The 57391-nt window shown below is 67.6% G+C and carries 53 protein-coding genes and 1 pseudogene (1 of these 54 cut by a window edge); 13 read left to right on the top strand and 41 right to left on the bottom strand.

What is annotated here, in order from left to right; all coding sequences use genetic code 11:
• From ABGB19_RS00270 to ABGB19_RS00255, 4 genes are all read right to left on the bottom strand, one after another.
• On the bottom strand, positions 1-357 hold the 5' end (the start) of the coding sequence (locus ABGB19_RS00270) for a histidine kinase N-terminal domain-containing protein (RefSeq protein WP_347682809.1). It extends 1131 nt beyond the left edge of the window; the window shows 357 of its 1488 coding nt (coding positions 1-357); it begins with the start codon at positions 355-357; its stop codon lies beyond the left edge, outside the window.
• A gap of 41 nt (positions 358-398) precedes the next feature.
• On the bottom strand, positions 399-614 hold the full coding sequence (locus tag ABGB19_RS00265) for a biotin/lipoyl-binding carrier protein (RefSeq protein ID WP_347682807.1): 216 nt from the start codon (positions 612-614) through the stop codon (positions 399-401).
• A gap of 261 nt (positions 615-875) precedes the next feature.
• Positions 876-1187, bottom strand: a complete 312-nt coding sequence (rsrA, locus tag ABGB19_RS00260) for a mycothiol system anti-sigma-R factor (RefSeq protein ID WP_347682805.1) — start codon at positions 1185-1187, stop codon at positions 876-878.
• On the bottom strand, positions 1184-1825 hold the full coding sequence (locus ABGB19_RS00255) for a sigma-70 family RNA polymerase sigma factor (protein WP_347682803.1): 642 nt from the start codon (positions 1823-1825) through the stop codon (positions 1184-1186). Before ABGB19_RS00255 ends, rsrA begins: the two co-directional genes overlap by 4 nt.
• A gap of 224 nt (positions 1826-2049) precedes the next feature.
• Here ABGB19_RS00255 and ABGB19_RS00250 point away from each other — a divergent pair, with 224 nt between their 5' ends.
• Both ABGB19_RS00250 and ABGB19_RS00245 read left to right on the top strand, forming a co-directional pair.
• Entirely contained in the window at positions 2050-2541 is a 492-nt protein-coding gene (locus tag ABGB19_RS00250) for an aminoacyl-tRNA deacylase (protein WP_347682801.1), read from the top strand.
• 37 nt (positions 2542-2578) lie between these two features.
• Positions 2579-3427 (top strand): NAD(P)-dependent oxidoreductase, encoded by an 849-nt coding sequence (locus ABGB19_RS00245; protein WP_347682799.1) that lies wholly within the window; start codon positions 2579-2581, stop codon positions 3425-3427.
• Between the two features lie 4 nt (positions 3428-3431).
• On the opposite strand, the gene ABGB19_RS00240 is transcribed toward ABGB19_RS00245, so the two are convergent.
• The 7 genes from ABGB19_RS00240 to ABGB19_RS00210 form a co-directional block, all read right to left on the bottom strand.
• A complete protein-coding gene (locus ABGB19_RS00240) occupies positions 3432-3632 on the bottom strand; it encodes a hypothetical protein (RefSeq protein WP_347682797.1) in 201 nt (66 codons plus the stop codon).
• A 44-nt stretch (positions 3633-3676) separates the two neighbouring features.
• Positions 3677-4540 carry an oxygenase MpaB family protein gene (locus ABGB19_RS00235; protein WP_347682795.1) on the bottom strand — a complete coding sequence of 288 codons (864 nt, stop codon included), beginning with the start codon at positions 4538-4540 and terminating at the stop codon, positions 3677-3679.
• Complete coding sequence (locus ABGB19_RS00230) at positions 4537-4758, bottom strand: hypothetical protein (RefSeq protein WP_347682793.1); 222 nt, start codon at positions 4756-4758, stop codon at positions 4537-4539. The genes ABGB19_RS00235 and ABGB19_RS00230 overlap by 4 nt, the downstream gene beginning before the upstream one ends.
• A 110-nt stretch (positions 4759-4868) precedes the next feature.
• Positions 4869-5705 (bottom strand): enoyl-CoA hydratase/isomerase family protein, encoded by an 837-nt coding sequence (locus tag ABGB19_RS00225; protein WP_347682791.1) that lies wholly within the window; start codon positions 5703-5705, stop codon positions 4869-4871.
• Positions 5702-6289, bottom strand: a complete 588-nt coding sequence (locus ABGB19_RS00220; RefSeq protein WP_347682788.1) for a helix-turn-helix domain-containing protein — start codon at positions 6287-6289, stop codon at positions 5702-5704. Before ABGB19_RS00220 ends, ABGB19_RS00225 begins: the two co-directional genes overlap by 4 nt.
• A 53-nt stretch (positions 6290-6342) precedes the next feature.
• The gene (locus tag ABGB19_RS00215; protein WP_347682786.1) at positions 6343-7875 is read right to left on the bottom strand and encodes a methyltransferase; all 1533 of its coding nucleotides are present in this window, start codon (positions 7873-7875) and stop codon (positions 6343-6345) included.
• Positions 7872-8627, bottom strand: a complete 756-nt coding sequence (locus ABGB19_RS00210) for an SOS response-associated peptidase (protein WP_347684636.1) — start codon at positions 8625-8627, stop codon at positions 7872-7874. Before ABGB19_RS00210 ends, ABGB19_RS00215 begins: the two co-directional genes overlap by 4 nt.
• Before the next feature lie 96 nt (positions 8628-8723).
• On the opposite strand from ABGB19_RS00210, the gene aroA reads away from it, so the two are divergent.
• Complete coding sequence (aroA, locus tag ABGB19_RS00205; protein WP_347684634.1) at positions 8724-9995, top strand: 3-phosphoshikimate 1-carboxyvinyltransferase; 1272 nt, start codon at positions 8724-8726, stop codon at positions 9993-9995.
• Positions 9992-10981 (top strand): ribosome small subunit-dependent GTPase A, encoded by a 990-nt coding sequence (gene rsgA, locus ABGB19_RS00200; RefSeq protein WP_347682784.1) that lies wholly within the window; start codon positions 9992-9994, stop codon positions 10979-10981. Before aroA ends, rsgA begins: the two co-directional genes overlap by 4 nt.
• 214 nt (positions 10982-11195) lie before the next feature.
• Here the strand turns inward: rsgA and ABGB19_RS00195 are convergent, their stop codons facing one another.
• From ABGB19_RS00195 to ABGB19_RS00175, 5 genes are all read right to left on the bottom strand, one after another.
• On the bottom strand, positions 11196-12422 hold the full coding sequence (locus tag ABGB19_RS00195) for a fatty acid desaturase (protein WP_347682782.1): 1227 nt from the start codon (positions 12420-12422) through the stop codon (positions 11196-11198).
• A 68-nt stretch (positions 12423-12490) separates the two neighbouring features.
• On the bottom strand, positions 12491-13618 hold the full coding sequence (locus ABGB19_RS00190; RefSeq protein ID WP_347682780.1) for a ferredoxin reductase: 1128 nt from the start codon (positions 13616-13618) through the stop codon (positions 12491-12493).
• 66 nt (positions 13619-13684) lie between these two features.
• Positions 13685-14185, bottom strand: coding sequence for a hypothetical protein (locus tag ABGB19_RS00185; protein ID WP_347684632.1), 501 nt, complete (start codon positions 14183-14185; stop codon positions 13685-13687).
• Between the two features lie 6 nt (positions 14186-14191).
• Positions 14192-15946 (bottom strand): BCCT family transporter, encoded by a 1755-nt coding sequence (locus tag ABGB19_RS00180; protein WP_347682778.1) that lies wholly within the window; start codon positions 15944-15946, stop codon positions 14192-14194.
• A gap of 61 nt (positions 15947-16007) precedes the next feature.
• Positions 16008-17417 carry a wax ester/triacylglycerol synthase family O-acyltransferase gene (locus ABGB19_RS00175; RefSeq protein ID WP_347682776.1) on the bottom strand — a complete coding sequence of 470 codons (1410 nt, stop codon included), beginning with the start codon at positions 17415-17417 and terminating at the stop codon, positions 16008-16010.
• Between the two features lie 193 nt (positions 17418-17610).
• Between ABGB19_RS00175 and ABGB19_RS00170 the strand changes: the two genes are divergently transcribed.
• The gene (locus ABGB19_RS00170) at positions 17611-18105 is read left to right on the top strand and encodes an Rv3235 family protein (protein WP_347682774.1); all 495 of its coding nucleotides are present in this window, start codon (positions 17611-17613) and stop codon (positions 18103-18105) included.
• Between the two features lie 18 nt (positions 18106-18123).
• Positions 18124-18591 (top strand): SRPBCC family protein, encoded by a 468-nt coding sequence (locus tag ABGB19_RS00165; RefSeq protein WP_347682772.1) that lies wholly within the window; start codon positions 18124-18126, stop codon positions 18589-18591.
• On the opposite strand, the gene secA is transcribed toward ABGB19_RS00165, so the two are convergent.
• From secA to ABGB19_RS00130, 7 genes are all read right to left on the bottom strand, one after another.
• Positions 18588-21419, bottom strand: a complete 2832-nt coding sequence (gene secA, locus ABGB19_RS00160) for a preprotein translocase subunit SecA (RefSeq protein WP_347682770.1) — start codon at positions 21417-21419, stop codon at positions 18588-18590. The genes ABGB19_RS00165 and secA overlap by 4 nt on opposite strands.
• Before the next feature lie 104 nt (positions 21420-21523).
• Positions 21524-22168, bottom strand: a complete 645-nt coding sequence (gene raiA, locus ABGB19_RS00155) for a ribosome-associated translation inhibitor RaiA (RefSeq protein ID WP_347684630.1) — start codon at positions 22166-22168, stop codon at positions 21524-21526.
• Between the two features lie 347 nt (positions 22169-22515).
• Positions 22516-23145: a ComF family protein gene (locus ABGB19_RS00150; protein WP_347682768.1), complete on the bottom strand. Its 630-nt coding sequence runs from the start codon at positions 23143-23145 to the stop codon at positions 22516-22518.
• Positions 23146-23333: 188 nt separating this feature from the next.
• Positions 23334-23993 (bottom strand): TetR/AcrR family transcriptional regulator, encoded by a 660-nt coding sequence (locus tag ABGB19_RS00145; protein ID WP_347682766.1) that lies wholly within the window; start codon positions 23991-23993, stop codon positions 23334-23336.
• A gap of 82 nt (positions 23994-24075) precedes the next feature.
• Positions 24076-25617 (bottom strand): bifunctional 3-(3-hydroxy-phenyl)propionate/3-hydroxycinnamic acid hydroxylase, encoded by a 1542-nt coding sequence (locus ABGB19_RS00140; RefSeq protein ID WP_347682764.1) that lies wholly within the window; start codon positions 25615-25617, stop codon positions 24076-24078.
• Positions 25614-26552 carry a fumarylacetoacetate hydrolase family protein gene (locus ABGB19_RS00135; protein ID WP_347682762.1) on the bottom strand — a complete coding sequence of 313 codons (939 nt, stop codon included), beginning with the start codon at positions 26550-26552 and terminating at the stop codon, positions 25614-25616. Before ABGB19_RS00135 ends, ABGB19_RS00140 begins: the two co-directional genes overlap by 4 nt.
• Positions 26549-27688 (bottom strand): VOC family protein, encoded by a 1140-nt coding sequence (locus tag ABGB19_RS00130; protein WP_347682760.1) that lies wholly within the window; start codon positions 27686-27688, stop codon positions 26549-26551. Before ABGB19_RS00130 ends, ABGB19_RS00135 begins: the two co-directional genes overlap by 4 nt.
• A 133-nt stretch (positions 27689-27821) precedes the next feature.
• On the opposite strand from ABGB19_RS00130, the gene ABGB19_RS00125 reads away from it, so the two are divergent.
• Positions 27822-29153 (top strand): DUF2252 domain-containing protein, encoded by a 1332-nt coding sequence (locus tag ABGB19_RS00125; protein ID WP_347682758.1) that lies wholly within the window; start codon positions 27822-27824, stop codon positions 29151-29153.
• Positions 29150-29590, top strand: a complete 441-nt coding sequence (locus ABGB19_RS00120; protein WP_347682756.1) for a hypothetical protein — start codon at positions 29150-29152, stop codon at positions 29588-29590. The genes ABGB19_RS00125 and ABGB19_RS00120 overlap by 4 nt, the downstream gene beginning before the upstream one ends.
• Before the next feature lie 19 nt (positions 29591-29609).
• Here the strand turns inward: ABGB19_RS00120 and ABGB19_RS00115 are convergent, their stop codons facing one another.
• The 7 genes from ABGB19_RS00115 to ABGB19_RS00085 all read right to left on the bottom strand — a co-directional run bounded on the left by ABGB19_RS00115 (position 29610) and on the right by ABGB19_RS00085 (position 36111).
• Positions 29610-30029 (bottom strand): Rieske (2Fe-2S) protein, encoded by a 420-nt coding sequence (locus tag ABGB19_RS00115; RefSeq protein WP_347682754.1) that lies wholly within the window; start codon positions 30027-30029, stop codon positions 29610-29612.
• A 14-nt stretch (positions 30030-30043) separates the two neighbouring features.
• Complete coding sequence (locus ABGB19_RS00110; RefSeq protein ID WP_347682752.1) at positions 30044-30607, bottom strand: DUF6529 family protein; 564 nt, start codon at positions 30605-30607, stop codon at positions 30044-30046.
• Positions 30600-31079 (bottom strand): hypothetical protein, encoded by a 480-nt coding sequence (locus ABGB19_RS00105; RefSeq protein WP_347682751.1) that lies wholly within the window; start codon positions 31077-31079, stop codon positions 30600-30602. The genes ABGB19_RS00110 and ABGB19_RS00105 overlap by 8 nt, the downstream gene beginning before the upstream one ends.
• A gap of 186 nt (positions 31080-31265) precedes the next feature.
• Complete coding sequence (lpqB, locus tag ABGB19_RS00100; protein WP_347682749.1) at positions 31266-33023, bottom strand: MtrAB system accessory lipoprotein LpqB; 1758 nt, start codon at positions 33021-33023, stop codon at positions 31266-31268.
• The gene (mtrB, locus tag ABGB19_RS00095) at positions 33020-34660 is read right to left on the bottom strand and encodes an MtrAB system histidine kinase MtrB (RefSeq protein WP_347682748.1); all 1641 of its coding nucleotides are present in this window, start codon (positions 34658-34660) and stop codon (positions 33020-33022) included. The genes lpqB and mtrB overlap by 4 nt, the downstream gene beginning before the upstream one ends.
• A complete protein-coding gene (gene mtrA / locus ABGB19_RS00090; RefSeq protein ID WP_059099010.1) occupies positions 34657-35343 on the bottom strand; it encodes a two-component system response regulator MtrA in 687 nt (228 codons plus the stop codon). Before mtrA ends, mtrB begins: the two co-directional genes overlap by 4 nt.
• A gap of 135 nt (positions 35344-35478) precedes the next feature.
• Positions 35479-36111: a dTMP kinase gene (locus ABGB19_RS00085; protein WP_347682746.1), complete on the bottom strand. Its 633-nt coding sequence runs from the start codon at positions 36109-36111 to the stop codon at positions 35479-35481.
• 133 nt (positions 36112-36244) lie between these two features.
• Here ABGB19_RS00085 and ABGB19_RS00080 point away from each other — a divergent pair, with 133 nt between their 5' ends.
• On the top strand, positions 36245-36586 hold the full coding sequence (locus tag ABGB19_RS00080) for a heme-binding protein (RefSeq protein ID WP_347682745.1): 342 nt from the start codon (positions 36245-36247) through the stop codon (positions 36584-36586).
• Between the two features lie 58 nt (positions 36587-36644).
• On the opposite strand, the gene ahcY is transcribed toward ABGB19_RS00080, so the two are convergent.
• The 8 genes and pseudogenes from ahcY to ABGB19_RS00040 form a co-directional block, all read right to left on the bottom strand.
• Positions 36645-38102, bottom strand: a complete 1458-nt coding sequence (gene ahcY, locus ABGB19_RS00075) for an adenosylhomocysteinase (protein ID WP_347682743.1) — start codon at positions 38100-38102, stop codon at positions 36645-36647.
• 120 nt (positions 38103-38222) lie between these two features.
• On the bottom strand, positions 38223-38843 hold the full coding sequence (locus ABGB19_RS00070) for a TetR family transcriptional regulator (RefSeq protein ID WP_347682742.1): 621 nt from the start codon (positions 38841-38843) through the stop codon (positions 38223-38225).
• A 17-nt stretch (positions 38844-38860) separates the two neighbouring features.
• The gene (locus ABGB19_RS00065; protein ID WP_347682741.1) at positions 38861-39046 is read right to left on the bottom strand and encodes a rubredoxin; all 186 of its coding nucleotides are present in this window, start codon (positions 39044-39046) and stop codon (positions 38861-38863) included.
• On the bottom strand, positions 39043-39216 hold the full coding sequence (locus ABGB19_RS00060; protein WP_347682739.1) for a rubredoxin: 174 nt from the start codon (positions 39214-39216) through the stop codon (positions 39043-39045). The genes ABGB19_RS00065 and ABGB19_RS00060 overlap by 4 nt, the downstream gene beginning before the upstream one ends.
• Entirely contained in the window at positions 39213-40460 is a 1248-nt protein-coding gene (locus tag ABGB19_RS00055; RefSeq protein ID WP_347682738.1) for an alkane 1-monooxygenase, read from the bottom strand. The genes ABGB19_RS00060 and ABGB19_RS00055 overlap by 4 nt, the downstream gene beginning before the upstream one ends.
• 179 nt (positions 40461-40639) lie before the next feature.
• A pseudogene (locus tag ABGB19_RS00050) lies at positions 40640-40798 on the bottom strand (rubredoxin); the annotation flags it as partial.
• A 41-nt stretch (positions 40799-40839) separates the two neighbouring features.
• Positions 40840-42027, bottom strand: a complete 1188-nt coding sequence (locus ABGB19_RS00045) for an alkane 1-monooxygenase (RefSeq protein ID WP_347684628.1) — start codon at positions 42025-42027, stop codon at positions 40840-40842.
• 245 nt (positions 42028-42272) lie between these two features.
• Positions 42273-43739: an amino acid permease gene (locus ABGB19_RS00040; RefSeq protein ID WP_347682737.1), complete on the bottom strand. Its 1467-nt coding sequence runs from the start codon at positions 43737-43739 to the stop codon at positions 42273-42275.
• A gap of 65 nt (positions 43740-43804) precedes the next feature.
• Between ABGB19_RS00040 and ABGB19_RS00035 the strand changes: the two genes are divergently transcribed.
• Both ABGB19_RS00035 and ABGB19_RS00030 read left to right on the top strand, forming a co-directional pair.
• On the top strand, positions 43805-45175 hold the full coding sequence (locus ABGB19_RS00035) for an oxidoreductase (RefSeq protein WP_347682735.1): 1371 nt from the start codon (positions 43805-43807) through the stop codon (positions 45173-45175).
• 94 nt (positions 45176-45269) lie between these two features.
• Positions 45270-46226 carry a DUF808 domain-containing protein gene (locus ABGB19_RS00030; RefSeq protein ID WP_347682734.1) on the top strand — a complete coding sequence of 319 codons (957 nt, stop codon included), beginning with the start codon at positions 45270-45272 and terminating at the stop codon, positions 46224-46226.
• Between the two features lie 9 nt (positions 46227-46235).
• On the opposite strand, the gene manA is transcribed toward ABGB19_RS00030, so the two are convergent.
• The 3 genes from manA to ABGB19_RS00015 are packed head-to-tail and all read right to left on the bottom strand — an operon-like array spanning position 46236 to position 49941.
• Positions 46236-47462 (bottom strand): mannose-6-phosphate isomerase, class I, encoded by a 1227-nt coding sequence (gene manA / locus ABGB19_RS00025; RefSeq protein ID WP_347682732.1) that lies wholly within the window; start codon positions 47460-47462, stop codon positions 46236-46238.
• A 5-nt stretch (positions 47463-47467) separates the two neighbouring features.
• On the bottom strand, positions 47468-48559 hold the full coding sequence (locus tag ABGB19_RS00020; RefSeq protein WP_347682731.1) for a TobH protein: 1092 nt from the start codon (positions 48557-48559) through the stop codon (positions 47468-47470).
• Positions 48556-49941: a phosphomannomutase/phosphoglucomutase gene (locus ABGB19_RS00015; RefSeq protein WP_347682729.1), complete on the bottom strand. Its 1386-nt coding sequence runs from the start codon at positions 49939-49941 to the stop codon at positions 48556-48558. Before ABGB19_RS00015 ends, ABGB19_RS00020 begins: the two co-directional genes overlap by 4 nt.
• An 847-nt stretch (positions 49942-50788) precedes the next feature.
• Between ABGB19_RS00015 and ABGB19_RS00010 the strand changes: the two genes are divergently transcribed.
• A complete protein-coding gene (locus tag ABGB19_RS00010; protein ID WP_347682727.1) occupies positions 50789-55159 on the top strand; it encodes a beta-propeller fold lactonase family protein in 4371 nt (1456 codons plus the stop codon).
• A 944-nt stretch (positions 55160-56103) separates the two neighbouring features.
• The coding region (locus ABGB19_RS00005; RefSeq protein ID WP_347682725.1) for an Ig-like domain-containing protein at positions 56104-57391 on the top strand (1288 nt) is incomplete at its 3' end.

The raw sequence follows: 57391 nt of genomic DNA, 5'->3' as shown, positions 1-57391 counted from the left end.
GACCTCGTCCTTGTACCGAACGGGTACGGCCTCGACGTTGAGCCCCGGCGAAACCTGTTGTCCGGCACCCGATCCCACACCGATCGACCCTGTCTCGAATGCGGTCGCGACCACCGGCATGGCGTCGGCGGCGGCCAGGGTGCTGACGGCGTCGGCCAGCAGCACCGTCGGGGCCGTGTTCGGCCGAACCTGTGCGACGCAGACGAACGCGCCGTCGTCGCGACGCACCCACATCAGGTAGTCGGCGAACGACAGGTCCGCGAGCAGCTGCCACTCCCCCACCACGGCGTGCAGATGGTCGACCGCGTTGCCGGGCAGCACAGTGTGCTCGGCGAGCAGGTCACCGAGGGTCGACATCGGGGATTACTTCCGGCAGCGCGTCAACGACCGGCTCGCGGTCAGCTGATCACCGCGATGAGGTCACCGGCCTGAATGACGTCGCCGACGGACACGCTCACCTTGCTGATGGTGCCGCCCACCTCGGCCAGCACCGGGATTTCCATCTTCATCGACTCCAGCAGCACCAGGGTGTCGCCCTCACCGATCTGGTCGCCCTCGTTGACGACGACCTCGAGCACACTGGCCACGATCTCGGCGCGAACGTCCTCTGCCATCTTCACCCCTTTCGCTGCTGACGGGTTCTATCGAACCACACCACCGGCCCGGCGGTGCTGTCGCCGGGCCATGCGAGAATGGACCAGACGCGCCCGCGGGATGCGGGCCGAGAAAAGCCAGAAACAACCGGAGGTACAACCATGGCCAAGCGTGGCCGCAAGAAGCGCGACCGCAAGCACTCCAAGGCCAACCACGGCAAGCGGCCGAACGCCGGCTCGAAGTCGGTTCGCTAGCCGCCGCCGGATGATGGCCGGCGCGCGCTAGCCGCGCCGAATGATCGTGGTGCGGCTGATCTCGATCCGCAGCCGTTCACGCAGGCTGTCGGGCGCCTTCTCGCCCCCGCACTTGCGCGCGATGAGGGTCTTGACCCGCTCCTCGACGCCGTAATAGCGCAGGCAGGCCGGGCATTCCTCGAGGTGATGGCGGAGCTTGTCGCGGGTTTCGGGTGTGCATTCGCCGTCCAGGAGCGTCCACACCTCGGCGATCACCGCGGCGCATTCGGGGTGCTCGGGGTCGACCGGACCGAGCGGCGGGGTCCAGCGCTCGTCGGACGACGGAGAGTCGTCGCTCATGACGTCACCTCCTCGGGCGTGTTCTGCTGGCCCCTCATGAATCCGCGATCGCGGGCCACGTCGGCCAGCAGTTCGCGAAGCTGGCGCCTGCCCCGGTGTAACCGGGACATCACCGTACCGATCGGCGTGTCCATGATCTCGGCGATCTCCTTATAGGGGAAACCCTCGACGTCGGCGTAGTAGACCGCCATCCGGAAGTCCTCCGGCAGGGCCTGCAGCGCTTCCTTGATCTCGCTGTCGGGCAGTGACTCCAGCGCCTCGACCTCGGCGGAGCGCAGCCCCGTCGAGGAGTGCTCGGCGTTGGCCGCCAGCTGCCAGTCGGTGATCTCATCGGTCGGGTACTCCGACGGCTGACGCTGTTTCTTGCGGTAGCTGTTGATGTAGGTGTTGGTCAGGATGCGGTACAGCCAGGCCTTGAGGTTGGTGCCCTCGCGGAACGACCGGAAGCCGGCGTAGGCCTTCACCATGGTTTCCTGCAGCAGGTCCTCGGCGTCGGCGGGGTTGCGGGTCATGCGCAGCGCGCCGCCGTACAACTGGTCGAGCAGCGGAATCGCATCGCGCTCGAACCGGGCTGTCAGCTCGGCGTCGGTCTCCTGCCGGTCGGCAGGCTCGGGCGCCGACCCGTCGGAGTCGGTCATCGTGGGGCACACCGTCCCTTCTGTCGCGGCGCCACCAAACAGGTCCGGCAGTATTACCGGACGTACTGGAACGTCCATGGCCAGCGCTGGCACCTGACCCCCTTCGCGCAATCCTAGAGGCTGAGACCGACAACGGTTCGACGATGCCGCCGTTCGCGGACGACCAGAACCACCGTCAATAACAGCGTTGCGGGGCGGCGTTGTTCCCGCACTAGGCTGTCCGGGTGGCGCGCGCAGCGACTCCGGCCGTCGCCGCCCTCCTCTCCGCCGGCGTTCCCCACGAGGTGCTGCAATACCGCCATGACCCCCGCGCCGACTCGTTCGGCGACGAGGCGGTCGACGAACTGGTGAGGGTGCAGGGAGTCGAGGCCGCCCAGGTGTTCAAGACGCTGGTGATCGCGCTGCCCGCAGGACGGCTGGGTGTCGCCGTGCTCCCGGTGCCGGCCAAGCTGTCGCTGAAGGCGGCCGCGGCGGTGCTGGGTGTGGCGAAAGCCACCATGGCCGATCGCGGGGCGGCCGAACGCTCGACGGGCTACGTGGTCGGCGGAATCTCCCCGCTCGGTCAGCGCAGGCCGCTGCCGACCGTGGTCGATGCGTCCGCGCTCCAGTGGGACCGCGTGCTGTGCAGCGCGGGCAAGCGGGGCTGGGACGTCGCCGTGCCCCCGCAGGACCTCATCCGGCTGACCAACGCCGTCACCGCCGACATCCGCGCATGATGGGGGCGCGGCGAAGTGACCCCACTAGGGTGGGCTCATGTCGCTTTCCGGGAAGACCATGTTCATCTCTGGCGCCAGCCGCGGTATCGGCCTGGCGATCGCCAAGCGCGCCGCGGCCGACGGCGCGAACATCGCACTGATCGCCAAGACCGCTGAGCCGCACCCGAAGCTACCCGGCACCGTCTACACCGCGGCCAAGGAGCTCGAGGAGGCCGGCGGGCAGGCGCTGCCGATCGTCGGCGACATCCGGGACGGCGACTCGGTCGCCGACGCGGTGGCCAAGACGGTCGAGCAGTTCGGCGGCATCGACATCTGCGTGAACAACGCCTCGGCGATCAACCTCGGCTCCATCACCGAGGTGCCGCTGAAGCGCTTCGACCTGATGAACGGGATCCAGGTGCGCGGCACATACGCGGTGTCGCAGGCGTGCATCCCGCACATGGTGGGCCGCGAGAACCCGCACGTCCTGACGCTGTCCCCGCCGGTGCGCCTGGAACCGGAATGGCTCAAGCCGACCGCCTACATGATGGCCAAGTACGGAATGTCGTTGTGTGCATTGGCCATCGCCGAGGAACTGCGTAACGAAGGCGTGGCGTCCAACACGCTGTGGCCGCGCACCCTGGTGGCGACCGCGGCGGTGCAGAACCTGCTCGGCGGCGACGAGGCGATGGGCCGCGCCCGCAAGCCCGACGTCTACGCCGACGCGGCCTATGCGGTCCTCAACAAGCCGGCCCGCGAGTACACCGGCCGGTCGCTGCTCTGCGAGGACGTGCTGCTCGAGTCGGGTGTCACCGACCTGTCGGTCTACAACTGCGTGCCCGGCGCCGAGCTGGGCGTCGACCTGTGGGTGGACACCCCCAACCCACCGGGATACACCGGGCCCTGAGGGCTCAGGCCGCGCAGAGTTCGATGCCGAACAGTCTGGCCGGCCAGTTCAGCGCGGTCGCCACGAAGGCGCCGATGTCCGATCCGGCAGGCAACCGGGTCCGCAGCGCGGTGTCGATCACCTGCACCTGCTCGGCGTCGAAGAACGCCCATGCCAACCCGATGACCAGGTACGGGATCGCCAGCCACATGAGAATTTCGAGCATGGTTTCGACGCTCACGCGACGACTCAGGATCCGGCGCAACATCGTCACACCAGCGCCCGTTGTCGGCGGACACGGCGACGCACGTCGGCGAGAAGCGCGTGACTGCCGCCCTGGCGGATGAACACCGGGAGAAACCTGTTGACGAAAGCGACTGTCAGGAAGAGGGATTCGAACAGGTACTGCTTGGCCCCGTTCCACGGCAGGCCCATTGCGTCGCGGAACACCGGGGCCAGGAAACCGGTGGTGAGGAATTTCAGCAGCGGCCGAAACGGCAAAGCCAGCAACGGATTGATCATCCGCAGGTTGACGAGGTCGAGCAGATAGTCGCGCACCAGGTCGTCGATCGAGACGCGTCCGCAGGCGGTTGCCCAGTACTCGTCGAACGCCGCTCGCGTCGGCGGCCACTGGTCCTCAGTGACCTGCAGCGTGGTGCCAAGCGGCCACGCGGAGCGGTAGAACTGCTCGGCCTGCTCGGGGGTCATCTCCCCGCGCAGCAACTGGTAGGTGTCCTCCAGCCCGACGAAAAGGCAAGCGGCGACCCACATCTGCAGGTCCCGGTCGAAGGCGTGGTAGCGGACCGGACTATCAGGGGTGGACTTGACCTGCCGGTGCGCCGTGTCGACGGCGGCCCGGAACGCCGCGCGGTCCTCCGGCGTGCCGAGCACCGCGACCGCGAGGTACTGGAACGTCGTCCTGGCCCGTTTCCACGGATGCTTGAGCAGGTTCCCGGAATCGACCTTGCTCTCGGCGACGCCGTAACCGACCTCCGGCCACGACAGCTGCATGACGACGTTGGCGGCGCCCGCGGCGAACGCCCAGAAGTCCATGGCTTCGGCCGCGGTGACCGGCGCGCTGTCCCAGCGCGCGGTGCGATGGCGCACGGTGATCCGGTACGGCGCGGCCGTCATGCCGCACACACCGACGAGAAGAGCAGGGCGGGCCAGCACGCTATCGATCCGAGGATCGAGACGACTCGAGCAACACCCCTCGGTTCGAGTTGCCCGGTGTGCAGGGCGGTCCACGCCACGCCGACGACGAGGTAGGGCGCCGCGAGCATGACCGCAGTGCCGATCCACTCGGCGACAGTCATCTCGAAGCTCATGACCTTCCTCAGCGTGGCGAGCATGCCTGACCCCGTTGTCGTGCTGACCCGCCCCACTATGTTAATGGTGATTCATGCTGTGCCGGGTCGGATTCGCCCGACTCGGCACAGTGTGACCGTACGATGTGAACGAGTCACCTCAGCATTGTTCGCACGCTGTCTGCGAATGCGCCGGTGGTGAAGCACGTCGGTTCGGCGAACTCCTCGAGCGTCAGCGCGTCGGCCCAGTCGGCGTCGGCGGCCGCGCGCAACAGCGGCTTCGCCATCTCGACGGCGTGCGGTGGCATCCCGGCGACCCGCGAGCACCATTCGTCGGCCGCCGCCAGCAGCCGGTCGTGCGGGACGACCTCCTGCACCAGTCCGAGCCGCTGCGCCTCGCGGGCGTCGATGTGCTCACCGCGCAGGTAGTACGCGAGCGCCCCCTGGTACCCGAGCCGCCGGGTCAGCGCCCAACTGGTGCCCACCTCCGGGATCAGACCCAGCCGCCCGAACGCGGGCACGATGACCGCCCGCTCGCTGGCGACGACGAGGTCGCAGGTCAGCGCCCAGGCCAAGCCGACGCCCGCCGCCGCGCCGTTCAGCGCGGCCACGAACACCGTGTCCGAACCCGCGACGAGACGCGCGATCCCACCGAATTCCCTGCGGATCCAACGCCATACGTCGGCGGTGCCGGCCGGCGCGCCCAGGGAGTCGACGGCCGCGCTCATCATCCGCAGGTCGCCCCCGGCACTGAAGCCGGGATCGGCGCCGGTGAGGACGACCGCCCGCACATCGGGGTCGGCGTCGAGGGCGGTCAGCGCCCGGCGCAGTTGACGCACCAGCGGTGCGGACAACACGTTGAGCCGCTGGGGCTCGTCCAGCGTGACGATCGCCCGGTCGCCGCGACGGTCAACCCGTACCCGCTGCGGCGCGTCGGCGTCGTCGCCGGTGGCGACCATCGCCCGATACAGTGAGTCGTCTGCGGTTGTCATAATTTCTCCTCGACTTCGTTGTTGCGCAGGGCTTTCCATGCGACGTCGGCGAAGGTGTCGACCGCTCCGCGCGCCATCCTCGACTCTGCCGACCCGACCCAGTAGCGGCTATACTCCTGCGCCGGGCCGAGCCACAGTGCGGCGGTGATGCCGGGGCGCATCGGCGCAAGCACCCCGTAGGCCTGGTGGGGACGCCACCAGTCGCGGACCGCGCCGAAGAACGCGGCGTTGGACCGGCGCAACTCCGCGCTGTCCAGTCGGGCACCGAGCAGCAGCGTCGCCTCGCCGCGGTGAGCCGCCACCCAGCGCAGGTGGTGGGCGACACCGCCGCGGATGCCGCCCTCGGCCGTGTCATGCTTGCGCAGCATTACCAGGAAGCCCGCCTGGTACTCGCCCAGCACCTGCGCATAGACGGCGGTGGCCAGCGAGACCTTGTCCGGGAAGTGGTGATAAAGCGCCCCGACGCTGACGCCCGCCTCGCGCCGCACCTCCTCGAGCGTGGCCGACAGCGCACCGTCGAGCGCGAACCGGCGCCGCGCGACTTCCAGCAGTCGGCTGCGTGCACTCCCACCTCGCGACGGCACGAGGATCACTCTACTTCAACCGAGGAATCCTCTGTCGGTGTCGCCGACGCTCGTCACCGCACCTGGTAGAGGATGCCGCGCCCGATCGCGTCACGCACCAGCGGCAGCGCCGCCGTCGCCAGGGCGTCGGCGTCGACCCCGTGTACGGCGGCCAGCAGTTCGATCAACGTGCCGAGCGGCACTTCGCCCCGGCAGCCGGCCAGCAACGCCCGCCCCACCTCGTCGACACCGATGACGGCGCCCGGCCCTCCGGGGCGGCGCACCGCCGCGCCGACCACCTGCCATCCGTCCCCGCCGGGCAGCGACTGCTCCTCGAGGAACAGCGGCGCGGTCGACAACCGCGCCGCCAGCAGTTGCTCATCGGCGGTGTGGTGCAGGAACTCCCGGCGGGCGAAGAAGGCCTCGACCTCCGGCCCGGTGGGCGCCTCGTCGGCACCGGTGATCTCCTCCAGCACATGTTCGGGCGGGCGGTGCTCGCCGGGCCGGGGGGCGCGCAGTGCGATCAGGCCCATCCCGACGGCGGCGATGTTCTCGCCGGCGAACCAGTCCAGCCACTGTCCGCCGCGCCGCGCCGCCTCCTCTGGCGGCTCGCCGGCATCCGACGTCCACAACGCCACGTAGCTCACCGGATCGGCGAGTTCGCGCTGGACCACCCAGGCGTGCAGGCCGGTGTCGGCCAGCCAACCGCGCACGCGGTCGCGCCAGTCCTGCCCGTCGCGCACGATCCAGTTCGCCATGATCTGCGCGGTGCCGCCGGGAAGCAGGTGCTCGCCGCAGTGCCGGATCAGTTCCGCGCACAGGCCGTCTCCCGCCACGCCGGAATCCCGATAGACGTACTCGCGCTCGCCCGCACCCACCACGAACGGCGGGTTGGACACGATGAGGTCGAACCGCTCACCGGCAACCGGCTCGAACAGGCTGCCGCCGCGCAGGTCCCACGACATACCGTTGAGCCGCGCCGTCGCCGCGGCCAGCGCGAGCGCCCGCTCGTTGGTGTCGGTGGCGACGATGTGGGCGCAGTGTCGGTCCAGGTGCAGGGACTGGATACCGCAGCCGGTGCCCAGGTCGAGCGCACGCTCGACGGGCGTGCGGACCACCGCCCGCGCCAGCGACACCGACGCGCCGCCGATCCCGAGCACGTGGTCGCGTCGCACCGGCCCGGCGCGCAGCGCGGCGTCCAGATCGGACACCACCAGGAAGTCGCGCTGACCGTCGCTGTGCGGCCGGATGTCGAGAGCGGCGCGCAGCGTGCCTGCCGCGGCCGGCTCGACGACGCCGTTGGCCACCAGGGCGTCGACGTCGGCGGTGGGCAGCGCCGCGGCCACCCGCTCAGCGGGTTCGTCGGCGCCGAGCAGCAACAGCCGCACGAGCGAGGCCAGGCGTTGCCGATCGGTGGCGGCCAAGGCGCGCTCGGTCACCCGCAACGCCGGCCACCACACCCCGCGGCCGAACGCCGCATCGGCGTGCGCGCCGAGCAGCGCAGCCACACCGTCGGTGGTGTACCCCGCCGACTGCAAGTCGGCGGCCAACGCGTCGACGACGGCGACCGAGTGCAGCGGCCCGGGCGATCCCGGGGGTGCCGTCAAAGCAGCGAACCCTGTCGAGGCTCCGGCTTCACCGGCTCGATCAGCTCGGGCCCGTTGTTGCGCACGCTGTTCACCAGGCGTGACACCTCGCGGATCTCGATGCGGTCGAGGTCGCCGGGGCCCCGCAGCAGGCCCTCGTCGATCGGCGCGTCGGGGTCCAGCCAGCGGTCCCAGTCGCGCTCGCTGACGGTCAGCGGCATCCGGTCGTGGATCTCGGCGAGCGGGCCGGCGGCGTCGGTGGTGATGATCGTGCAACTGAGCAGGGGCGCCGCGCCTTTCGGAGCGGCCTTGGGCCGCCATGTCGACCACAGCCCCGCCATGAACAGCGGCTCACCGTCGCCGGCGTACATGAAGAAGGGCGTCTTGTCGCCCTTCTGCCCGCGCCACTCGTACCAGCCGTCCATCGGCACCAGGCAGCGCTTGTTCTTGGCCGAGTTGCGGAACACCGGCGAGGTGGTCAGCTTGTCCGACCGCGCGTTGATCAGCAGCGGCCCCTTGGTGTCCGGCGCACCGTCGTCGGTGGTCTTGGCCCACGGAGGCACCAGGCCCCAGCGCATCGACCGGACCCGTCGAGTGGACTGGTCGTCGGGCTCGGTGTGGCGCTTGACGACGGTGCTGACGGAGGTGGTCGGGGCGACGTTGTAATTCGCCCTGACGTCCTCCCCTTTCGCGGCCGCTGTGCTTTCGTCGATCGCCTTGATCTTCTCGGCCAGCAGCGCCGGATCGGTGGTCACCGCGAATCGTCCACACATGAATCCCATGGTGGCACGCTGAGCCGACAAGGCAGGATGGGGAGCGTGAGTGCGCCCGGACCCGGAGAGCAGGCAGGCTGGCCTGCGCCGTCGACGATGAGTCCCGTGCATGCGACGGTCGCCGTGCCGGGCTCCAAATCGCAGACCAACCGCGCGCTCGTGCTGGCGGCGCTGGCCACCACGGCCGGGGGTTCGACGATCAGCGGCGCGCTGCGCAGCCGCGACACCGACCTGATGATCGGCGCGCTGCAGGCGCTGGGTGTGACGGTCGACGGCAGCGGTGACGAACTGAGCGTGAGCGGGGCGATCGCCCCGCGCGACGGCGCCCACATCGACTGCGGGCTGGCGGGCACCGTGCTGCGGTTCGTTCCGCCCATCGCGGCGTTGGGCACCGCGGCGGTCACCTTCGACGGCGACGAGCAGGCCCGTGCCCGGCCGATCGCACCGCTGCTCGCCGCGCTGCGCGGGCTCGGCGTGGACATCGACGGCGACGCGCTGCCCTTCGTGGTGCGCGGCGCGGGCAAGGTGGCAGGCGGGACGGTGGAGATCGACGCGTCGGCTTCGTCGCAGTTCGTCTCGGGTCTGCTGCTGTCGGGAGCCGCCTTCACCGACGGGCTGACCATCGTGCACACCGGCGAGCCGGTGCCGTCGGCACCGCACGTCGCGATGACGGTCGCGATGATGCGCGACGCCGGGGTCGACGTCGACGACGCCGAGCCCAACAGATGGCGCGTGGCACCGGGATCCGTCGCCGCCCGGCACTGGGACATCGAACCGGACCTGTCCAACGCCGTGCCGTTCCTGGCGGCGGCGGTAGTCAGTGGCGGGGTGGTGCGGCTGACCGGCTGGCCGCGGACCAGCACGCAACCGGCCGATGAGATCGTCAGGATTCTCAAGAAGCTCGGATCGCATGTGCGACGTGGCGATTCGTATCTCGAGGTGCAGGGAGCCACGGCGTACGACGGTCTCGACGTCGACCTGCACGAGGTCGGCGAGCTGACGCCCGCGGTGGCGGCGTTGGCCGCGCTGGCCACCATCGGTTCGGTGTCGCGTCTGTCGGGTATCGCGCATCTGCGGGGCCACGAAACCGACCGGCTCGCCGCACTTTCCGCCGAGATCAACGGCCTCGGCGGGCAGTGCGAGGAGACGGCCGACGGCCTGGTGATCACCGCGCAGCCGCTGCACGGCGGGTTGTGGCGGTCCTACGCCGACCATCGGATGGCCACCGCAGGGGCGATCGTGGGCCTGCGGGTGTCCGGCGTCGAGGTGGCCGACATCGAGACCACCGCCAAGACGCTGCCCGACTTCCCGCAACTGTGGACCGGCATGCTGGCCGGACAGTCCGCCGACCTCGAGGCGAATACTTGAGCCCTCGCGAGTACGACGAGTCCGATGTCCGGGTCCGGCCCGGCCGGGGCTCGCGGCCGCGGACGAAGACCAGACCCGAGCACGCCGACGCGCAGGAAGCCATGGTGGTCTCCGTCGACCGTGGCCGGTGGGGCTGCGCGCTGGGCCGTGATCCCGACCACCGCGTCACCGCGATGCGCGCCCGGGAGTTGGGCCGCACCCCGATCGTCGTCGGCGACGACGTCGGCATCGTCGGCGATCTGTCCGGAAGGCCCGACACCCTGGCCCGCATCGTGCGGCGCGGTGAGCGCCGAACCGTGTTGCGCCGCACCGCCGATGACACCGATCCCACCGAGCGTGTCGTCGTCGCCAACGCCGACCAGCTGTTGATCGTGGTCGCGCTGGCCGATCCGCCGCCGCGCACCGGGCTCGTCGAACGCGCGCTCATCGCCGCCTACGCGGGCGGGCTCACTCCGATCCTGTGCCTGACGAAGACCGACCTTGCGCCGGCCGAGTCGTTCGCCGCGCAGTTCGCCGACCTCGACCTGACCGTCACCACCGCCGGCCGCGACGATCCGCTCGACGCCGTCGCCCCCCTGCTGGCCGACCGGGTGACGGTGCTGCTCGGCCATTCCGGCGTCGGCAAGTCGACGCTGGTGAATCGGCTTGTGCCGCAGGCTGATCGCGCGACCGGCGAGGTCACCGACGTCGGCAAGGGCAGGCACACGTCGACGCAGTCGGTGGCCTTGCCGCTTCGCCTGGGCGGTTGGGTGATCGACACCCCCGGGATCCGGTCGTTCGGGCTGGCGCACATCGAACCCGACGACGTGATGCTGGCGTTCTCGGATCTGGCCGAAGCGATCAAGGACTGTCCGCGAGGCTGCGGGCATCTGGGCCCGCCCGCCGACCCGGAGTGCGCGCTCGACACGCTGACCGGCCCGGCTGCCAACCGCGCCGCCGCCGCACGACGACTGTTGTCCACGCTGCGGGACTCGGCAGCCTACTAGCACTTTTTTCTCGCCCGAGCGTGCGTTCAGTGTTTGTGTGACAGGTGCCGCGTTGCGGTGGTTGACCGCCACGGCGTACGCGGAGCGAATGTCACGTCATCTTAGCGACAGTTCCCTGGCCAAAGGGTGCCCGACGATCAACTGCCGCAGGTGTTTTCGGAGTTCCACCGGGTGCTGCTAGCCGACGGGCGGCCGATGCCGGCCTCCGCGCTCGCTAGCGGGAGAGGGCGCGCTCGCGGCGGCGGGCCCTCACTGCGGCGATCGCCGATTTGAGCCCACGGCGCTGAGCGGGCTCCAGCTCGGAAAACATTCGCTCGCTGCGGGTCTCGGGCGCGTCGTCGGCCGTGTCGCGTAGGTACTTGTCCGGCAGCGACAGCTTGGCAATGGTCCGCCACGTTTTGCCGTACTGCACCAGGAACGAGCCCGTCGTGTACGGCAGGTCGTACTTGTCACACAGCTGGCGCACCCGGATCGAGATCTCGTAGTACCGGTTACTCGGCAGGTCCGGATACAAGTGGTGCTCGATCTGGTGGCAGAGGTTGCCGCTCATGAACCGCAGCACCGGTCCGTTCTCGAAGTTCGCACTGCCGAGCATCTGGCGCAGATACCACTGCCCCTTTGACTCCCCGACCATGTCGGTCTTGGTGAACTTCTCCGCGCCGTCGGGGAAGTGACCGCAGAAGATGACCGCGTTGGACCACACGTTGCGGATGACGTTGGCGACCGCGTTGGCCTTGAGCGTCGACTTGTACGACGCACCCGGCGACAGCGATGTCACGGCCGGCCAGGCGACGTAGTCCTTGACCACCTGAGCACCGGCCTTGGCGGCGAATTCGCGCGCCCGAAGCTTGCTCTCGTCCCGGTTGTCCCTGCCTTTGAAGATCTTGCCGAGCTCCACGTGCTGCAGCCCCACGCCCCACTCGAAGCCCATCGCCAGAATGGTGTTGTAGAGGAGGTTGCCGAGGTTGAACGGCTTCCACCTCGTGTCGCGGGTGACGCGAAGGAGGCCGTAGCCCACGTCGTCGTCCATGCCGAGGATGTTGGTGTACTTGTGGTGCATGAAGTTGTGGGTGAACCGCCAGTGCTTGGAGGCCCCGCTCATGTCCCACTCCCACGTCGAGGAGTGGATCTCGGGATCGTTCATCCAGTCCCACTGGCCGTGCATGACGTTGTGGCCGATCTCCATGTTCTCGATGATCTTGGCCACACCCAGCGAGACGGTGCCCGCCCACCACGCCGAACGGCGGTTGCTCGCGGCCAGCATCAGTCTGGCCGCGACCTCCAGCGCGCGCTGGGCGGCGATGGTACGGCGGATGTAGCGCGCGTCGCGCTCACCGCGGGAGTCTTCGATGTCCTGGCGTATCGCGTCCAGCTCAACGGCCAGACTCTCGATGTCCGCATCGGTCAGATGCGCGAATTCGGGAACGTCCGTGATTGCCATCGTCGGCCTCCTTTCAGGTACCTACGCTACCGTAACCTACCTACCCGTAGGTTACCAGCCAGTAAACCCTAGACGTCGAGCACACAATCGCCCGACGCTGCGGAAATGCACGTCTGGACCCGGCTTCCCGGCTCGCGTTCGGCGCCCGTGCGCAGGTCGCGGACGTGTCCGTCGAGCAGGCCCACCACGCATGACTGGCAGATACCCATCCGGCAGCCGAACGGCATCCGGATGCCGGCCTGCTCGCCGGCCTCCATCAACGGGGTTGCGGCGTCCACCGAGACGGACTTGCCGCTGCGGGCGAACTCGACCGTGCCACCCTGTCCGTGCACCGCGGCCTTCGACACCGCGAAGCGCTCCAGGTGCAGTCGCTCGGCCAGGCCGGCGGCCGACCACACCCGCTCGGCCGCATCGAGCATTCCCTCCGGTCCGCACGCCCACGTCTGGCGCTCGCGCCAGTCGGGCACCTCGTCGTCGAGCCGGGACACATCCAGTCGGCCGTCGGTGCGCGTTGCCCGCAGCCGCAACTCATACCCGTCGTGCGCGTGGGCCAGATCGGCGAGTTCCGCCGCGAACATCACGTCGGATTCCGTTGGCGCCGAATGCACGTGGACGACGTCGGTGATCTGGTCGCGTCGCACCAGGGTGCGCAGCATCGACATGACCGGCGTGATGCCGGAGCCGCCGGTGAGCAACAGCACCTTCGGCGGCGCCGGGTCGGGCATGACGAAGTTGCCCTGCGGCGCGGCCAACCGCACGATCGTGCCAGGCGCCACCCCGCCGACCAAATGCGTCGACAGGAACCCCTCGGGCATCGCCTTGACGGTGATCGTGATGGTGCGACTGGACCGGGCCGGGGCCGATGTCAGCGAGTAGGACCGCCACCGCCAGCGGCCGTCGATGTGCAGCCCGATGCCGATGTACTGGCCGGGCTGGTAGTCGAAGGAGAAGCCCCAACCCGGCTTGATGACCAGCGTCGCGGAGTCGACGGTTTCGCGACGCACCTCCAGCACCCTGCCGCGCAGTTCCCGCGCCGACCACAGCGGATTGGCCAATTTGAGGTAGTCGTCGGGCAGCAGCGGCGTGGTGATCCGAGCGGCGACCGCGCGCAGCGCGTTCCAGCGGGAGCCCCCTGCGACGGCCGGCCGGACCGTGTCGGCGACGTTGGCCGAAACCTTGATGGAGTTCTTGGCCATGAACCTACGGTACCGTAACCTACGGTCTCGTATCCAGTCCTGGCCGGCGACCGCAGGCGGACTGGACTACAGCAGTTCCAGCAGGAACGGCAGCTCCTGCGGCGCGTACCAGGCGAGGTCGTGGTCCTGGGCATCGCCGACGGTCAACTCCGCGTCTTCGTCGCCGAGGTCGGCCTCGTCCACCGCGTCGATCGCAGGCAGCACCGCGGCCTCGGCGTCGGCGTTGTCGACATAGGCGGCGATCACGTCGTCGAACGAGATCGGGCCGGCCATCCGCACCACCGCGTCGTCGAGATCGGGCCGCGGCGTGGCGTCGGCGACCTCGGCCACCAGCACCGCCCGCCGCGGCGGCAGATTCGACGCGCCCTCGCCCGCGAGCAGCCGCAGCGACGCCAGCGCCGCCTCCCGCAGCGCGACCTCGGCCAGTTCGTTGTCGTCACCCTCGGCGTAGGACTCGCGCAGCGCGTGCGTCACGGCGAACGCCATTCCGCTGCGGGCGTGCAGCATCCGGTCGGCGACGAGTTGCTGCAGCATGGCCAGGGTGGCCGGGACGTAGACGCGCACCAGGCGAGATTAGCGGTCCCCATCCGTCGTACTGCTCGGATCCTTCTCCACCGAGATGATGAAGTCGTCGCCGTGTTCGGTGACGCCGTGGATCACCGCGGTGTGGACGGCCTCCCGCGCGTACTGCTTGCGCACCATCATCGGGTCCCGGCGCAGGTCCTTCACCAACGCGATCGCCATGGCCACCATGACGAGCACGAACGGCAGCGCGGCGATGATCGTGATGGTCTGCAGGCCGGTCAGCGCGTCCTCACCGCCGACCAGCAGCATCACCGCCGCGACGGCGCCCATCGCGATACCCCAGAAGATCACGGTGCCCCGGCCCGGCTTGATGGTGCCGTGCTCGGAGAGTGAGCCCATCACGATCGACGCGGCATCCGCGCCCGACACGAAGAAGATCGCGACCAGCACCATGACCAGGATGCTGGCGATCATCGCTATCGGGTACTGGTCGAGCAGCCCGAACAACTGCTGCTCGATGCTGCCCTCGCCGGCGAGGTCGACGCCGCCCTGCTGCTTGTTGATCGCCGCGCCGCCGAACACCGCGAACCACACCAGCGACACCAGGCTCGGCACCAGCAGCACACCGGCGACGAACTGGCGGATGGTGCGCCCCCGCGAAATCCGCGCGATGAACATCCCGACGAACGGCGTCCACGACACCCACCACGCCCAGTAGAAGATCGTCCAGGACTGCAGCCACTCGTTGACGTCGGCGCCTTCGGCGCCGGTCCGCGCCGACATCATCGCGATGTCGGCGAGGTAGCTGCCCAGCGACGTCGGTATCACGTTGAGGATGAAAACCGTTGGGCCGACGACGAAGACGAATAACGCCAACAGCACCGCCAGCACCATGTTGATGTTCGACAGCCACTGGATGCCGCGCGCGACGCCGGAGACCGCCGACAGTACGAACGCCAGGGTCAGCACCGTGATGATGACGACGAGGATGGTGTTGCCGGTCTCCCCGATGCCCGCGACGATCTGCAGGCCGCTGCGGATCTGCAGCGCGCCCAGCCCCAGCGACGCGGCCGAGCCGAACAGCGTGGCGAAGATCGCCAGCATGTCGATGACCTTGCCCCACCGACCGTGCGCCTTGTTGCCGAGCAGCGGCTGGAAGGCCGAACTGATCAGCTGCAGGCGGCCCTTGCGGTACACGCCGTAGCTGATGGCCAGCCCGACGACCGCGTAGATCGCCCACGGATGCAGCGTCCAGTGGAACAGCGTGGTGGCCATCGCCGTCTGGACGGCCTCGGGATTACCGGCCGGGCCGGTACCCGGCGGCGGCGTCGCGAAGTGCGACAGCGGCTCGGCGACGCCGAAGAACATCAGCCCGATGCCCATGCCCGCGCTGAACATCATCGCGACCCAGGACACGCTGTGGAACTCGGGTTCCTCGTTGTCGCGGCCCAGGGGGATGGCGCCGTAGCGGCCCAGCGCCAGCCACAGCACGAACACCACGAACCCGGAGGCCGTCAGCACGAACAACCATCCGGTGGTGTCCATCACCCACGTCAGCGCGTTGCCCGACGCATCCGCCAGCGACTCGGTGCTGACGAAACCCCAGACCAGGAAGCCGACCGCGATGACCGCGGTCACACCGAAGACCACCCAGTCCACCCCGCGGGACCGTGTGTAGGCCGCCTCGTCGACGGGCTGGTCCAGCACGGGATGCGGGACGACGTCGTACGACGGCGACTTGAGCGCCTTCTGCGTGACGGCCTTGGCTCTATCGGTCCTGTGGTTCTCCGGGGTGACAGTCATGGTGAGCCAATTCGACCCTCCGCGGAGTTCACCAGTCAATCCCGCAAACGCAACGCGGGCTTCACCTGGCCGCCTCGACGAGTTCCTCCAAGGACTCGCTCAGCAGACCCGGCAGCACGTCGACGTCGCTCATCGCATCGCGGTCGGCGTTGATGCCGAAGTAGAGCATGCCGTTGTAGGACGTCACCCCGATGGCCAGCACCTGGTTGTTCAGCAAAGGCGGAACGGCGTAGGTCTCGAGCAACTTGGTGCCCGCGATGTACATCTGCTTCTGCGCGCCGGGCACGTTGGTGATCAACAGGTTGAACTGGCGAGCCGAGAAGGTGGTCGCGACCCGAATTCCCATGGCGTGCAATGTCGGTGGCGCGAAACCCGACAGCGTGACGATGGTCCTGGCGTCGACCAGGCTGGCCGCGGTCGAATGCGACTCGGTGGCGTGCGCGATCTGCGACAGCCGCACCACCGCGTTGCCCTCGCCGACGGGGAGGTCGATCAGGAACGGCGACACCTGGCTGATCGCCTGCCCCGGCCCGGTGGTGTCCAGTTCGGCGTCGGGGTACACCGACATCGGCGCCATCGCGCGCACCGCCGTCGTCGCCGTCACCGGCTCGCCGCGCGACAGCAGCCAGTTGCGCAGCGCTCCGGCCACCACGGCGAGCACCACGTCGTTGACGTCGCAGTCGTAGCGGGCCCGCACCATGCGGTAGTCCTCGAGGCGGCAGGCGGCGACGGTGATGCGCCGGTTGCGCGACACCGTCGTGTTGAGCGGGCTGCTGGGGGCGGTGCCGCGGGCCACCGTGCGGGCCACGTCGACGAACCGTCGTCCCATGTCGACCAGCTGGCCGGCGTTGGTCGCGACCTCGGTGACGGCGCTGCGGACGGCGCCGAACTGGTCGGCCGGCCGCATGATCCACTCGCCGACGGCCCCCATCAGCAGTTGGCGGTCGCTGGGCTCGCGGGCGGGAATCCAGATGTCCTCGCCGAACTCCGGCGGCTTCTGCGTGCGGTCGGCGATGACGTGGCCGATCTCCAACGCCGTCATCCCGTTGACCAGCGCCTGATGCGATTTGGTGTGGATGGCGATGCGGTTCTTGGCCAACCCCTCGATCAGGTACATCTCCCATAGCGGCCGCGATCGGTCGAGTGGCCGCGCGCCGAGCCGGGCGATCAACTCGTGCAGTTGGGCGTCGCTGCCCGGCGACGGCAGCGCCGAACGACGGACGTGATAGGTGATGTCGAAGTCGCGGTCGTCGACCCACACCGGGCGCGCGAGCCCCAGCGTCACCTCACGCACCTTCTGCCGATACCGCGGTATCTGCGGCAATCGCTGTTCGACGGTGGCGAGCAGGGTTTCGTAGCTGAGCCCGCTGCGGGGCCTGCGCAGGATCGACAACGCGCCCACGTACATCGGGGTCGACGTGTTCTCGAGGTGAAAGAAGGACGCGTCCGCAGCGGACAACCTGGTCACCATGGCGACGCCGCCCCTCCCCTGTTACTTCCGCGCGCCCGCGCCGCGTGTATCGAGCACTCCGTCACGCTATCGACCAATCCTGAGACGGCGCATCACGGGTGCGTGAGACCCCCTGCGAACCGTGCGATCATAGATCAGTCTGCGACTCTCCAGCAGGCGCGTCCCGTCACACCGACACGCTGGAGAGCCTGCCGTGACCGCATCCCGCACCCCTGTCGAACCCGGCGCGCTGATCTCGCCGGTCATCGATTGCGAGCCGCCGCCCGTCGGTGTCACCGCGTGCCGGCCGCCGACGCCGAAAGCGCTGCGCCGCCGGACACCTCGGCGGTCGCGGCAGGCGCCGGTGCCGCCGCCCGCTCCGGTTCAGAGGCCGCCGCAAACCGCCGTCGCCTTCGCCGACGCGGCGCTGCGCAGGGTGCTCGAAGTGATCGACCGGCGCAGGCCGGTCGCCCAGTTGCGGTCGCTGCTGGCACCAGCGCTGACCGACACCGTGCTGGCGCTGACGCGCGACGCGCACGAGGCGGCCGCCACCCTGCGCACGGTCCGGTTGCGCATGGTCGACGACGCACCCACCGGCGCCGCCGAGGTGTTCGGCACCTACACCCGCGGCCCGCGGGTACGGGCCATCGCCGCCCGCATCGCGCTCGACGGCGACCGTTGGCGCATCGTGGCGCTGCAGATCGGCTGACCCGCTAGCCTTTTCACCGTGCAGGGAAACACCGTCAGCGTGCAACGCGTCATCAAGGCGCCCGCGGGGACCATCTTCGCGTTGCTCGCCGACGCCGCGAGGCATTCGGCGTTCGACGGTTCGGGCACCGTCGACGGTGCGACGGTCGAGGCGTCGCCCCTGTCGCTCGGCGCGACGTTCGGCATGTCGATGCGCGGCCGGCCCGAATCGCTGTATGTGCCGTACCGGACCAGCAACACCGTCGTCGAATTCGACCCCGACCGTCGCATCGCATGGAAGACCACCATCGGACCGCTGGGATTGGTCGGTGGCCGGATCTGGCGCTACGAACTCGAACCCGTCGAGGACGGCACGCTGGTGCGCGAGACGTGGGACGTCTCGCAGGACCGCCAACGACTCCTGCTCCGGATGGGATCGATGCCGCGGCACGCCGAAGACGGCATGCGCGCCACCCTGCAGCGCATCGCCGCCCTGGTCGAGGCCTAACGCCTGCGCATGGCCTTGGCGTCGCGGGCCTGCTGGCGCGCGGCCTCGCGGCGCTCCTTGCGGGTGGTGCCCGGCGCCGCAGGACGCGCGGCACCGGCACCGCCGCCACCACCCGAGCGCTGCACCTGCGCCGAACCATCCTCCGACGGGCCGGTGTAGGTCAGCGGCCGTGAGTCATCGTCGATTCCCTTGGCGCGCAACGGGGACATGCGTTCCTTGGTCGCGACGCCACCCTGGCCACCACCGGCGGCCTTGGCCGCGGCCGCCTGCGCGAACTCCGCAAGCCCCGTCGGTGTCGCAATCGGGGCGACGGTGGGCTGGGGCGCCGGTTCCACCGAGACGTTGAACAGGAAGCCCACGGACTCCTCCTTGAGCCCCTCGAGCATCCCGATGAACATGTCGTAGCCCTCGCGCTGGTACTCGACGAGCGGGTCGCGCTGCGCCATGGCCCGCAGCCCGATGCCCTCCTTGAGGTAGTCCATCTCGTAGAGGTGCTCGCGCCACTTGCGGTCCAGCACGTTGAGCAGCACGTTGCGTTCGAGTTGGCGCATGGCGCCCTCGCCGGCGATCCCCTCGATCTGCTTCTCCCGCTCGGCGTAGGCGCGGTCGGCGTCGGCGATCAGCACCTCGAGCAGCTCCTCGCGCGTCAGCTCGCCGGGCTCACCGACCGCGTCGGAGTCGATTAGGTCGTGGTGGTCGATGCCGACCGGGTAGAGCTGGCGCAGCGCCGTCCACAGCTGCTCGAGGTCCCAGTCCTCGGAGTAGCCCTCCGCGGTGGCGCCGTCGACGTAGGCGGTGATGACGTCGACGAGCATGTTGCGCGCCTGCTCGGCCAGATTCTCGCCCTCGAGGATGCGGCGGCGCTCGTCGTAGATGACCATGCGCTGCTTGTTCATCACCTCGTCGTACTTGAGGACGTTCTTGCGGACCTCGAAGTTCTGCTGCTCGACCTGGGTCTGCGCACTCTTGATCGCGCGGGTGACCATCTTCGCCTCGATCGGCACGTCGTCGGGCAGGTTCAGCCGGGTCAGCAGCGCCTCCAGCGTCGCGCCGTTGAACCGCCGCATGAGCTCGTCGCCCAGCGACAGGTAGAACCGCGACTCGCCGGGGTCGCCCTGACGGCCGGACCGGCCGCGCAGCTGGTTGTCGATGCGCCGGGACTCGTGGCGCTCGGTGCCCAGCACGTAGAGCCCGCCGACCGCGATGACGTCCTCGGCCTCGCCCGCCGCCTCGGCCTTCACCGCGGGCAGCATCTCGTGCCAGGCCTTCTCGTACTCGTCGGTGGTCTCGACCGGATCGAGGCCCCGGTCGCGCAGCCGCTTGTCGACCAGGAACTCGACGTTGCCGCCGAGCACGATGTCGGTGCCGCGGCCGGCCATGTTGGTGGCGACGGTGATCGCGCCGAGCCGGCCGGCCTCGGCGATGATGTTGGCCTCCTGCTCGTGGTACTTGGCGTTGAGCACGTTGTGCGGGATGCGGCGCTTCTGGAACTGGCGCGACAAATACTCCGAGCGCTCGACGCTGGTGGTGCCGATCAGCACCGGCTGACCCTTCTCGTAGCGCTCGAAGACGTCGTCCACGACCGCCATGAACTTGGCCTCTTCGGTCTTGTAGATGAGGTCGGACTGGTCGGTGCGGATCATCGGCATGTTGGTCGGGATGCTGACCACGCCGAGCTTGTAGATCTCGTGCAGCTCGGCTGCCTCGGTCTGGGCGGTGCCGGTCATGCCGGCGAGCTTGTCGTAGAGGCGGAAGTAGTTCTGCAGCGTGATCGTGGCCAGCGTCTGGTTCTCGGCCTTGATCTCGACGTGCTCCTTGGCCTCGATGGCCTGGTGCATGCCCTCGTTGTAGCGGCGGCCGATCAGCACACGCCCGGTGAACTCGTCGACGATCAGCACCTCGCCGTCGCGGACGATGTAGTCCTTGTCGCGGGCGAACAGCTCTTTGGCCTTGATGGCGTTGTTGAGGTAGCTGACCAGCGGCGAGTTGGCGGCCTCGTAGAGGTTGTCGATGCCGAGCTGGTCCTCGACGAACTCGACGCCGATCTCGTGCACACCGATGGTGCGCTTGCGCAGGTCCACCTCGTAGTGGACGTCCTTCTCCATCAGCGGGGCGAGCCGGGCGAACTCGGTGTACCAGTTCGAGGCGCCGTCGGCGGGCCCGGAGATGATCAGCGGGGTGCGGGCCTCGTCGATGAGGATCGAGTCGACCTCGTCGACGATCGCGAAGTTGTGCCCGCGCTGCACCAGGTCGGCCAGGGAGTGCGCCATGTTGTCGCGCAGGTAGTCGAAGCCGAACTCGTTATTGGTGCCGTAGGTGATGTCGGCGGCGTAGGCGGCGCGCCGCTGGTCGGGGGTCAGCCCCGACAGGATGACCCCGACGTCGAGCCCGAGGAAGCGGTGCACGCGGCCCATCTGCTCGGCGTCGCGCCGGGCCAGGTAGTCGTTGACCGTGATGATGTGCATGCCCTTGCCGGCCAGCCCGTTGAGGTAGGCGGGCAGCACCGCGGTCAGGGTCTTGCCCTCACCGGTCTTCATCTCCGCGACGTTGCCGAAGTGCAGCGCCGCACCGCCCATCACCTGGACGTGGAAATGCCGCTGGTCACGTACGCGCCAGGACGCCTCGCGCGCGACGGCGAACGCCTCGGGCAGCAGGTCGTCGAGGGTCTCGCCGTCGGCGTGGCGCTTGCGGAACTCGTCGGTCTTGGCCCGCAGCTCGGCGTCGGTGAGCTTCTCGGTGTCGTCTGCCAGGGAGTCGACGTAGTCGGCCACCCCCTTGAGGCGTTTGACCATGCGGCCCTCACCGAGGCGCAGCAACTTATCCAGCACGCTATATCCCCTAAGGATTGAAAGATCTTGAGCTCAACCCATGGTAGGTGACATGCGGGCGGAGCCGGCCGAGCCAGGGCGGGCCGAACGGATCAGGCCACGGCTCAGGCGAGCCGGATCAATCCGTAGTCGTACGCGTGCCTGCGGTACACCACCGATGGCTTGTCGGTCTCCTTGTCGTGGAACAGGAAGAAGTCGTGACCGACCAGCTCCATCTGCGACAGCGCATCGTCGACGGTCATCGGCGTCGCCGGGTGCTCCTTGGTGCGCACGATGCGGCCGGGCACGTGTTCGTCGAGCACCGCGCCGTCGACGTCGGGGGCATCGGTGGCCTGCGTGCCCGGCGGCTCGGGCAGCGCGCTGAGCGCGGTGGCCTCGGCGAGCGAGACCGGGGTCTTGTCGCCGTAGTGGATCTTGCGTCGGTCCTTGCTGCGACGCAGACGGCTCTCCAGTTTGCAGACGGCGGACTCGAGCGCGGCGTAGAAGCTGTCGGCGCAACCCTCGCCGCGGACCACCGGACCGCGACCCCGCGCGGTGATCTCGACGTGCTGGCAGTTCTTGCGTTGGCGGCGGTTGCGCTCGTGGTCGAGTTCGACGTCGAACAGGTAGATGGTGCGGTCGAAGCGTTCCAGGCGTGACAGTTTCTCTGCGACGTAGACGCGGAAGTGGTCGGGGATCTCGACGTTGCGACCCGTGACCGCCACCTCGGCTCGCGTGCGGGGTTCGGGTGTGTCGTCCTCGATCACCATTGCGCGGCCGGAGTCCAGGGATTGGCTTGACATGCTTGGCAACTCGTTTCTTTGGCGTCCGCACGCGTCAGCGTGCCCGGTTGTCAATGGGATACGCGCCGACGTGGCCTGCATGTCTCGCCGCTCGCCGGTGCAAGGTGTCGACTACTCACCTCCTACCGCTGATGGGCGATGCTGGCGCTTCGTATCTGAGCGCCGCCGTGAGTCGTTCACGGGTGGTTGGTGCCGACGGTAGTCCGTGTTCACCCGGTAGTGCCAGTAATTGCACCCAAATTTCGGAACCCGTTCTCAGTTCTTCACACCGCTTTGATGCCGGAGTAATAGGCGGGGTCGTCACCGCCGCCCGGTTACGCGTTTGCCAGCACCAGCACCGCCGCCACCCGGGCGCCTGCGGCATGCAGGACGCGCACCGACTCCGCGGCCGTGGCGCCGGTGGTGACGATGTCGTCGACGAGGAGCACCTCCCCGGCGACGGAGCGCACGGGCTTGATGCGCCCGGCGATGTTGCGCTGCCGGTCCGAACTGGACAGACCGACGGAGTCGGCGACGAGCGCGCGCGTGCGCAACGCGGTGAGCACGGTGACCCCCGGCAGGCCGGTCACCGCCGCCTGCGCCATCCGGGTGACCGGGTCGCCTCCGCGGCGCCGGGCGGCCCTTCGGCGGGTCGGGGCGGGCACCACGGTCAGCGGGACCTCGACGATGCCCCAGTTGAGCAGGTGCGCGAGCCCGGCGTGCAGGGCAGCGGCGAGCGGAGGCAGCAGGTCGCTGCGGCCGTGTTCCTTGGTCGCGACGAGGGCCCGGCGCCGGGCGCCCGCGTAGCGGCCGAGCGAGAACACCGGTACCCCCGGATCGAGGCGTGGGGCGGCCACATGCGGCTCGTCGGAGCGCACGGACAGCTCGGCGGCGCAGGTGTCACACCACCACGTCGACGCGACACCGCAGCCACCGCACTGCAGGGGCAGGACGAGGTCGAGCATGTCCGCAGTGTCGCGGTGGGCGGTGACAACGCGCCGGCCCGCCAGTGAGTGGGTTTTCGTCCGGCACCAAGACCGAGGCAACGAACGGATCGGTCGACTGGAAGGTGAACAAGTGGCGGCGCTGGTCCACATGCTCGCTTCCTCCAGCACGTCGATCGCGTTCTCAACCGCCGATCAACGACGGTCAGTCAGGCTGCCGAACCGCTTTCGGTCAGTTCGTCGATGCTCGGCAACGGTCGGGTGCAGATCTCGCGAGCCTCGTCGGCCGGAACACCGAAGACTCGCAGCAGATCGGCAGCCATGCGGTCGGTCGTCTCAGCGTCGTCGCGGTCGGGCTCACTGAACAGCAGTTCGCCCAACGCCATGAGCGCGGCGGCGGCCAGCGCCAGGCTCACTTCGGCGTCGGCGACGTGAAAGCGGCCGGCGCGATCGGCGGCCTTGATGTCCCGCAGCGCCCGGGGTGCAAGACCTCGGTCCGACAGCATCGCCGAGAGACCGGAGTTGAGCAGTGCGCGGCTCTCCTGCGGCCGCTGCCGAAACAGCCGGCCCGTCAACCGGAAGCTACGGGCGAACGTCTCGGCCGGGTCCTCGACCGCGGGCAGGCGATCGAGCAATGCGCCGTAGCCGTCGAAGATCTCATCGAGCGCGGCCTGAAACAGCTCCTCCTTGCTGTCGAAGTGGTTGTAGAACGACCCCATGCCCACGTCGGCGGCCTGCGTGATCTCCAGTACCGGCACATTGAACCGGCCTGCGGCGACGAAGCCTTGGGCGGCCCTCAGCAACGCGGCCCTGGTGAGCTGTTTGCGCCGCTCCAGGCGGTTCTGTCGCTCCTCTTGCGCCATTGCCACACCTCGTCTGTTGTCGCCGCGCCGATCAATCTACCAGCATGTTCACTCCTGAGCTTTTCGTCAGAACCGGGTGCCCCCGGGGCTACGCCCGCGCCTCAGTCATGGCAGGGGCGAACACCGGCACCCGGGACAGCAGTTCTGCGACGTCGCGGCCTGCGCACATCACCGAACGGTCCGGCCGCACCACCGCCGCCTTGGCCCGCCCCGTCTCGAGCCAGTGCGCCAGTTCCGTCCCGGGGTGCGTGGTCACGACGATCGCGCCCCGGCGCGTGGCCTCCTCATGCTGCGACGGGGTCAGCGGGGCGGCGGTGACGACGGCGAACCTGCCGCCGACGACCGCGTCGAATCGCCGGCCGTCGGGCAGAACGGAGTTGGGGCACAACCGACCCGCGAGGTGTCGCCGTCCCGGTGACTTCAGCACGAGCTCACTGCGGTGCAGCGCGGGCGTGGTGCTGTCGACGATCTTCTTTCTGACGCCCGGGATCAGACGCAGACGCGGAACAACCACGCGCCGAAGCAGATTGCCCGCTTCGCCACCCGCGGTCATCGCCGCGCCCATGGCCAGTGCGAACCGGATCATGTAGCGCGCGTGCGGAACCCGCTCCTTTTCGAAGGTGTCGAGCACGGTTTCCGGCAGCCAGCCGTTTACCACGCCGGCAAGCTTCCACGCGAGATTCATCGCATCCCGCAGCCCAGCGCAGAGTCCCTGACCGATGAACGGCGGCGTCAGATGCGCGGCGTCACCGAGGATGAACATGTTGCCGCGACGCCAGCGGTCGGCCACCTGCGCCCGAAAGGTGTATTCGGCGACGCGCAGCAGTTCGAGCTGAGCGGGCGTGACATCGGACAACCACGGCCGGATCATGGGATACACCGCCGCCAGAGTGTCGTAGTCGTCGGCGGTTTCGTCCGGCAGCAGTCGAAACTCCCATCGGTGACGGTTATCGCCGATCCGCATGTAGGTCGCCGCTCGATGCGGATCGCACACTTGGTGAACGCCCTCCCACTGCCCGAGGTCAGCGCTCGTCGCCACGTCGACGACCAGCCATCGCTGCTGGAACTTTAAGTCCTCCATGCACGATCCGATGGCGGTGCGGACGAGGCTGTTGGCACCGTCGCAGCCGAGCAGGTACTTCGCTTCGACGCGGTGCTCCTCCCCGCTCACCCGATCGGTGAACGTCACCTGCACCCTGTCCGACCCGATCTGCACCGCCTCGGTGACTTCGGCGTTGCCGCGCACCACCGCGTGCGGGAAGTGCTTGAGGTTCCTGCGTAGCATCGCCTCGAATTCGGGCTGGTCGAACATGTTCGCCTGCGGATAGCCGTTCGCGCTTGCGGCGCACTCCCGGTGAAACTGGGCGAGGACCCGAAAGTCACGGTCTCGCAGCTGAAGTCCGCGAGCAGGCCGAGAGATCGCGGCGAACTCGTCCGCGCAGCCCAAACTGGCGACCAGACGGTAGATCTCGTCATCGAGGTGCACCGCGCGAGGTTGCGGGTAGACGTCCTCCCACCGGTCGAGGACCAGGCAGTCGACACCGTACTGTGCGAGCTTGGTGGCCGCCGTGACGCCGGTGGGCCCCGCGCCGACGATGACCACCGGGACGGCGTCGGGCAGGTCGGTCACGAGTACCTCACGACGTTGTGCTGAGTGCCCAGATCGACCTTGCCGTCCTCGGTGTCGACGCCGGCCTCGACGACGTCACCGTCATGCAGATACTTGTTGTTCTTGGCCTGCCCGGTGAAGAACAGCTTCCATTTGACGTCGTCGGGAAGCAGACCCACGATCTTCTGCACCATCTTCGGCGGCGCGGACAGCGCCGTACCGACAGGTGTCCCGGTCATCACCAGGTCGCCGGCGGAAAGATGCTGGAATCGCGATAGAGCGGAAAGGGCCTCGACGGGCCGGTAGATCATGTCCCCGTCGACCGTGCTGTTCTGGCGCAGTACACCGTTGACCCGCAGTCGCAGCCGCAGCTCCCCGAACCGGCGCAGCTCGTCGGCGTCGACCAACACCAGCGCCGGGCCCACCGGAGTGAACGTCGGATACGACTTGGCCTCGTAGAACTGGGTTTTCGTCAGCTGGACGTCCCGGGCGGACACATCGTTGGTGACCACAAGCCCGCACACGTAATCGGCGAGGTTGTCGGCGGTGACGGTCGTTCCCACAGGCAGATCCCGCCCGAGCACCAGTCCGATCTCCACCTCGTAGTCGAGCAGCCGCACGTGCGACGGCTTGACGATGTCGCCGACGGGACCGGTGATCGACCCCGAGGCCTTCCGAAAGAAGGTGAGCGGGACCTTCTTCGGGTCCCCTCCGACGTCCTCGACGTGCGACACGAAGTTGGTCATCTGCGCGACCACGCGGCACGGCGCGGTCACCGGCGATTGCAGGGCAAGGCTGCTCACCGCGACCGTGTCGGTGCTTGCCGCGGCCTGCTCGATAGCCCGCCGATCGGCGAGCAGTTCAGCGGTCGTCGTCGCCGATGTGTCGATCTTGGCCACGGTGTCGGGGGTGCCGGCCCACCAGGCGTCGGAGGTGCGGAAGACGGAGATTGTCACGAGCGTGCCACTTTCAGGAGTCCGCGCAGGCGGGTGATGTCGAATTCGTTGTCGTCGTCGCGCACTGCGTCGAGCATCGACCGCAGTTCGCGCACGGCTTCCCGGCCTGGTTTGATGCCGAGGAAGTCATTGGTCACCGGCGGGCCCCACTGGGCGAGGCCGGAGGCGGTGAACGGTGCCCACCCGGGTTCCAGCGTGTTGTCGAACATGTCGCCGTCGGCGAAGTGCTCGACCAGGAAACCGTCGGGGTCGCGCCAATAGTCGAAGAGCTGGCTGCCCTGGATGTGCCTGCCGATCCCCCACGACCGGTGATAGCCCGAGTCGCGCAAGTATTCGCCTCCCGCGGCGATCGCGTCGAGATCACACACCTGATAGGCGGAGTGCACATAGCGGTTCGACGGCCCCAGCGCCATGGCCAGGGAGTGGTGGTCGGCGGGCGTCGACCCGCGATCGCAGCGGATGAAGCTCATGGTCGGGCCGCGGTCGCGCTGGCCTGCGTAGTACATGAAGTCGCTGACGATCAGTCCGAAGTGGTCGAGGTACCAGTCCAGCGACTCAATGAACCTGGTGCTCTGCAGCACGACGTGCCCCAGTCGCTGCACGCGGGCGGGCTCCCGCGGCGGCCGCTGAGTGGAGTTCGCACGGTTGAGGTCGTGTCCGAAGTTGAACGTGTGAGGTTCTTGCGCCGGCAGAGCCGCCAGTTCATGGAGTCCAGCCACCACGCGGACCGGGATACCGTTCGGGTCGGTGAGCCTCACCTCGACGCCCCCGATCGAATCCGGCAGCGCGCGCGTCGGTGCGCCGGTGGCCCCGGCGACCCGGTCGACGTCACCCTGGTCCTGGGCGGCGAAGGCCAGGCCCGCGAATCGCGAGCGCGGACCGCGCCGGATGATCACGCAGGGCGCGCCAGGATCGGTCCCGCGCAGCTGCAACTCGTCGGCGTTTCGCCTCACCGTGGTGAAGCCGAAGGCGGCGGCGAACGTCTCGGCGCGGATGAGGTCCGGCTTCTCGAACTCCAGCCAGGCCAGATCGCGAACCTTGATAAGCGGATTGCGGGACCGCCCAGGATGTTCGCCGCGGCGCGCGCCGGCCTCGCTGTGCAGGCCCTGATGAACGTCGATGCTGCTGCTGCTCACAACCACTTCTCCTCGATTGACTGAGGATATCGTCACTTACGAGTGAGTCGTCAGTCAAGGCTTACTGACGAAAATCTCATTTTTGAGGCTTTCACCACATTGGGTCCTCGACGTTTGCGGGTATTCCCCGGGCATGCAGGACAAGCGGGAGACGGAGATCGTCAGACGCCTCGAAGAAGCGTTCTCTGATCTGATGGAGGCCGACACCGACGCCTTCCGGACCAAGTTCCGCAAGATGGCGGCCGACCCGTTCGCCTTCTACCGCGGCAGCGCGTGCGTGTTCTACGCCGACGTGGTCAAGGCGGAGGACCGGTGGGCGGACGAACGCACGTCGCGGGTGTGGATCCAGGGCGACCTGCATGCCGAGAACTTCGGCACCTACATGGACGGCGCCGGGGTGCTCATCTTCGACGTCAACGATTTCGACGAGGCCTACGTCGGCCACTTCACCTGGGACCTGAAGCGGTTCGCGGCGAGCGTGGCGCTGATGTGCTGGCAGAAGGCCCTCTCCGATGAGGAGATCCGGGCGCTGATCGCGACGTTCCTGCGCGCCTACGTCGGCCAGGTACGGCGCTTCACCGAAACCGACGACGATGCGAGCTTCTCGTTGAACCTCGACACCGCCCACGGTGCGGTGCTCTCGGCACTGCAGTCCGCGCGGCTGTCGACCCGCTCGCAGATGCTGGACCGCATGACCCGCGTCGACGACTCAGACCGCCGGTTTCGCGACCGGGCCGGCGTCCGCCGCCTCGACGACGACGAACGCGCCAAGGTCAGCGAGGCGTTCGACCGCTACCTGCAGACGATCCCGGAGACCAAGCGGTTCCGCGGTATCGCCTACGACATCAAGGACGTCGTCGGGAAGTCCGGTATGGGCATCGGCAGTGCGGGACTGCCCGCGTACACCCTGTTGATCGAGGGGTTCAACCAGGCGCTCGACAACGACGTGGTGCTGTCGATGAAACAGGGCAATGTGGCCGCGCCCAGCCGCGTGGTCAAGGACCCCGAGGTGCGCGAGTTCTTCCATGATCACGGGCATCGCACGGCGGTGTCCCAACGCGCCCTGCAGGCGCACGCCGATCCCCTGCTCGGCCACACCAAGATCGACGGGGTCGGTTTCGTGGTGAGCGAGATCTCGCCCTACGACGCCGATCTCGAGTGGGACGAGCTGACCGAGCCCGACGAGCTGACCGAGGTCATCGAGCAGCTCGGGCAGGCGGTGGCCAAGGTGCACTGCGTGGGCGATTCCGACAGCGACGAGTCACTGGTCGATTTCCAGACCGAGGAGGCCATCGTCGCAGTCATCGGCGAGCACGTCGACGAGTTCGTCGACGACATCGTCTCCTTCGGGTTGAAATACGCTTCCACCGTGCGTGACGACCACAGGCATTTCGTCGAGGCGTTCCGCGAGGGCCGGATCAAGGGCGTCACGTCGACGTCGGGCTCTTCTCCTGGGCGCCGATGACAGAGGCGCACAGCCCTGACTGGGATCCGAGCGCCCCCGATGTGCTGGCCGACCAGATCGCGGCGGATGACCTGCTGCGCGAGACGTGTCCGGTCGCCTACGCGACCACCGGCGTCTGGGCGGCGGTCAAGCATGCCGACGTGGTGTGCATGCTCGACGCCCCCGAGGTGTACTCCAACGCCGTCTCGCGCCACGTCGCGGTGCCCAACGGCCTTGACCCGCCGCAGCACACGGCGTACCGGGCGGTGGTCGACAGTCTGCTCTACGGCCGCGGCATTCACGCGTGCCCGGGCGCCCCGCTCGCACGGCTCGAGTTGCGCGTGATCGTCGAGGAATTGGTGTGCGGCACCAAGGACATAGCGCCCGCCGCGGTGGGGCGGACGATCAGGGTCCGCTATCCCGCGGGGTTCAGCCGACTATCGCCGCGCTTCTCCTAGGTGCCCAACGGGTCGGGGCTCAGCCCAGGACGATCGAATCACCCTGCACCCTTACCGCTTTCGCCTCTAGCGGCCGGGTAGCCGGGCCGTTGGCCACCGTGCCGTCGAGGTTGAACTTGCTGCCGTGGCACGGACAGTTGATGGTGCCGTCGGCCACGTCGCGCACCGTGCAGCCGGCATGGGTGCAGGTCGACGAGAACCCCTTGAAATCGCCTGCCGTCGGTTGCGTCACCACGGTCTCGTCGACGATGACACCTCCGCCGACCGGAACGTCGGCGGTCGTGGCGAGGGCACCGGCGGACGGCGCGGCGCCACCGGTCGCCGGGGCCGACGTCGTCGCCCCCGAGGCGTCGGGTTTCTTGCCGTACGTCGAGCAGGCCGCCAGCACGGAAGCCGCCATGCCGAGCCCGGCGCCGATGAGGAACTGTTTACGTTGCATGGCAATCCTTTTCGTCAGAACGTCAGTCCGCTGGTCTGGAAGAACCACAGCGCCGAGGTGAGCCACACGTAGACGAGCCCGAAGAACACCAGCCCACCGGCGATGGGAATCACCCAACCCCGAAGCCCGCTGCGCGTCAACAGGATCATCTTCGTGACGAAGACGCCGTAGAAGAAGCAGCCGAACAGCGAGTGGAACAGCACCCGGCTGTCGGTTTCGGCGAACCCGAGGGCGTAGAGGCAATGCACGGCCACGGGCACGGTGGCCAGCACCGCCAGTCGGCCCGACCACACGTGGGCCGTGCCGATCCAGGCCGGCGCGCGACCGCCCGGCGTCAGCCGGTACATCACGAACGCCGAACCCAACTGAAACAGCGCCAGCAGGACCGCGAGGGTGGCCAGCCACGACTTCACCGCGGTACCGCTGGAGAATCCCGCGACGTTGATCGAGAAGAACTGCGGCTCATGGATTTTGCCGAACACCCCGAGGCCGACGGCGACCAGTGCACCGATCGTCACGGCTGTCAGCACTGCGGCGGCGCGACCGGGGGCTTGCAGGGTCTCGGTGGGCTCAGGCATCGCTGCCGTCCTGCGCGGGGGTTGCCTCGAACTGCCACAGCTTGTCGCCGACCGATAGCGTGCCGACCACGTCCCTGCCCTGCAAACGGCCCTCGAGGCGGCTGGTCGCGTCCTTGTTCGTGAGGGTGAGCGTGCCGTCAGCGGCACTGCCACGCAGCCACGTCTCGATGCCCACGTTGTCGCACGCGTAGGCGGTCGCCGTGGTGCCGTCGACGCTGATCTCCAACGCGATCGGCGCAACCTTGGTGGGCACCGTGCCGACGTACTCGGCCCTCGCCGGGAACGCCCGGGTGTGCGGAACTGCAGGCGTGGGCGCAATGGGCGAGCTCGGCGCCGCCGTCGAGTCCGCCGCGACCGCCTCCGCAGCAGGTCTGGGCGCCGGCGCCTGTTCCTGGGACACATTGCCGAGCCACAGCCCGACTGCGAGCGCACCTACCGCACCCAAGGTCACCAACGGACCGCGAATCCTCATGTCGTACTCCTGGCTGATAGCAGACGCCTTCGGCGTCGTTCTGTCAGCACAACGGGCGATGCCCGGAGTCGGTTCAACTGTTCTCACCGATTTCTGCACGAGGGTCGTTGCCGAGGGCGATGTCACGACCCTGGTGCAGAAATCGGCGCCCGGCCGGGCCGCGAGTCTCTGCGGCGCGGGCGAGCGTCAGCCGGGCAGCACCGGCATCGCACCGGCCACCATAAGCGGCCGCACCTCGGCCCACCCCGGGTTGTCTTCGGCGACCGAACCGGACAACTGCAGCACGCCGCGCCCGTCGGCGACGTACACGGTGGACGGGTTGGCGGCCACCGTGGTCACCGGCATCAGCAGATTGCGGCTGGGCCCGTCGGAGTTCACGCCGTCAAGGTTGACGTAGGAGATGGGGTGCTGCGGATCGGTGCGGCTGACGACGATGTCGTCGCCGGTGCGCCACGACAGCGAGACGACGGTGTTGCGCAGGCCGAAACCCAACCGCCGCGGATAGGTCAGCGCGTACCCGCCGCCGGGGGTCTGCTCGACCCCGGCCAGGACGACCTGCCCGTCGATGACCATCACCGCCCGGGTGCCGTCGCGCGAGAGCTGCAATTCGCCGATCACGCCGGGGAACCGGCTCGACACGGGGGTCGAGTCCACCGGTATGCGCGCCGGCTGGCCCGACGCGTCCTGGATGACGCGCACCACGTTGTTGCCGTCGACGACGACCCACACCGCGTCGTCGAGCGACCAGCTGGGCCGCGACAGGTTGCGGGCGTCCAGTGCCTGCGATGCGTTGCCGCCGAGCTGCCCGATCCACAGCGAGGAGGCCATGTCCGGCGCGCCCCGGCGCAGCGTGACGATCGACGCGACTTCCTGCCCGGTGCGTGACACCGCGGCCGCGGTCTGGTTCGGCATCTGCCCGAACGGGCCGGGGACGCGCGGCGCCCGCTGCCCGTCCAGCGCCACCAGCGAACCGCCGATCAGCGCGTGCAGACCCGCCGCGGCACCGGAGGCGGCACCGGGGTCGGTGGCCGCCACGTCGGAGGTCTCCCAGCCGTCGGCGAACCGGTCGTCGAGCGCGGCGCCATCGGCGTTGATCACGTACGGCCCGTTGACGCCCGCCCGGTTCAGTGTCCAGATCAGTTGGGCGGCAAGCAATTGCCTGCTGTGCGGGTCGGTGGTCGACAGATTGTCCAGATCGATGCGGGCGCCGCCGTACCCGCGCCCGACGCCCATCTTGCCGCCGTCGGCGCGCGTCACCGGCCCCCGCAGCTTCAGCGGCGGACCGAGCAGGTTGCGCACGGTGTTCGCCATCTCCGGGCGCGGGCCGGCGATCAACTTGCTCACCAGTTCGGTGGCCAACTGGTCGGGGTCGGACACCGCGACGTAGCGCGGATCGGGCACCACCGTGCCGCCGGTCGGATCGGCGAAGTACAACGTGTGACGCTTGTAGGTGGACTGGAACTGTTGCCAGTCGAGGAAGACACCGTTGGGCAGCTTGTCGATGCGCCAGCCGCCCGGCGTCTTTACCAGTTCGATCGGCCCGGGATCGGGCAGCTCGCCCTCCCCCGTCTCGAAAACGCCCATGTCCGAGAGCGACCCGAGAATGTCGGCACGCATGGTCACCGAGACCCGCTCGGGTTCGCGGGTCTCGACGAACACCACGTTGTCGATCAGCAGCGCGCTGCCCGCGTCGTCCCATCCGCGCGAGGCGGATTCGGTGAGGAACTGCCGCGCGGCCAGATGCCGGTTGGCGGGATCGGCGGTGGCCTTGAGGAATTCGCGCAGAAGCACGTCGGGATCCATGCCCGGGGTCGGCTTGGGCAGGCTCGGCGGCGCGGGCCGGTCGACGGTGCCGATGGCCTGCGGCGCCGACGAGCTGGGCACCCCGGCGCAGCCGGCCAATACGAACACCAGCAGCCACATCGCCGCCAGCAGCCGCTTCACACGGTCTCCTGCTCGCGGTCGCGGCTGCGCTCGGGGGGACGTTCGGGCCCAACGGGTTTCATCGGCAGCGGACTGGTGGTCACCTTGTGGCCGCGCACCAGCGGAAGCGTCAGCCGGAAGCAGGCGCCCTTGCCGGGCTCACCCCACGCCTCGAGCCGGCCCTGGTGCAGCCGGGCGTCCTCGATGCTGATCGCCAGGCCCAGGCCGGTGCCGCCGGAGCGACGCACGCGCGACGGGTCGGAGCGCCAGAAGCGGCTGAACACCAACTTCTCCTCGCCCGGCCGCAAGCCGACGCCATGGTCGCGGACCGTGACGGCCACGGTGTCCTCGTCGGCGGCCATCCGGATGCGCACGGGCTTGTGCTCGGCGTGGTCGATCGCGTTGGCGATGAGGTTGCGCAGGATGCGCTCGACGCGGCGCGGGTCGACCTCGGCGATGACCTCGTCTCCCGGCATGTCGACGATCAGCTCGATGTCGGCGTCGGCCGCGAGGTGTCCGACGTTGTCCAGCGCGCTCTGCACCGTCGAACGCAGATCGACCGACTCGACCGACAGCTCGGCGACACCGGCGTCGTGGCGGGAGATCTCGAGCAGGTCGTTGAGCAGCGTCTCGAAGCGGTCGAGCTCGTTGACCATCAGCTCCGTCGAGCGCCGCAGCGCGGGGTCGAGTTCCTCGCTGTGGTCGTGGATCAGGTCGGCGGCCATGCGCACCGTCGTCAGCGGCGTGCGCAACTCGTGGCTCACGTCGGAGGTGAACCGGCGCTGGAGGTTGCCGAACTCCTCGAGTGAGGTGATCTGACGGTGCAGGCTCTCGGCCATATCGTTGAACGACACGGCCAGGCGGGCCATGTCGTCCTCGCCGCGCACCGGCATCCGCTCGGTGAGGTGCCCTTCGGCGAACCGCTCGGCGATGCGCGACGCCGACCGCACCGGCAGCACGATCTGGCGGGCCACCAGCAGCGCGATCGCGGCGAGCAGGCCCAGCAGGACGACGCCGCCGGTGGCCATCGTGCCGCGCACCAGCGCGATGGTCGACTCCTCGTTGTTGAGCGGGAAGATCAGGTACAGCTCGAGGTTGGTCACCGGCGACGACGTCGGGCTGCCGATGATCAGCGCGGGACCGGAGAAGCTGTCGGTCTTCACTCCTGCGTACTGATAGCTGACCTGGCCGGCCTTGACGAAGTCGCGCAGCGCGTTGGGCACCTGCTGCACCGGGCCGGCCGCGGTGGCGGCGCGCGGGCCGTCCCCGGGCACCACCAGCACCGCGTCGAACGCACCCGCCAGCCCCGGACCCGATTCGACTGGCCGGTCGATCAGCGTGTTGCGGGCCAGCTGCAGGCTGCTGTCGAGCGAGCGGGTCTCCTCGCCGCCGACGATGCCGCTGACGGTGCTGCGCGCCCGGTCGACCTCCTCGGTCGCCGCGCGGACCTTAACCTCGAGGATCCGGTCGGTGATCTGACTGGTCAGCACGAAGCCGAGCACCAGGATGACGGCCAGCGACAGACCGAGCGTCAACGAGACGACGCGCAGCTGCAGCGAGCGCCGCCAGGCCAGACCCATGGCTCGACCCAGCGCGCCCAATCCGCGTACAAGTGGTGCCGAACGCCGATGGATGCGCCGTCTCGAGCTGAAGATCATGGGGGTCCGGCCTTGTACCCCACTCCTCGAACGGTCAGCACCACCTGCGGGTTCTCCGGGTCTTTCTCGACCTTGGCCCGCAAACGTTGGACATGCACGTTCACCAAACGGGTGTCCGCGGGGTGCCGGTACCCCCACACCTGTTCGAGCAGCACATCACGAGTAAACACCTGCCGCGGTTTGCGTGCCAGCGCCACCAACAGGTCGAACTCCAACGGCGTCAGGGAAATCTGCTCACCCTGGCGGGTCACCTTGTGCGCGGGCACGTCGATGTCGACGTCGCCGATCGAGAGCATCTCGGCGGGCTCGTCCTCGTTGCGACGCAGCCGGGCGCGCACCCGGGCGACGAGCTCCTTGGGCTTGAACGGCTTCATCACGTAGTCGTCGGCGCCGGACTCCAGCCCGAGCACGACGTCGACGGTGTCGGTCTTGGCCGTCAGCATGACGATCGGCACGCCCGAGTCCGCACGCAGCACACGGCACACGTCGATACCGTTCATGCCGGGCAGCATCAGGTCGAGCAGCACCAGGTCGGGCCGCAGCTCCCGGACCGCGGTCAGCGCCTGCGTGCCGTCACCGATGACCGCGGTGTCGAAACCTTCCCCGCGCAGCACGATGGTGAGCATCTCCGCCAGCGAGGGATCGTCGTCGACAACCAGAATCCTTTGCCTCATGGAGTCCATGGTGTCACCGAATGGCGATAAACCCCGGCTACCACACGGGGCGTTTTGCGTCTTGACCGGTCCCGCGGCGTCTCCGGTGTGCACCCAGATCGCCCGGCGGCCCGATTTGGCCGCGATTCGCGATCTGGGCGCACACTAGCCGTCGGCCAATTCCGCGGCGAGTGCCGCCGGGTCGACGTCGGGTCCGGCGAGCTTCCACCGTCCGTACCACCCGGCCGCGGCCAGCCCGGCGTACACCTCCGAGGTACGCCGCTGCAGGCCGTCGTCACGCTCGTACGCGTCCTTGGCGCGGTCGGCCTCGTGGCGGGCGCGGTGCTCGGCACGTTCGGCGGCCAGTTCGGTCGGCACCGCGAGCAGGATCTGCCAGTCCGGCCGCGGCAGTTCCAGCCGGCCGTATTCGAGGTCACTCACCCAGTCGACGATCGGGCCGTCGGCGCCCTGGTGCAGCCGCGCGGCGCTGTATGCGGCGTTGGAGGCGACGTAGCGGTCGAGGATGACGACGTCGTGGCCGGCGCTGAGCTCGTCGATCTCGTCCTTGGCGGCTGCGCGGTCGAGGGCGAACAGCACCGCCATGGCGTTGACACTCGACGCGAGGTCGCCGTGCTCACCGTGCAGCGCCTCGGCAGCGAGGTCGGCGGTGATCGATCGCGTGTAGCGCGGGAAGGCGAGGCTCACGACGGACAGCTTGCTCGCCTCGAAGGCCGCCCGAAGGCCATCGGTGAGCGTGCGCTTGCCTGCGCCGTCGACGCCTTCGATCGCGATGAGCACGCACCGCAGCGTATCCGCGGCCGACTGGCTGCACGACGCCTGCCGGGTTCCTGTGCGAGTCCTTGGGAGGTGCGGCGCTTGGCCGGCAGGGCACCGAGACTGGAACCACACCGCCCCGACTAGGAGGTCATCGATGCTCAATCCCACCGCACGCAGGCTCGCGGTGGCCGTCGGCGCCACCGCGGCCGCGCTGCTCACCCTGTCCCCGCTCGCCGGCGCGGAACCGCCGAACTGCACGTCGGCCGATCTCGAAGGCGTACGTGCCGGAGTCGACGCGTCCACGTCGGCCTACCTGTTCACCCATCCGGACCTGAACACCTTCATGGGCACGCTGCAGGGTCTGTCCCGCGAGCAGGTGGCCGAAAAGGTGAAGGGCTACATGGCATCTCATCCGCAGGAGAACGCCGAGATGACCGGCATCCGGCAGCCGCTGATGGATCTCAAGAACCACTGCGGCGGGGCTGACGCACCCTGATATGACGGAAGCCCCCGGCACACGGTGCGACGTGCGGCCGGGGGCTTCCTGCAACAAATCAGTACCGGTAGTGCTCCGGCTTGTACGGGCCCTCGACGTCGACGCCGATGTACTCCGCCTGCTCCTTGGTGAGCTTGGTCAGCGTGCCGCCGAGCGCTTCCACGTGGATGCGCGCCACCTTCTCATCGAGGTGCTTGGCCAACCGGTACACCGCGTTGTCGTACTCGTCGTTCTTGGTCCACAGCTCGATCTGCGCGATCACCTGGTTGGAGAAGCTGTTGCTCATCACGAACGACGGGTGACCCGTCGCGTTGCCCAGGTTCAGCAGCCGGCCTTCGCTCAGCACGATGATCGACTTGCCGTCGTCGAAGATCCACTGGTCGACCTGCGGCTTGATGTTGAGCTTCTTGGCGCCCGAACGCTCCAGGGCGGCCATGTCGATCTCGTTGTCGAAGTGGCCGATGTTGCCGAGGATCGCCTGGTCCTTCATCGCCCGCATGTGCTCGAGGGTGATGATGTCCTTGTTGCCCGTCGAGGTGATGACGATGTCGGCCTGGGCGATGCCCTGCTCCACAGTCACCACGTCGAAGCCGTCCATCAGCGCCTGCAGCGCGTTGATCGGGTCGATCTCGGTGACCGCCACCCGGGCACCCTGTCCCGCGAGCGATTCCGCGCAGCCCTTGCCGACGTCGCCGTAGCCGCAGATCAGCACCTTCTTGCCGCCGATCAGCACGTCGGTACCGCGGTTGATGCCGTCGATCAGCGAGTGCCGGGTGCCGTACTTGTTGTCGAACTTGCTCTTGGTGACCGAGTCGTTGACGTTGATCGCCGGGAAGGGCAGTTCACCCGCGGCCTCGAACTGGTAGAGCCGCAGCACGCCGGTCGTGGTCTCCTCGGTGACGCCCTTGACCGCCTCTGCGATCTTCGTCCACTTGGTCTTGTCGGACTCGAAGCGCTCCCGCAGCACGCCCAGGAACACCTTCCACTCCGCCGAATCGTCCTCCTCGGCGGGCGGAACCACACCCTGCCTCTCGTACTGCGCGCCGCGCAGCACCATCATGGTGGCGTCCCCGCCGTCGTCGAGGATCATGTTCGCCGGCTCGCCCTCCCAAGTGAGCATCTGCTCGGCGGCCCACCAGTACTCCTCGAGCGTCTCGCCCTTCCAGGCGAACACCGGGGTGCCCGCCGGCTCATCGACGGTGCCGTTGGGGCCGACGACTATGGCCGCGGCCGCGTGGTCCTGGGTGGAGAAGATGTTGCAGCTTGCCCATCGAACCTCAGCACCGAGGCTCGTCAGCGTCTCGATCAGCACCGCGGTCTGCACGGTCATGTGCAGCGAACCCGAGATGCGCGCGCCCTTGAGCGGTTGCACGTCGTGGTATTCGCGGCGCAGCGCCATCAGGCCCGGCATCTCGTGCTCGGCGAGGCGAATCTCCTTGCGGCCGAAGTCGGCCAGGGACAGGTCGGCCACCTTGAAGTCGATGCCGTTGAGCGTGTCAGCCTTCAACTCAGTCATGAAGAGCCCTTCTTCGTTCGTCATTGTCTACGAGAGCGCACAGACGCGCGCCGAGGCGACATCCGTGCGAAACCCCTAGCCTGCGGGCTCGCGGGACAGGCGCTCGAAGCGCTCTGACAGCTAGGAAGTGTCCATGACACCGTAGCGTTCGGCGAACGGCGTCATCAATCTGGCCAGGTCACGCGCCACGTCATGGTCGGCCTCGGGCGGCATCGACACGTAGCTCATCGCCAGCCGGACGATGGCCCTGGCGAGCACTCCTGCGTCCTCTTCGCTGGCCTTGACCCAGCTCTCGACGAACGTGGTGGTGAGCCGCTGGCTGCAGTGCGTGATGATCGGTGCGCTGTCGGTGGTGATGAGCTGCAAAAGGTCGGGTTTGATGTCGCCGGTCAGCAGCGACATCACCAGCGGGTCGGCGGCGGTCTCGGTGAAGAAATCGCGGAAGCCGTGCTTGAAGGCCGCGTAGACATCGCCGACGTGGCCGTCGATCGCGTCGTCGATCTGGTCGACGAGGCGGTCGGCCAGTCTCAGCGCGTACGCCTGGGCCAGGCCCTGGCGGGAGCCGAACTCGTTGTAGATGGTCTGGCGGCTGATGCCCGCGGCCGTGGCCACGTGCGACAGCGTGATGGCCGACCAGTCGCGGGTGAGCAGCAGTTCGCGCATGCCGTCGAGGATCGAGTCGCGCAGCAGGGTCCGCGACGCCTCGGCGTACGGGACTCGCCGAACCCGCGGGCCGGTCACGCGCGCGACACTAGCGGTCACGGCCGCGCGACCTCCACCATCTCGAAATCCGATTTGGCGGCGCCGCAGTCCGGGCAACTCCAGTCGTCGGGAATGTCATCCCAGCGCGTCCCGGGCGCGATGCCGTCCTCCGGCCAACCCTTGGCCTCGTCGTATTCGAATCCGCATTGCAAACAGACGAACAGCCGATACGGCTCGCTCATTGCCTGACCCCTAGTTCTTCGAAGTCGACCTTCTCTCGTACTGCACAGTCCGGGCAGCACCAATCGTCGGGAACCTGACTCCACGGCGTTCCCGGCGGGAAGCCCTCTCGCGCAGCGCCTTTCGCTTCGTCATAGACATAGTCACAGACAGGGCATCGGTAGGCGGTCATGCTGCGGCTCCGCCCTCCCGCGAAGGCCCACAGCCGTAGCCGTATTTCCCGAGCATCTTGTCCCGCACTCGCGGATGCAAATTCACCCGGGTGACGTCACCGTTGTAGTGCTCGAGCACTCGATGATCCATCACTCGGCGCCATACAGCCGGCACGTACGTCAGTGCGATCATCGACGCGTATCCAGCGGGCAGGTTCGGCGCCCCGTCCACACTGCGCAGGGTCTGGTAACGGCGTGTCGGGTTGGCATGGTGGTCGCTGTGCCGCTGCAGGTGATACAGGAACAGGTTGGTGACCAGATGGTCCGAGTTCCAGCTATGTTCGGGCGTGCACCGCTCGTATCGGCCATTTTCGGTTCTCTGCCGGAGTAGCCCATAGTGCTCGAGGTAGTTGACTGCTTCCAGCAGAGAGAACCCGAAGACCGCCTGGACGATCACGAACGGGATCAGGGCCGGACCGAACACTCCAATCAGGACCGCCCACAACGCCAAAGACATCAGCCATGCGTTGAGCACATCGTTGCTGATATGGAATGGGTTCCGTCCGAGCCGACGCATCCGCTGAGCCTCGATGTGCCATGCCGAGCGCAGACTCCCCCAGACGCTGCGCGGCAGGAATTCCCAGATCGTCTCGCCGAAGCGGGCCGACGCCGGGTCCTCCGGAGTGGCCACCCGGACGTGGTGGCCACGATTGTGCTCAATATAGAAGTGGCCGTAGCAGGTCTGCGCCAACGTGATCTTGGACAACCAGCGTTCCAGCGAATCCTTCTTGTGGCCGAGTTCATGCGCGGTGTTGATGCCGACCCCGCCGAGCACCCCGACCGATAGCGCCAGCCCGACCTTGGCAGGCCAGCTCAACGCGCCTTCGAACCCGAGCCAACCCAGATCCGACGCGGTGAACAGGTACGCCCCCGACACCACGCTGGCGTACTGGAACGGGATGTAAATGTACGTGCAGTAGCGGTAATACCGGTCGTTCTCCAGCCGCTCCATCACCTCGTCGGGCGGGTTCTGCCCGTCAGGCCCGAACCGCAGGTCAAGCATCGGCAAGAGGACGTACACCAGGATCGGACCGATCCAAAACGGCACCTGCGCTGCGGCGTGCCATCCCAGGCGATTCAGGCCCACCACCACCGGGATCATCAGAAACAATGCCGTCGGGGCAATCAGACCCATCAACCAGAGGTAACGCTTCTTGTCTCGCCATCGCGTGAGCTCGACGTCGGAAAGCTGCGCAGTCACCAAATCCCTCCCATGTGAGTGCCGTCACCCGACGTTTTTGACTGTAGTTTTCAGTTTGTACCTCGTCTAGACAGATCTTGGTATTTGTAAAATAACCTTCGCGTAACGAACGACTTACGTCGCGCAGTCGCGAACGACCAGCGGGCGCCTATCTGCATATGGGTGGTGTCGACCACATATCCGATTTCGAAGTCCGACTTCGCCGCTCCGCAATCCGGGTAGCATTCATCGGCGGTAAGTGTTGTCCCAGCGCGTGCCGGGGCGATGCCGTTCGGGGGCCAACCTTTGCCTTCGGCGTATTCGAAGCCGCACTAGATGCAAATGAACAATAGTCGGGCAATTTGACTCCTTCCCGCGTCGACTCGTGTGCTGAGGGCGCCAATCACTTTGCGGTTCTAGGCCCTGACGCAGAGTCAACCGATTGGGCACCAGCCTCGTAGCGGGCGAGCACCTTGTCGCGCACCCGCGGGTGGATGTTCACCCGGGTGATGTCGCCGTCGTAGTGCTCGAGCACGCGGTGGTCCATCAGGCGGCGCCACAACGGCGGGAAGTACGTCAGCCCGATCATCGTCGCGTAGCCGCTGGGCAGGTTCGGCGCACCCGTCATGCTGCGCAGCGTTTGGTACCGCCGGGTGGGGTTGGCGTGGTGGTCGCTGTGCCGCTGCAGGTGGTACAGGAACAGGTTGGTCACGATGTGGTCGGAGTTCCAGCTGTGCACCTGGGCGCACCGCTCGTAGCGGCCGCTGTCCAGCTTCTGCCGCAGCAGCCCGTAGTGCTCGAGGTAGTTGACCGTCTCCAGCAGGGTGAAGCCGAACACCGCCGAGATCACGATGAACGGGATGAGCCCAAGGCCGAAGACCGCGATCAGCATGCCGTAGAGCACCACCGACATCGCCCAGGCGTTGAGTACGTCGTTGGACCAGTGCCACGGGCTCTTGCCGGCCCGCTGCAGCCGTTTGGCGTCCAGCTCCCACGCCGAGCGCAAGCTTCCGAAAACGCTGCGCGGCAAGAACTCCCAGAACGTCTCGCCGAAACGCGCCGACGCCGGATCCTCTGGAGTCGCGACCCGGACATGGTGGCCGCGGTTGTGCTCGATGTAGAAATGGCCGTAGCAGGTCTGCGCCAGGGTGATCTTGCTCAGCCACCGCTCCAGCGAGTCCTTCTTGTGCCCCATCTCGTGCGCGGTGTTGATGCCGACGCCGCCGAGAACGCCGACCGAGAGCGCCAGGCCGATCTTGGCCGGCCACCCCAGTCCGCCGTCGAAGCCCAGCCAGCTCAAGTCACTGGCGGTGAACAGGTAAGCGCCGAGGATCACGCTGGCGTACTGGAACGGAATGTAGATGTAGGTGCAGTAGCGGTAGTACTTGTCGTTCTCCAGCCGCTCCATCACCTCGTCGGGCGGGTTCTGCCCGTCCGGCCCGAACTTCAGGTCTAGGGCGGGCAGCAGGATGTAGAGCAGGATGGGGCCGATCCAGAACGGAACCTGTGCCGCGACGTGCCAGCCCCACTGGTTGAACGCCCAGACCAGCGGGAGCATGACGAACAGCGCCGTCGGCGCGATCAAGCCCATCAGCCAGAGGTAGCGCTTCTTGTCGCGCCACTGGGCGACCTCGAGTTCGGACAGCTGCGTGGTCACTGCGTGCCTCCTGATGTGAGTGCCATCACCGATTTCTCTTGACTATAGGAGGCGATCTGTCGTTTGTCTAGACAAATATGGCTTCTTTGTAAAGAGCGCCGGGGCCGCGAGCGCACACCCTTGTACGGTTTTTGGCCTCAAAGTCGTACAAGGCTGAGCGCTCGCGCCCGAGGGAGCGGCTAGCGGACCTCAGCGGCTTGGCGGCGGCCCACGATCGAGTGCCTGCGGCCGTAGAGGAAGTAGAGCGCCACGCCGATCGCCATCCAGATCAGGAACCGGATCCACGTCAGCGCGGTGAGGTTGAGCATCAGCCACACGCAGGCCACGATCGACGCGATCGGCAGCCACGGCACGCCCGGTGCACGGAAGCCCCGCTCGAGATCGGGCCGCATACGGCGCAACACGATCACCCCCGCGGACACCAACACGAACGCGAACAGCGTGCCGATGTTGACCATCTCCTCCAGCTTGTCGATCGGGAACACCGAGGCCGTCACCGCCACCAGCGCGCCGACGATCAGCGTGATCCGCACCGGGGTGCCGTGGCGGCCGGTCTTGGCCAGCGGCCGCGGCAGCAGGCCATCGCGGGACATCGCGAACAACACCCGCGTCTGCCCGAGCACCAGCACGATCACCACGGTCGTCAGGCCGGCGAGCGCACCGATCGAGATGACCTTGGCGGCCCAGTCGACGCCGTTGGCGGCGAACGCCGTGGCGAGGTTCGCGCGCTCCCCCGCGTCGCGCAGTTCCGTGTAGCGGACCATGCCCGTGAGCACCACGGCGACCGCGATATAGAGGACGGTCACGATCGCCAGCGAGGCCAGGATGCCGCGCGAGACGTCGCGTTGCGGGTTCTTGGTCTCCTCGGCGGTGGTGGCGACGATGTCGAAGCCGATGAAGGCGAAGAACACGATCGAGGCGCCCGCCAGCAGGCCGTACCAGCCGTAGTTGCTGCCGTCGGCGCCGGTCAGCAGCGAGAACAGCGACTGCTCGGTGCCGCCGCCGCCGGCCTCCGCGGGTTCGCCCGGCGGGATGAACGGCGAGTAGTTGGCGGCGTTGATGTAGAAGGCCCCGACGATGACCACGAGCAGCACGACCCCAACCTTGACCGCCGTGATCGCCAGGCTGACCCCCGCCGACAGCTTGGTGCCCCAGGCGAGGATCGCCGTGACGAACGCGATGATCAGCAGCGCGCCCCAGTCCAGGGCGAGAGGTCCCAATTGGGCTGTGCCGCCGCCGAATTCGAATACCTCACCGAGATAGCTCGACCAGCCCTTGGCCACCACGGCCGCGGCGACGGCGAACTCGAGGATCAGGTCCCAGCCGATGATCCAGGCCACGAACTCGCCGAACGTCGCGTACGAGAACGTGTAGGCGCTGCCGGCCACCGGGACCGTCGAGGCGAACTCGGCGTAGCACAGCGCCGCCAGCCCGCACGTGATCGCGGCGAGCACGAACGAGATCGAGATGGCCGGCCCGGTCAGGTTGCCCGCTGTCGACGCGGTGATCGTGAAGATACCGGCGCCGATCACGACCGAGACGCCGAACACGGTGAGGTCCCACCACGTCAGGTCCTTGCGTAACCGGGTGTCCGGTTCGTCGGTGTCCGCGATCGACTGCTCCACCGACTTCGTGCGCCGAGCCATGACGCGTCCTCCCGTAGGGGCCGTGGCGGGCCCGAGACAAGAATGTAGCTAGTACTGTGCACCCGATGGGGCGGACTTATAAACACGCGGTAGTGATCGGCGGCAGCCTCGCGGGCTTGTGCGCGGCCCGGGTGCTTTCCGACGTCACCGATCGCGTGACGGTCTACGAGCGCGACGAGCTGCCCGACGGTCCGGCCAACCGGGCCGCGGTTCCGCAGGGACGTCACGTGCACCTGCTGATGGCGCGCGGGGCCGAGGAGTTCGAGAGCCACTTCCCCGGCCTGCTCGACGGCATGGTCGCCGACGGCGTCCCGATCCTGGAAAACCGGCCCGACTGCATCCACTTCGGCGCCGCCGGCCATGTGCTGGGCACCGCGCACCGGCTGCAGGACGAGTTCACCGCCTACGTGCCCAGCCGCCCCCAGCTGGAATGGCAGATCCGGCGCCGCGTACTGGCCATCGACAACGTCGACGTGGTGCAGGCCGGGGTCGACGAACCCGTCTACGACGCGGCGCGGCAGCGCGTGACCGGAGTGCTGCTCGACACCGGCGAGACGGTCACGGGCGACCTGGTCGTGGACGCGACGGGCCGCGGCACCCGACTTCCGGTGTGGCTGGATAAATGGGGCTACGGGCGGCCACGCGAGGACGGCGTCAACGTCGGCATCGGCTACTCGAGCCAGCGCGTGCAGATCCCCGACGGGCTGCTCGCCGAGAAGGTCGTGGTGGCCGGCGCGTCCGACGCACAGCCGCTCGGCCTCGGCATGCTGTTGTACGAGGACGGAATCTGGAACGTCACGACATTCGGCGTCGGCAGGGTCGAGCCGCCGCAGACCTTCGCGCAGATGTGCGACCTTGCCGATGAGATCGTGCCCGCCCATGTGTCGTCGGCCCTGCGGCAGGGCACGCCCCTCGGCGAGATCGCGTTTCACAAATACCCGACCAGCCGGTGGCGGCGGTTCGACAAGATGGACCGCTTCCCGGCGGGCATCCTTCCGTTCGGCGACGCCGTGGTGAGCTTCAACCCCACCTTCGGGCAGGGCATGACAATGACGTCGCTGCAAGCCGGTCACCTCCGGCGGGCGCTGGCGACGCCCGGCGCCGACGTGGTCCGCGAGACCATCCGTGCGACGGCCAAATCGACCTTCCCGGTGTGGATGATGAACGCGATCGGGGACCTGACGCTGCACCGCGCCACCGGCCCGACGCCGTGGTGGTACAAGCCCGTGGGCGGGCTCTTCGACCAGTTCCTCGGCGCCGCCGAAACCGATCCCGTTCTCGCCGAATGGTTCCTGCGCCGGTTCAGCCTGCTCGACAGCCTCTACATGGTGCCCTCGCCGCGGTTGGTCGGCCGCACCGTCCGCCACAACATGCGGTTGTGGCTGGCCGAGAAGCGGGCCGCCAAGCAACCGGTCGCCGTGCCTCAGTCAGCGTGAAACAGCGGCTAGCGGGTAATTTCGGCACCATGACGCCGCGCACGCGAGGAGCGAATTTGACGCGCACGCGAGGAGCGAATTTGACGAGGACGCGATGAGCGCGGGTCTGTTCGGGCTTCTCGACGACGTTGCCGTGCTGGCCCGGATGGCGGCCGCGTCGGTCGACGACATCGGGGCGGCGGCCGGACGCGCGACGGCCAAGGCCGCAGGCGTGGTCGTCGACGACACCGCGGTCACTCCGCAGTACGTGCACGGCATCGCGGCCGAGCGCGAACTGCCGATCATCAAGCGCATCGCGATCGGCTCACTGCGCAACAAGCTGCTGTTTATCCTGCCCGCCGCACTGCTGCTCAGCCAGTTCCTGCCGCAAGCGCTGACCCCGCTGCTGATGCTGGGCGCGACGTACCTGTGCTTCGAGGGCGCCGAGAAGGTGTGGAGCCGCATCAGCAAGCACGGCGGCCACGACGACCATGCCGCGCCGGCCGCCGTCGAGGGCCCGGACGCCGAGAAGTTCATGGTGACGGGGGCGATCCGCACCGACTTCATCCTGTCCGCCGAGATCATGGTGATCGCACTGAACGAGGTCGCCGACGAATCGTTCTGGCCGCGACTGATCATCCTCGCCGTCGTCGCGGTCGTAATCACGATCGCGGTGTACGGCGTCGTCGCCGGCATCGTGAAGATGGACGACATCGGCCTGACCCTGACGCAGCGCTCCTCGGCGTTCGCCCAAAAGGTCGGCCGCGGGCTGGTCAGGGGTATGCCCAAGCTGCTGGCCGCCCTGTCGCTGATCGGCACGGTCGCGATGCTGTGGGTCGGCGGCCACATCCTGCTGATCGGATCCGACGAACTGGGCTGGCACCTGCCTTACGGCGTCGTGCACCACCTCGAGGAAGCCGTGCACCACGCGGTCCCCGGAGTGGGCGGCGTGCTGGCGTGGCTGGTGAACACCGCCGCGTCGGCCGTGATCGGCCTGATCGTCGGCGCCGTCGTCGTCACGATCGTGCACCTGCTGCCGTTCGGCCGCCGCAAGCGCGACGCGCACCACTGAGCCGCCGGCTCAGATTCCCACGGTCGCGCGGAACAGGTTCGTCGGGCACGACGCGGCCAGCCGGATCGGGCCGTCGTCGGCCGCCACCCACGCCGCCGATCCACGCTCGAGGGTGACCGTGCCGCCCTTGGCGTGCACCACGGTCGAACCCTCGGTGCACAGCAGGATTTGCGGGCCGTCGTGCCTGCTCGGCGCGTCGATCTCGTGGCCGATCCGGTCGCCGTCGATGTGCAGCACCGACACCGCGAACTCCGGCGCCGGGGTGTCGTACACCGACTCGATGCCGTCCTCGGCGACCCTCGGACGCACCACGGCATCGGTCGCAGGCGTGAAGTCCAGAACGCGCAGCAGTTCTGGGACGTCGACGTGCTTGGGGGTCAACCCGCCGCGTAACACGTTGTCGGAGTTGGCCATCACCTCGACGCCCACCCCGTTGAGGTAGGCGTGCAGGTTGCCTGCCGGCAGGTAGATGCCCTCGCCGGGGCTCAAGGTGATCCGGTTCAGCAGCAGCGAGGCCAACACCCCCGCGTCGCCGGGATAGCGTTCGCCCAGTTCCAGCACCGTCTTGGCCTCCGCGGCGAATTCGCTTCTGCCCGAACACACATACTGGATGGCGCCCTCGATCACCGCAGGCACCAACACGTCCAGGTCGGGTTGCGGTGCGGTGATCCAGGTGGTGAACAGCGCCCGCAGGCCGTCGGCGTCGGACTGACCGGAGAGCAGGTTGACGAACGGGTCGAGATCGGTGACCGCAAGCGCGCGCATCAACTCGACCGTGCGACCGGCCGGCCGGAATCCCGCCAGCGCCTCGAACTGGCCTAGGGCGACGATCAATTCGGGCTTGTGGCTGCGGTCGCGATAATTGCGCGTCGGCGCCGACACCGGGATACCGAGCTTGTTCTCGCGCTCGAATCCCTCGACCGCCTGGTCCGCGCTCGGGTGCGCCTGCAAGGACAGCGGTTCGTCGGCGGCGAGCACCTTGACCAGAAACGGCAACGTCTCCCCGAAGCGGGCGCACACCGTTGCACCCAACTGCCCCTCGGGATCGTCGCGCAACGCCTCGAGCAGTGACCGCTCGCCATCATCGGTATTCAACATCGCGGGGTCGCCGGGATGCGCACCGAACCATAGCTCGGCTTCGGGATGCGTTGTGGGGCTTGGTCTTCCGGTGAACTCCGCAATGGCGGTCCGCGACCCCCAGGCGTAGGTCCGGACTGCTCCCCTCAGCAGGTACACGTGTCTTAACCTCGGACCAGTCGCAGGTACACTGCCGTCATCTCCAACCGAACGGCCAGCAACGCCAGCTCCTGTTCGGGACGCCCGGTGGCCGGGACGGATGGCGCTGCGGCGTCGGGCATCTCGGGCACGTCGTGGGCGTCTATCACGTCGACGTCGTCCAGTCCGGCCACCCGGGCGACGACGACCGGCCGATCGACGTCGGTGGTCAGCACGAATGTCCGGACCCCTCGCGGCAAGGGCCCGTCGATCTCGTCGTCGTGAAAGATCGACTGCGCGCGGTCGGCGGGCGACGCAGCGCCCATCCCCGTGTGCAGCGCGACCAACGCGTCCGCCAGCCCGGCCGCGGCGACCGCCTGATGGGCGATGCGCAACAGGATGGCCGCGCCGTGGCGGGCGATGGCCAGCGTCGCACCGGTGTCACCGGCCAGTACGACGTCGCGGCCTGCCATGCGGTCGGCCAGCGCCTTGGCCGGGTTGGTGAACAGCTCGCGACCGGCGCTGTTGCGCAGCGCCTCGGCGTCGAGGTCGTCGGCCAGCGTCGCAAGATCGAAGTCCATGCCCGGGTCGACTGCGCTCAGCGTCGCCAGTCCGGCGGCGAGGTAACGCACCAGACCGAAGTCGTCGGGCACCCACATCCGCGGGCCCAGCGTGACGGCCCGGCCCGCGGCGACGTCGCGCAGCGGTCCTTCGTGCGGCGCGATCACGACCACCCGCGCACCGCGCCGCACACCGGTGGCCGCGGCGTTGACCAGCGCCGGATCGCCGGGGTCGTCACCGGCGACGACAACGACGTCCAGCGCGCCGATCCACGGCGGCGCCTCGGCTGCGACGACGATCGGCGCCGCCACCGAGGCGCCCAGCGCCGCGGCCAACAACGCGCCTGCGGTCTCGGCGTTGCCGCGGCCGGCCACCCAGATCAGCGTGCGCGGCGGCTGGTCGGCGCGCAGCGAGTCCAGTTCGCCCTCGTCGAGCGCGGCGGCGGTGGCCCGCACCTGCGCACCGGCCATCGACGCCGCGCGCAGCAAACCCCTGCGGTCGGCGGCGAGCAGCCCCTCCACGTCGTCGAGGTCGATCACCTGTTGGGTGGCATTCACGTGGACGCCTGTGATTCCGAGGCAATCTGAGCCGCAACCTGGCCGACGATCTCGTCGACCTCTTCGGCGGTGCGGGCCTCGACGTTGAGCCGCAGCAACGGTTCGGTGTTCGAAAGGCGCAGGTTGAACCAGACGCCGTCACCCAGGTCGATCGTCACGCCGTCGAGGTGATCGATGGAGTGGATCCGAGTACCGAACCACTTGAGCACGTCGTCGACGCACGCCTCGGCGTCAGTGACGGTGAAGTTGATCTCGCCGGAGGCTTCGTAGCGCTGGTAGTCGGCCATCAACTCCGACAGGGGCCGGTCCTGTTCGCCGAGCGCGGCCAGCACGTGAAGGGCGGCGAGCATGCCGGAGTCGGCGCCCCAGAAGTCACGGAAGTAGTAGTGCGCCGAGTGCTCGCCGCCGAAGATGGCCCCGGTGTCGGCCATCAGCGTCTTGATGTAGGAGTGTCCGACGCGGCTGCGCACGGGCGTGCCACCTCGCTCGGTCACCAGTTCCGGTACCGCTCGCGAGGTGATCAGGTTGTGAATCACCGTTGCGCCGATCTCCCTGCCCAGTTCCCGCGCGGCGACCAGCGCGGTCACCGCCGAAGGCGAAACCGGATGCCCCTTCTCGTCGACGACGAAACACCGGTCGGCATCGCCGTCGAAGGCCAGCCCGATATCAGCGCCGGTTTGGGTCACGTGTGCCTGCAGGTCGACAAGGTTGCCGGGGTCCAGCGGGTTGGCCTCGTGGTGGGGAAAGGAGCCGTCGAGCTCGAAGTACAGCGGTGCCAGCGTGATCGACGGCACGGGCCCGAGCACCGCGGGCGTGGTGTGGCCGGCCATGCCGTTGCCCGCGTCGACGGCGACCTTCAGCGGCCGCAGCCCGGCGAGGCTGACCAGCGACCGCAGGAACTCTCCGTAGTCGGCCAGCACGTCGCGATCGCTGATCGACCCGCGCGCACCGTCGTGGGCGGGCACGCCCGCGATCACCTCGTCGCTGATGGTGGACAGCCCGGTGTCCTTGCCGACGGGCTTGGCCCCCGCGCGGCACAGTTTGATCCCGTTGTAGGCGGCCGGGTTGTGGCTCGCGGTGAACATCGCGCCGGGGCAGTCGAACAACCCGGAGGCGAAGTACAGCTGATCGGTCGACGCCAGGCCGATCCGGACCACGTCGAGCCCCTGGGCCATCACGCCTTCGGCGAAGGCGGCGGCCAGCGTCGGGGAACTCTCCCGCATGTCGTAGCCGATCACGACCTGGGAGGCGGTGTCGCGCATCAGACGGGCGAACGCGCCGCCCACGTCGGCGACGAACTGCTCGTCGATTTCCGTTCCGACCAGGCCGCGAACGTCATAAGCCTTGATGACGCGCTGGACAGCCGCGGCGGGCCGAGACATAGACCTCCTTGTGATGTGGACTACTGCTGGCGCCAGCCTAACCGTCAGTCGGGTCGGCACGGATTCAACCACGACACAGACCAGCACGTGACTCCGACCGTCGATCCACGATCGTGAGAGCCGCCAAGGCGAATTCGGCGGGGAGGTCCGTCGAATTCACCCTCCCGTACCGGGGGGCCGACATGAATCAGCCTGTAGCCTCCTTTTGCCACAAGTCATGGTTTATGATTCCGAAGGGTTGTCATTTCACTTGGTGAGTGGCCGAAGGGATGGAAATTCCCTTTTGGTTTCGGGCGTTGCTGCGCGGCCCTTTGGTCTGGCCCCTCGACCGGAGTGAGTTCTCGTTGCAGAAGGGGACGGCGGTATGGGGTACGCCACGCATGTCGGACGTGTAGGTGCCTTGGCGGTCGCGTTGGGAGTCGGGGTGGCTATCGCGAGTGGTCCTACCGGCGCTCTCGCCGAACCCGGCGATACGAACTCGACTGACGGTGGATCTGCTTCATCGTCCAACTCCACGGGCACCACCGGCACGACTGCAACGACTGGGCCGACGTCAACCGGCGACCCCAGCATCACGGGCTCCGAAACGACGTCCGTAGGTTCAACCGAGCCGACGTCCGCGCCGGGCACTACGCCGACTGAAGACCCGATACCGTCAACGGTCACGGGCGGCTCGATCACCACCCCGAGTCCGTCGTCGGGAGCCAATACTTCGGGCACGGGCACCGACGAAACGGCCGCGAACGAGCCTACGGGCGAGGGTGATGACGACAGCGGTCAGAAATCTGAGCCCTGGGATGACGTAACCTCCTATCCGCCGTCGCAAAGCTCCAGCTACGAGGCCGCCTTGCAGAGCACCGGCGCAGTAACTGCAAATGCGCCCGAGAGCATGCGCGTCACGGCGGAGACTGTGAACAGCGCATCCACTGCCTCAGAACCTGGGTTCACCACCGAGACGCTGATGATGCCTCTGGGAGCGGCGACTTTGTCGGCCGAAACGACAACCGCCCCAGAAACATTCGGCGTCAAGGTCGCCGAAGGGAGCGGGTCCGCCAGCCCCCAGGTGATCGCCGCGACAATGGTGACGAGGGTGCTCGGAATGCTCGGCCTCGGCTATTTCGCCAGCACCCTTCCCGGCGCGCCAGGGGAGTCACCGTTGTTGCTGGCCATGTTGGGTTGGGCGCGCAAGGAAAGCGAAAAGCTCACCGAGGAAGACCAGACCACGGCATTGAGACTGGCGACGACGACCGGTCAGACGGTCGACGAGGATATGGCCGCTCAACTGGCCATGACAAGTTCGGCCGTGGAGAACACCGCGCCGGTGATCGAAGAGGTAGCGGTCGGCGCGCCCGATCCCCAGTCCGGTGTGGTCGCGGGCGCTGTGATCGCAACGGACGGCGAGGGCGACGGGTTGACGTATGCGCTAGCCGGCAATCAGCCTGCCGGTGGGACCGTCGATGTCGACTCCAACGGCGCCTTCACCTTCACTCCTAACCAGGCCGCCCGGTTGGCCGCCGCTCAGACTTCGGGCGCGGACTACGCCGAATTCACTGTCGCAGTCACCGACGGTGAGATGACCACCACGACGACGGTCTCGGCGGCTGTCCTGCCGATGACGTACGCGGTATCGGCAACCGCCGGAACGACCGGAAATTACCCGACCAGCGTGGTAATGGTCGGCAATCGGGCTTATGTGGCCAACGCGAGCGGGTCCTCCGTGTCGGTGATAGACATGAGCACCTCGACGCCGACGCTCGTCAAGACCATTGCGGTCGGTTCGCGTCCGATCGCGGTCGTCGCAAGTCCAGACGGCACGAAGGTGTATGTCAGCAATTCGTGGTCGAATACGGTGTCGGTGATCAGCACCGCCACCAACACGGTGACGGCCACGATTTCGGTGGGCGGGTCAGCCCCGACCGGTATGGCGATCAGCGGGGACGGCTCGCGTCTGTATGTGGCGAATACGAACAGCAACACCGTCTCGGTGATCAATACCGCGACACGCGCGGTGGTCACGAGGGTCACGGTGGGCTCGCAACCCTACGGCATCGCGATCAGCCCGGACGGAACGCGGGTTTACGTCACGAACAGAAACGCCAATTCGGTGTCGGTCATCTCGACCAGCGGAACGCCGACGGTCGTTGAAACAATCAACGTCGGCTCGTATCCCACCTCGGTGACGGCGAGTAACAGTCACGTAGTGGTCGGCAATCAGTACGGCAACTCGGTGTCGGTGATCAATATGACTCAGGCCAACCGGCCGGTGACGACGATCGCGATGGGTTCGGGTTCGGCGCCGACGTCGGTCCTTCTAAGCAAGGACGGCACGCTGGCATATGTGGCCAAGAGCAACGACACCGTGTCGGTTATCGACATGACCGCGGCCACCCCGCTCGTCGTCCGAACCATCCAGGTGGATCCGGCCGCGGAGGCCGGCGCACAGTATCTCGCGTTCGACAGCACTCAATCCAGATTGCTCGTTGCGGACACCACGGATCGGGCGCTGCGGTCGGTATCGCTGGTGCGCGGCAACACGGCTCCAGTCGCGGGCATACCGTCGGTGATCGAGGTGAATCCTGTCACCGGCGCGGTCACAGGCGCGCTGAATTTCACCGATCCGGATGGAGATGCTCTGTCCTACACCGTCACCCAACCAAGTCCCGGCACCGGCACGGTCAGCATCAACGGGCAGGCCGGCACCTACACTTTTGTCCCGACTCAGGCGGCGCGTGACCTGGCCGCCCAAGGCGGTCCCGACAGCGTCACGTTCACCGTCACCGCCACCGACGGCACCGCAACTGCCGGAGTTCCGGTGACCGCGGCCATCACTCCGTCGGGTCCCGTGCCGAATCGACCCCCGGTCGCGGGAACCCCCTCGACCACGTCGCAGGATATCGCGACAGGAACGGTGAGCGGATCGCTGAACTTCAGCGACCCGGACGGTGATGGATTGACCTATGACGTTCCAGACCAGCCAGCCACGGGGACCGTGACGGTCGACTCGAGCGGAGTTTATACGTTCACGCCGACCCAGGCCGCCCGTGATGCCGCGGCTCAATCGCCGGGGACGGACTCGACCAGCATCACTCTGACAGCGACCGACGGTGAGTACACCACCTCGGTCACGTTCAACGTCCCGATCCTGCCCACACCCGGCGCCAACGAGGCTCCAGTCATCGGCGACGTGTCGACAGTGGCTCCGGATCCCGACACTGGTGCGATCACAGGCGTGGTGAACGCGACTGACCCCGACGGTGATTCGCTGACCTACTCACTGGTGGGGCCGCAGCCCGCAAGCGGGAGCGTCTATCTAGGCCCCGACGGTACCTTCACGTTCACGCCCACCACTTCCGCGCGCTTGACCGCTGCCCAGAGTCCTGGCACCGACTACGCCATGTTCACCGTGGCAGTCACTGACGGCGAGGAGACGATCACGACGACGGTGACAGTAGCCGTGCTGCCTGGGAACATCGGGATGTCGAGTTCGTCGGCCACCACGGGTACCACCCCGATGGGACTCGTCGTAGTTGGCGACAAGGCTTACGTGGCCAATCAGGGTTCGGGCACCGTGTCGGTGATCGACACCACCACCGGCACCCTGATCAAAACGATCACGGTGGGTAATCGCCCGACCGGCGTGGTGGCCAGTCCCGACGCGACCAAGGTCTATGTGACCAATGGGTGGTCGAACACCGTGTCGGTCATCGACACGTCCACCAATACGGTGACGGCGACAATCTCAGTGGGTTCCGGACCGGTCGCCGCGGCGATCAGTGCGGACGGGTCCAGACTGTATGTCGTCAACGCCAGCGGCAACAATGTTTCGGTGGTCGACACGGCCACCCGCAAGGTGATCACCACTATCGGGGTGGGCGCGTTCCCCTACGGCGCGGCTTTGGACGGCACCCGACTCTATGTCAACAACAGGAATGCCAACACCGTGTCCGTCATCGATACGACTACGTCGACTGTCATCTCCACCATCCCGGTCGGTGGGTACCCGTCATCCGTGGCCGTCAACGGGACTCGAGCCCTGGTGACCAACCAGAGCAGCAACTCGGTGTCGGTGATCGACACGGCCAGTTCACAGGTTCTCTCAACCGTTCAACTGGGTAACGGCACGGCCCCCACGTCGGTGATTTTCAGCAAGGACGGCACGGTCGCCTACATTGCCAACAGCAACGACACCATCTCCGTGCTCGACATGACTTCGGCCACTCCTGCTGTGGTGCGCACGGTACAGGTGGACTCGGCCCCTGAATCGGGCGCGCACACATTGGCGCTCAGTCCCGACGGCACTCGAGTCTTCGTCACCGACGCCTCCGACAAGACCCTACGATCACTCTCGCTCACAGCCGATGCCGGTGTGACAGTGGGCACGTCGACCCTCGTCATTCCCGGCGGAAACGGATACGCAGTCAGTGCGAAGTGGTACTTCCCGAACAAGTCGGAGCCACCCGTCGGCGTGATTTACCTGCAGCATGGGTCCACGCGCACCAACTCCAACCTGTCCGCGCTGGCCTATGAACTCGCCGACCGAACCAACAGCATCGTTGTCACCCCCAACATTTCGTCGAATTACTACGACCCCTATTACATCTACAACGCGCCCATCGAACAGGCCGTTGCAGATATGTTCCAGGGCGAACGAGCCGAACTGACGGCCAGCGCAAGTGCGGCCGCGGGACAGCAGATAACGCTGCCTCAACAGTTCGTGCTGGCCGGCCACTCGGCGGGCGGCAACCTCGTCGCCGCGGCCGCCGGGTACCTCGCCGACGACGGCGCGACGAGCAACCTCAAGGCCGTCATCCTTTTCGACTCGGTCGACGACGGCGACGGTGTTGCGGGAATGGCGAAACTGGACGGGCTCACCGTTCCGGTCATGCTTATCGCGGCTCCGCCCTGCAACTGCAACAATTGGGGCGGTCACACGACCACTGTGGTCAATGGTGCACCCGATCAGTTCATCGGAGTAATGATCCAGGGTGGAACACATCTCGATGCCGAGGGTGCATCGACCGATGCAACTGGTGTCCAGTTCTGCTCCCCGGCACCGAGCGCGGAGAATGCGGCGGCCGTGCAGACTATTACCGCGGCATGGATCAACGACGCCTTCACAGGTTCTGAAAGTGGGATTTACGGCCCGGAAGGGGCGGTGGTGCCGGTTGACGGCGCTTCCGTACAAGTCATCGCCGTGGGCAACGAGCCTATTGATTAGGACCATTGGCGTCCGCTGACTCGCGACGGGTCTCGCTGGCCTGACCCGCGCGCTACAGCGCCAACACCGATGACAGATCAATCGCTAATCCTCTGCGGCCACCAATCCAGAGCTAGGGGAACCGACTTCCTCTGCTGAGCGGGACGCCGGGCGATGCGCGCCTGATCGACGGTCTACGCCAGCCACCGCAGCTTGCATTGGCTGTTCGGCCGTCGCTTCTGCACCGCAGTGTCGGTCAGCAATGTCGGGCTCGGCAGCAGGACGCACGAGAGTGCCTCCACTTCACGACGCCCAGCCCCACCGGAGGAGCGGCAGCCGGATGCAAGTATTGGAGCGCGACCGAAACTGGCGATGGTAGCAAATTAAGGTACTCCGACGGGGAGCGACACACACCGAGTCAGCCTGCTTGTTCCCGTAGCCGCGCGACGACTCGCTGCAGAACTAGCAATTTATTGCGCCGTAATGAGCGATAGCAATCGTCCGTCAGCCGCTACACCAACAGACATTCGTGACGCAGCAATTAAAGCTGATACCTACCACCCGGTTGCTATGGGGAATATTCCGCTCGGAACAGTTTCGTACTCGGCCGAAACCGATGTGACCCTGGACGAAACGGACCGTTTAAAGCGGCAGGAGCGCCGCCGGGACCACCGTCGCAGTGCTTCTGAGCTGCCTAAAACGACACCGCAGGGCCAACGGGAGTGGACCGGTTCGCTAGTTTTGCTAAGCGGGTTGCAAGAGCCTTGAAAACCGCAGGCAGCTTCTGCCATCGCGTCTATTCGCTGATGGGTTTTCCTTAGCTGCGGAAAGCAACATTTCAAGACCGTAACTTCCGTTATCATCGAGACAGCACAGCAAACGCAGGAGCGGCATTTCTGTGCATCACTCGTGACGTGTTGCCCGGGCCGCCCTACTTTCCGTTGTTTCGCGTAAGAGGGCCAGCGATGAAAGAAGAAATGAGCGCAGTCACCCAACCCGGCCATGTAGAAGGTCCAAGGCACGCCGCCTTTTTCGCGGCACCGAGGCCCGCCATCCGACCGCGATACGCGAAGTACATCGGTCGCACCGGCGCCTTGGCCGTAGCACTCGGAATCGGCACGGCGATGACCGTCCCAGGGGTAGCGCTGGCCACGCCCGCACAAACAGAGACGTCGTCCACCACAGACTCGACCGCAGCCGACGGTGCCGACGACGAGGGCACCGATGTCGCGGAGGAGACGGCGGCAGGAAGTGGGCCTGCTGCCACGCCGTCAACAAGTTCCGACACTTCTGTGACGACGGGATACGGCGCAGGGTCGACGACCCAGACACGGACGGTCGGCGAACAGGACTCGCCACCGGTTGTCGTCAGCAGTTCTGGAGGCGCTCTACTAAGTGACGGCCATGAGGCGACACCGAACATGCCGTTGCCTTCGCCGACGACTGAATCAGTAACGAACCAACCGCAGCCGACCTCCATTCCCGACTCCGACACAAAAGAAGCGACGCCACCGGCCATCGAGCAGCCGGCGAGTGACTCGACGGATCAGCCGTCAACCGAACCGAAAGTGCGGTCGACGCGCAGCGGCACGGAGTCGTCGAACTCGACTCACAACAGGCCCGATACTCCGACAACCGCGACCCGTGTCAATGCACAGACAGTCGTCGGCACAACCACGGAGGCCGACGATCGCACGTTGTCGTCCAACGCCCGTGGACTCGATTTCGATTCGGTATCGCTTGCGCCGCCCGCTTCTGAGCTGACCGCTGTCCGACCCGCGTTCACCGGCCCGCTCGCGCCGCTGAGCGTCGCGACGCAGGTCATTTCGAATGTGCTGACGATGATGGGGTGGGTGGGCACCGCGGTACCTGGTCCAAGCGTGCCCGGTGAGTCGCCACTGTTGCTGGCATTGTTGGGTTGGGCGCGTCGCCAGAGTCAACAGACCAATGCAGAAGGTGAGCAGCTCACGTCGTTGGTCGCCGAGCGCTTGACCAGCGAGAGTCTGGACGACCAGTTTGCAGCGACCGCGCTGGCCACCGCTGTACTGAGCGAACCCGTGATTCAAGGCACGACTGTGGGCGCGGCGGATCAGTCCACAGGCGTCGTGACTGGTGCGGTGACGGCAACCGATGCCGACGGCGACACATTGACTTACACCCTCGTCACCCAGCCGGCGAGTGGTTCGGTGACGGTCAATTCCGATGGGACGTTCAGCTATACACCGACCGTTGCGGCGCGGCTCGCCGCTCAGC

Source organism: Mycobacterium sp. B14F4, assembly GCF_039871645.1.
Taxonomy (GTDB): Bacteria; Actinomycetota; Actinomycetes; order Mycobacteriales; family Mycobacteriaceae; genus Mycobacterium.
Note: the sequence above shows the minus strand (reverse complement) of the source record. Positions and strands in the feature narration are given on the sequence as shown.

Excerpts from the sequence above, each read along its gene's own strand:
- ABGB19_RS00190 (WP_347682780.1), bottom strand. The coding sequence starts at position 13,618 with ATGGCCAAGAACTCCATCAAGGTTTCGGCCAACGTCGCCGACACGGTC.
- ABGB19_RS00175 (WP_347682776.1), bottom strand. The coding sequence starts at position 17,417 with ATGGTGACCAGGTTGTCCGCTGCGGACGCGTCCTTCTTTCACCTCGAG.
- ABGB19_RS00125 (WP_347682758.1), top strand. The coding sequence starts at position 27,822 with ATGCAGGACAAGCGGGAGACGGAGATCGTCAGACGCCTCGAAGAAGCG.
- ABGB19_RS00120 (WP_347682756.1), top strand. The coding sequence starts at position 29,150 with ATGACAGAGGCGCACAGCCCTGACTGGGATCCGAGCGCCCCCGATGTG.
- aroA (WP_347684634.1), top strand. The coding sequence starts at position 8,724 with ATGAGTCCCGTGCATGCGACGGTCGCCGTGCCGGGCTCCAAATCGCAG.
- ABGB19_RS00060 (WP_347682739.1), bottom strand. The coding sequence starts at position 39,216 with ATGACCGCCTACCGATGCCCTGTCTGTGACTATGTCTATGACGAAGCG.
- ABGB19_RS00245 (WP_347682799.1), top strand. The coding sequence starts at position 2,579 with ATGTCGCTTTCCGGGAAGACCATGTTCATCTCTGGCGCCAGCCGCGGT.
- mtrB (WP_347682748.1), bottom strand. The coding sequence starts at position 34,660 with ATGATCTTCAGCTCGAGACGGCGCATCCATCGGCGTTCGGCACCACTT.
- ABGB19_RS00240 (WP_347682797.1), bottom strand. The coding sequence starts at position 3,632 with ATGCTCGAAATTCTCATGTGGCTGGCGATCCCGTACCTGGTCATCGGG.
- ABGB19_RS00015 (WP_347682729.1), bottom strand. The coding sequence starts at position 49,941 with ATGTCTCGGCCCGCCGCGGCTGTCCAGCGCGTCATCAAGGCTTATGAC.
- ABGB19_RS00180 (WP_347682778.1), bottom strand. The coding sequence starts at position 15,946 with ATGACTGTCACCCCGGAGAACCACAGGACCGATAGAGCCAAGGCCGTC.
- ABGB19_RS00065 (WP_347682741.1), bottom strand. The coding sequence starts at position 39,046 with ATGAGCGAGCCGTATCGGCTGTTCGTCTGTTTGCAATGCGGATTCGAA.
- ABGB19_RS00210 (WP_347684636.1), bottom strand. The coding sequence starts at position 8,627 with ATGTGTGGACGATTCGCGGTGACCACCGATCCGGCGCTGCTGGCCGAG.
- ABGB19_RS00040 (WP_347682737.1), bottom strand. The coding sequence starts at position 43,739 with ATGGCTCGGCGCACGAAGTCGGTGGAGCAGTCGATCGCGGACACCGAC.
- ABGB19_RS00115 (WP_347682754.1), bottom strand. The coding sequence starts at position 30,029 with ATGCAACGTAAACAGTTCCTCATCGGCGCCGGGCTCGGCATGGCGGCT.
- ABGB19_RS00110 (WP_347682752.1), bottom strand. The coding sequence starts at position 30,607 with ATGCCTGAGCCCACCGAGACCCTGCAAGCCCCCGGTCGCGCCGCCGCA.
- ABGB19_RS00105 (WP_347682751.1), bottom strand. The coding sequence starts at position 31,079 with ATGAGGATTCGCGGTCCGTTGGTGACCTTGGGTGCGGTAGGTGCGCTC.
- ABGB19_RS00045 (WP_347684628.1), bottom strand. The coding sequence starts at position 42,027 with ATGGGCTTGATCGCGCCGACGGCGCTGTTCGTCATGCTCCCGCTGGTC.
- ABGB19_RS00195 (WP_347682782.1), bottom strand. The coding sequence starts at position 12,422 with ATGGCAATCACGGACGTTCCCGAATTCGCGCATCTGACCGATGCGGAC.
- rsrA (WP_347682805.1), bottom strand. The coding sequence starts at position 1,187 with ATGAGCGACGACTCTCCGTCGTCCGACGAGCGCTGGACCCCGCCGCTC.
- ABGB19_RS00225 (WP_347682791.1), bottom strand. The coding sequence starts at position 5,705 with ATGACAACCGCAGACGACTCACTGTATCGGGCGATGGTCGCCACCGGC.
- ABGB19_RS00035 (WP_347682735.1), top strand. The coding sequence starts at position 43,805 with ATGGGGCGGACTTATAAACACGCGGTAGTGATCGGCGGCAGCCTCGCG.
- raiA (WP_347684630.1), bottom strand. The coding sequence starts at position 22,168 with ATGGTGATCGAGGACGACACACCCGAACCCCGCACGCGAGCCGAGGTG.
- ABGB19_RS00030 (WP_347682734.1), top strand. The coding sequence starts at position 45,270 with ATGAGCGCGGGTCTGTTCGGGCTTCTCGACGACGTTGCCGTGCTGGCC.
- ABGB19_RS00255 (WP_347682803.1), bottom strand. The coding sequence starts at position 1,825 with ATGACCGACTCCGACGGGTCGGCGCCCGAGCCTGCCGACCGGCAGGAG.
- ABGB19_RS00150 (WP_347682768.1), bottom strand. The coding sequence starts at position 23,145 with ATGCTCGACCTCGTCCTGCCCCTGCAGTGCGGTGGCTGCGGTGTCGCG.
- ABGB19_RS00230 (WP_347682793.1), bottom strand. The coding sequence starts at position 4,758 with ATGCTCGCCACGCTGAGGAAGGTCATGAGCTTCGAGATGACTGTCGCC.
- ABGB19_RS00235 (WP_347682795.1), bottom strand. The coding sequence starts at position 4,540 with ATGACGGCCGCGCCGTACCGGATCACCGTGCGCCATCGCACCGCGCGC.
- ABGB19_RS00080 (WP_347682745.1), top strand. The coding sequence starts at position 36,245 with ATGCTCAATCCCACCGCACGCAGGCTCGCGGTGGCCGTCGGCGCCACC.
- ahcY (WP_347682743.1), bottom strand. The coding sequence starts at position 38,102 with ATGACTGAGTTGAAGGCTGACACGCTCAACGGCATCGACTTCAAGGTG.
- ABGB19_RS00265 (WP_347682807.1), bottom strand. The coding sequence starts at position 614 with ATGGCAGAGGACGTTCGCGCCGAGATCGTGGCCAGTGTGCTCGAGGTC.
- mtrA (WP_059099010.1), bottom strand. The coding sequence starts at position 35,343 with ATGGACTCCATGAGGCAAAGGATTCTGGTTGTCGACGACGATCCCTCG.